Below are 57,671 nucleotides of genomic sequence, written 5' to 3' on the forward strand. Positions count from 1 at the left end.
CTGTTGCTATTGCTTTGTTCTTGTCATTATCTGCATTTGGGGTATCGGTTTACTCATGCAGATTGTTTAACTTCTGCAGTGTTGCTGCAATATGATTTGATTTTTACAATCCATTTTATTGTCATTTTCAGAAGGGGAGAATTACCTTGGCTAACTCAACAAATTTTAATTGTAACCTATCGGTAGATAGTGATCATAGTAGTGATGATGTTGCATCTTCAAAGTCCTCTCTTTCCTCTTTGCAAGGAGATTCTGAGGAAATTAAATTACATGAAAACGATGACTTTTGTTCTAATACAAAAACAAAAGAGGTTGGAACACAAACTAGTGTTAATAATGATGAAAAAGCTTCGACATCTTCTCCTACATTGTTACTAAGAGACGCTTCTACGCAACTTAATGATAACAGAGGTGAAAGGTTCTTTTATGCGGCTATTAAACAAGTTGACGCTGTCACTAAAAAAGAATGCGCACTGGATGAAAGCTACACATTGGTTGTAGATGCTGGAACGCAAATTGGATCAAAGATAGCACCAAATGAATTTTCAGAGGAGATTCGTATGGTCCCTACGAGCTCAATAAGAACCACCCATATCCCAAATAGTAGAAAAAGACATTTTGCTATCCAACATAGTACAATTGAGCCTATAAGACCTTCGACAAGACTTGCAGCAAGGAACCTTATTTGGAATTTATGGGCAGTAATGACGTTTGCTTCATTTACTATGGAGCTGTATAGGTCAGCTAAAGGAGAAGGAACAGGTGACATATCAACCGTGTTTGTTATTGGAGTTATTGGATTCTTATTGAGAGAAATTTTCGGTTAATTAGCAATAGAAATATTAGTACTTTCGTGTATGTTTTTAATATATTTTAATATAATATGCTAGCTTTTAGGAAACATTTGGTTATAATGCGGTTGTTTGTAGTTCTCTGGAAGTGTATTTATCATGGATCGCATGCGAGTTGTCCGACCTTTGTTAATTCAAGATGATGACAACAATAGTACTGTGTGGTCCTTGATGGAAGAAGGTAGTGGCGATTCTGCCTATGACTCTTGTGATTTGTTAAGTGTAATAAGCTTCGACATACTCCAAGAAGGGGATATGGAAGCTCATGACAGAATACTAGAGTGGTGTCACGGAGAAGGAATTGCAGGATCACCACTAACCTCTGTTGGTCAGGAAGATGTACCTCGCAGTGTCTACAATTTCGTTACCGCCGTCAATTTCTTGCTGTCTGCTTTGTTGACTATTTTTTTGTTATTGTTTATATCTGTAATACTGCTGAGGCTTCCACACGATCAATCTCTACTCTTGTGTGCTTTGTCTATATTTTTGCCAATCCCATGCACACTCTTGCTTCATCGGAATTTATCCATGTAAAGGCAAAAAACAATCATAAATAAAAATCAACCACTATTTCCCGTAATATTCCTCTCTCATCTCGAATAATCTACTTATAGTTCTGGTAAATTGATCAGAAAAAATTCCATCATATGACCATTTATCTATACAAGTGGCGGAGGAAATAAATAGCTTTATCTTGCGATCATACAGTACATCAACAAGGAATGTGAATCTACGTAAATGAACCGAGGAAAAATCATCAAATTCAGGAATAGATGAAATTATAAAAGTAGAAAATATATCTGATAGTATCAAATAATCATTGGAACTTCTGATAGTCTGACAAATATCACTGTATGTGAACCATACTTCATTTAAACCCTTACGATAATATCTTATTGGACGGTTAAGGATATGGAGACTTCCTTCACTTTTGTCAACAAAAAAACTCTCAAAAAACTTTTCCGTACTTTCAGAATGTGGAGAAAAAAAACGTTTTTGATTACCGCCTGATTTTTTCAAACGAAAGTCTATGCCATCGACCATACTTATGGTACGGTAATTATCATTCATCCAATCGATTGTAGGTAAAAATCTATCTCTACAGAGTCCATCCGGGTACAAATTAGAAATCTCAAAATTACTGGTAGCAATAACAAAAGTGTCCCTGTCATGAAGACATTTTAGTAGACGTCCAAGTATCATGGCATCGGCAATATCAGATACATAAAATTCATCTAAAAAAAGGTACCTATATTCTAGGGAATTAACCATCATCATAATAGGATCAGGAAGGTGACTATTACTTGCAAAGTAATCATGAATACATCTCATAAATTCATGAAAGTGCATTCTCTTTTTTCCTGGAAGAGAAAAATTGTGGTACACCAAATCCATCAAGAATGTTTTTCCATACCCAGACGGACCAAAAATATAGACAGACGGAGGAGTAGGAACAGTCATCCTACCCCAAAAATTACGTCTATCTATAAGAGACTGGATAATAGGCTCAATTATACAAACAGCACTAAACTGAGAATCATCTTCTTTATAGCCATTGGCAAGGCACAAATCCTTGTATGCTTTCCTCAAGTCCAGCATAGATCATAAACCACAACAAAAAAAATTCCACTGAATAAAATATTTTAAGAGTGAAGGGCCGTACCAGCTACTGCCATAGCTGCCTCAAACGAAACCTCAGAAAGACTTGGGTGGGCATGTATAATGGAGGCTATATCCTGCGATGAAGATTTAAACGACATAGCAACAACGTACTCACTAATTAACTCTGAGGCCATAGGTCCTATTATGTGAGCACCTAATATACGGTCAGTAGCTGCACAACTTATAACCTTAACAAAACCAAAACCACGACCCATGGCACGAGCCCTAGCATTACCTACGTAACTAGCTTGTCCCACATTATAATCAATCCCTTCTCTCTTAAGCTGCTCTTCAGTTTTACCTACCCAGGAAATCTCTGGATCTGTGTATATAACCCAAGGAATCACATCACGATCATAGTAAGAACAAACACCAGATATGTTATCAACAACAAATAATGCATCCTTAGTTGCTCTATGAGCTAACATAGGACCGTGAACAACATCACCAATAGCATAAACACCGGGGATGGCAGTAGAGAAGTTATGATCTACAGGAATAAAGCCTCCGGAATCCACAGACAAACCAATACGATCAAGATGCAATCCATCAGTATTAGGAACCCTCCCCACAGCAACAATCAAACGGTCAAAAGTAAGTGATTTAGTCTCATCAACACTAGTACGCACACTGACAGTAACAACAGAATCATGGGTAACAACAGAATCAATACTAACTCCTAGATTAATTTTTATACCCTGCTTCTTAAAGTGTTTCATAGCCTCACGTGATACATCAGCATCCGCGGCGGGTAAGAAATCAGTAGCTGCTTCTAAAATTACGACATGAGAACCCAAACGAGACCAAACACTCCCCATTTCTAAACCGATAACACCTGCACCAATAATGGCAAGACGACCAGGAACTTGATCAAAAGAAAGAGCACCAACATTGTCTACAATAAGGTGATTGTCAACGGGTGAAACCGGAAGAAATCTAGGAGCAGAACCCGTAGCGATTATAACCTTACTAGCAGCTACAGGCTCTTCATGACCATCAACAGACAACAAATAAAATCCGTCATTATCTATTCCCGAAAAGGACGCTCTACCTAAAATAGAAGTAACCAAGTTCTTTTTGAACAGATGGGAAATACCGCGATTATTATCAGTTATTATTTTCTGCTTTCGCTGCAACATTCTATCTAAATCAAGCTGCACAGAACCTAGAACAATGCCGTGATCACCGAAATCATACTTGGCCTGAGCATAAAACTCCGAAGACTGCAACAATGCCTTGGACGGTATACACCCAACGTTAAGACAGGTACCACCATAACAAGGAGCTCCTGATTGATCAACCCAAGAGTCAATACAGGCAGTTCTAAAACCAGACTGAGAAGCACGAATAGCCGCAACATAACCACCAGGACCAGAACCAATAACTACAACATCAAATTTCTCCATACGGACATAAACCTTATCAGCAACTAAACACCCAACAATAAGCGCGACGGATCCTCCAAAGCATCCTTGATAGCAACAAGTCCAAGAACTGCCTCACGACCATCTATAATCCTATGATCATAAGAAAGGGCCAAATAAACCATTGGACGAACCACAATCTCTCCACTTTCAACAATAGGACGTTCTTTTATTCCATGAATACCCAATATAGCAGACTGCGGTGGATTAATAATAGGTGTAGACATCATAGAACCATAAGCACCACCATTACTAATAGAAAAGGTACCCCCACTTAATTCATCTAAAGTCAAATGTCCAGACTGAGCTCGCTTCGCATAATCCCCTATTGCTATCTCAATCTCAGACATAGATAGGCGATCAACATCACGCAAAACCGGAACAACTAAACCCCTCTCAGTTCCTACAGCAACACCGATGTTAAAGAAATTATGATAAACAATGTCATTACCATCAATAGATGCATTAAGAACAGGAAACTTACGCAAGGAAGCAACAACTGCTTTCACAAAAAAAGACATGAACCCCAAACGCACACCATACTCTTTTTCGAAATCATCAACATATCGTTTACGAAGGTCCATCACAGACCTCATATTAACTTCATTAAAAGTAGTTAATGTAGCTGTTGAAGCTTGAGACTCAAGTAACCTCTCAGCAATACGGGAGCGAAGACGAGACATTGGTTCACGACGACTAGTAGCAACGGAACTAGTGTCAACAAAACGGGTAGAAACAGAAGACGAACCCTCGGAAAAACGTCTCTCGGGCTGAACAGTAGGAAGAGAAACCTCATGGGTAGAAGATGTAGGCATATCTGAAGAAACATAGGCCCTCAATACATCTTCTTTCAGAACACGACCACCCAGACCAGAGCCCAAAATACTATCGTCAACAGTAAGCCCTATTTTGGCAGCAGTAGAAACTGCAGCAGGCATGAGCAACTTCTCTGTGTCACTCTTCTTAGATCCATCACGGGTATGATCTGCAGCAGGTGGCGGTGGTGAAGATAGTTCATCAGTAGAATCCACCTCATCAATACAAGCAACATCCTGACCACTAACAACAACAGCACCCTCTAGCTCAACAACAGACGACAAGACCCCATCCACAGGCGAAGGAATCTCCATAACAATCTTATCTGTCTCTATCTCAACCAATACTTCTCCTCTCCTAACAACATCACCAGGATGCTTTTGCCAAGAAAGAAGTGTCGCCTCAGACACAGACTCTGACAACTGTGGAACCTTCACTTTGACAGACATAAGAAAAAATCTCCTAAACGTAGAGTAACAAGCAACTACTCATCACTTGGCTCTGATGAAACACGAGAATTAAAAGCCTCCTCAATAAGTACCTCTTGCTGTGAATAATGAACAGATGAAAATCCAACAGCTGGAGAAGCCGAGCGCTGACGACCAGCGTAGCGTAAATTCTGCAACGACGTTAAATAACCACCTAGTTTATGACAAATAAAATACCAGGCACCCATGTTACGTGGTTCCTCCTGACACCAAATAACATCTGAAACACGAGTGTACTTAGCAATTTCAGCAGAATAAAGAGAATGCGGGAAAGGAAATAACTGTTCTATACGAACAATAGCTACATCTTCTCTACTATGCTCTTTGCGATACGAAACTAAATCATAGTAAACCTTACCTGAACAAACTACTAAGCGACGAACACGAGAAGGATCCACGTCATTATCACCAATAACAGGAGAGAAAGAAGAATTAGCTATCTCCTCCATAGACGACATAGCCTCAGATTTTCGCAACAATGATTTAGGTGTCATAACAATAAGAGGTCGTCTCTGGCGACGCAGCATTTGACGGCGCAACAAATGGAAAATCTGTGCTGCAGAAGTAGGAACGCAGACTTCCATATTCTTCTGCGCACACAACTGAAGAAAACGCTCCAACCTAGCAGATGAATGCTCCGGTCCCTGACCCTCAAAGCCATGAGGTAATAAACACACAACTCCGCTATACCTACCCCATTTAGCCTCTGAACTCGACAAAAACTGATCAAAAGGAACTTGGGCGTTATTGCAAAAATCCCCATACTGAGCTTCCCAAATAACAAGACATTTTGGATTCATCATGGCATAACCGTACTCAAAAGCGACAACTGCCTCCTCAGAGAGAACAGAATCATAAACCTCAAACGAAACACCATCCTTTTCAAAAGCACGCAAAGGGCAAAAGCACCGACCATTTTTTTGATCGTGGATAACCGCATGTCTATGAGCAAAGGTACCACGACCACAATCCTGACCTGATAAACGTACGGAAAAACCTTCCGCCAACAAAGAGGCATAGGATAAATTTTCAGCAGCCCCCCAATCAAGTTGCGCTTCAGATTGATACATTCGCTGACGATCGGAAATAACTTTGTTAACTACCCTATGCAAACTGAAATCATCAGGAACATCTAACAAAGATTTACCTAAAGACATCAAGATTTCAATTGGCAAAGAAGTACGAGCATTGCCAGAATATCTATCAGTTAAAAAATCAGACCATCCTGTACAAGGACGATCAAAAAACAAACTGTCAGATAAAACGGGAACAGGAAGAACTCCTTCATCCATCGCATCCCAATAAGAAGTACGATAACCATCAATATCAGCTTGAGTACAAATCCCTAAATTCAACAAACAATCTGCATAAATATGACGCGTACCTGGGTGCTGAGAAATTTTATGATACATAATAGGTTGAGTAATATATGGCTCATCCTGCTCATTGTGCCCCAATCGACGGAAACAGACCAGATCTACAACAACATCTTTACGAAAGGTCTGGCGGTAAAGTAACGCCAAGCGAACCACCCATGCGACAGCCTCAGGATCATCCATGTTGACGTGAAAAATAGGACATTCCACTGACTTTGCAACCCCGGTGCAAAAAAAACTGGAGCGAGCATCATGAGCACAAGATGTCGTAAACCCAATTTGGTTATTTATTACCAGATGAACGGTTCCCCCAACGTTATAGCCAGCAGTTAGAGACATATTTAGGGTTTCCATAACTACGCCCTGACCTGCAAAAGCGGCATCTCCATGCACCAAAAATGGCAAAACTAAACCACTACGAGAAGGTCCATAGGCATCCTGACGAGAACGAACCATCCCCATGACTACTGCATCCACTATCTCAAGATGAGAAGGATTGTAGGCCATAGAACAACGAACAGGATCTCCAGAAGTGACAAGATTAGACGAAAACCCCATGTGATACTTAACATCACCAGAAATTAGACTACGGTCAAAATGACCCTCAAATTCTTCAAACAAAGCAGATGGTGATTTTCCCATGATATTAACAAGAAAATTTAGCCGTCCACGGTGAGCCATACCAACAACAATCTCACGAACACCTAAGTGTCCAGCAAACTGCACCAAAGCATCAGATGCAACTATGAAAGACTCACTACCATCCAAACCAAAGCGTTTTGCACCAACAAAACGCTTAGAAAGATAGTCTTCAAATGACTCAGCAACAGTCAAGAGACGCAAAATGCGCTTTTTAGCATCTGGTGAGGCAACATCACTTAGACGTGATTCGAAACGCTCCTGAAGCCACAAATACTCATCACGAGAGGAGATGTGAGCAAACTCAACGGCAACCGAGCCGCAGTAAATCTCCTTCATATTTTCGTATTTTTCTGGAGGCAACCTAGATTCAATATCAGCCACAAGAGGATGTGGAGACCTAGGAAACAAGTCTAAAGGATCCAACTTAGCTGAAAAATACCCCCAAGAACGATAAACGTCACCAATAGAGGAACTACCGGGATCATAATCGGCACCAGCAGAAACTGAAAGTGGCGTCAGTGAATTCTGCCCCAAATCAATAGACTCAGGAGCAAAAGATGGTAATTCTTCAGTTTTACTGTATCTTTCGAAACAAAGCTGCCAATCAGAAGAAACAGAAGAATGATCCCTCTGATAGGACAGGTAAAGATTTTCAAAAAATCCAGCACTAGCCGAGTTCAAATAAGCAGTATCCTCGAGCTGCTTCATAGTACCCACGTAAAAACCTCTCTAAATTAATAGAAAAAAATATCAGCCACGATTTCTATCTTCAACAGGAACAAAATCTCTCTTGTGAAGACCAGTATATAACTGCCGGGGACGTGCAATCCTATGATCAGGATCAGTTATCATTTCAATCCAATGAGAAACCCATCCTACAGTACGTGCCAATGAAAAAATACAAGTAAACATTTCTATAGGAATACCAAGAGCTTGCTGAACAATACCCGAGTAAAAATCAACATTAGGATACAACCTCTTGCTCACAAAATAATCATCCTCAAGAGCAACTTTCTCCAACTCTAAAGCCAATTTAAATAAAGGATCATTCTGCAAACCTAACTCATCCAAAACCTCATGACAAATATCTCGCATCAAAAGTGCTCTTGGATCATAGTTCTTGTAAACACGGTGACCAAATCCCATAAGCCTAAATGAGCTATCATTATCCTTAGCTTTTTTAACATATTGACCTATTCTGCTAACATCACCAATTTCTTGTAACATATGCAAGCAGGCCTCGTTGGCACCACCATGAGCAGGACCCCAAAGACATGCAACACCAGCAGCAATCACAGCAAAAGGATTAGCCCCGGAAGAACCAGCTAACCGCACCGTAGAGGTAGATGCATTTTGCTCATGATCTGCATGCAAAATGAATATCTTGTCCAAAGCACGGGAAACCACCCTATTAACAACATAATCCTCACAAGGAACAGCAAACATCATCCGCATAAAGTTGGAAGTGTAATCTAGGTCATTCTGAGGATAAACAAACGGCTGTCCTACGGAATATTTATAAGCTGCAGCAACAATAGTAGGCATTTTAGCTATTAATCTAATGGCAGAAATATTTCTACTAACAGGATCATCTATGTCAAGAGAATCATGGTAAAAAGCTGACAAAGCACTAACAACACCAGCAACAATGGCCATAGGATGGGCATCACGCCTAAATCCATGAAAAAATCTGCTCAGTTGTTCATGTATCATGGTATGAACTACAACCAAACGACAAAATTCGTCCCTCTCCTTGACGTCAGGAAGGTCTCCGTACAGAAGAAGATAAGCTACCTCCATAAAATCGCAATTTTCAGCCAATTGCTCAATTGGATAACCTCGGTACCACAATTCTCCTTTTTCACCATCAACATAAGTAATAGCAGAATGACAACTGGCTGTAGACAAAAAACCAGGATCATAAGTAAAAACACCTGTTTGCGCATAAAGACCGCGCACATCCACCACCTTAGGACCAGCAGTTCCGCACAAAACATCAGCACTACAAGACGGAACACCACCACCCAAGTCTATCTTTGCCTTATCCATATGTAGACACCTCAACGAGTATTAACATTATATCTTTCTATCTATCTATTTAATCATCGCAATAATAGAATCAACCTCAGGATCACCGGAGGAAAAACACCCTGAAAATAATGCATTAAAAATATACGGATCAGGAAACTCTAAAAAACGAAGCAAAAACCCAACTTGTTGCTCAGTCAAAGAGGAAGCATGATCATCAAGAAACTCGCTCAGAACGATATCGAGCTCCAACATGCCACGACGACAACGCCAACGCAAACGCCTAAGATCATCCTCTATCATAACGAACGCGACAGCAACACAGTCTTAATCTTACCTATAGCCCTTGTAGGATTAAGTTCTTTCGGACAAACATCAACGCAATTCATAATACTATGACAACGAAATAGACGATAGGGATCATTCAAATCATCAAGCCTCTCACTAGTAGCACGATCGCGGGAATCAGCAATGAAACGGTATGCCTGCAACAACCCCGCAGGACCGACAAACTTATCGGGATTCCACCAAAAAGATGGACAAGAGGTAGAACAACAAGCACACAAAATACACTCGTACAAACCATTCAATTCCTCACGATCTTCTGGAGACTGTAATCTCTCCTTATTAATCGCAACAGACTCATTATTGATCAAATAAGGCTTAACTGAGTAATACTGATTGTAAAAATGGGTCATATCAACAATAAGATCACGTACAACCGGCAACCCAGGAAGCGGACGTAGGATTATCTTCTTCGGTAAGGATTTCATGTTGGTAAGGCAAGCCAAGCCATTTTTACCATTAATATTCATAGCATCCGAACCACAAACTCCCTCACGACATGATCTACGAAAGGATAAAGAATCATCTTTAGACTTTATATACGAGAGAACATCCAGTAGCATACGCAAGCTGTGCTCAGACAGATTAACCTCATAACTTTTCATATAAGGCTTATCATCCTTCTCAGGATCATAGCGATACACCACCACAGTACGAATATCTACAACACCCATAAAAGCTCCTCAGCAATCGACTTTACTGATCAAAAAACCCTAGGTTTAGGCATAAACCTATCTACAGTAAGGGGATCAGATCTAACCCGCTTATAAGAAACACGATTTCCCTTGGAAAAATATAGGGAATGTTTCATCCAATTCTCATCATCGCGATCTGGGCAGTCATCACGAGCGTGCGCCCCCCTGCTCTCCTGCCTCAATAAAGCAGAAACCATAGTCGACTTTGCAACCTCAATCATGTTCTGTAATTCAAGAGCCTCAACTAGGGCAGTATTAAAAACTGCAGATTTATCGTGAACAGCAATGTTATCAACCATGGAATTAAGATCCATAATTTTCTGAACTCCGGATGATAAAATATCACCTCGACGAAAAACTGCACAATGATCTTGCATCACATCCTGAATCATAGACAGCACTGAATAAACATTCTCACCAGATGATCTACCCTTAAGACAGTTAATACGGTCCAAAGATTCCTCACTGGCATTTTTCGGTAGATCTGGGAAAAATTCTGGTTCTGAAGAAACAAACTTAATGACGTGCCTAGCAGTAGAACGCCCAAAAACAACCAAATCCAATAAGGAGTTGGTTCCCAGCCGATTGGCACCATGAACAGAAACACAGGAACACTCTCCTACAGCATAAAGACCATGAATAGGAACATCACACCCATGGTCATCACACGACACCACACGACCGTGAATATCAACCGGTATGCCACCCATTTGGTAGTGAATAGTAGGAACAACAGGAATAGGATCCAATATGGGATCAACATTAGCAAAACGAATAGCAATCTCACGGATAGAAGGCAATCGTTTCATTATAACTTCATCACCCAAATGATTGAGCTTAAGATACACATGATCCTTTTTAGGACCGCACCCGCGACCTTCCTTAATCTCTTGATCCATAGAACGAGAAACAAAATCGCGAGGAGCCAAATCCTTCAAAGTCGGAGCATATCGCTCCATAAAACGCTCACCATCTGCATTTAAGAGAATACCTCCTTCTCCGCGTACTCCCTCAGTAATCAAAACACCAGCCCCAGCAACACCTGTAGGGTGAAACTGCCAAAATTCCATATCTTCCAAAGGAATTCCAGAGCGAGCACACATACCCAAACCGTCTCCGGTATTAATATAGGCATTAGTTGTAGAACGGAATATACGACCGGCGCCACCAGTAGCCAAAATAACTGCCTTGGCATTCAAATTTAAAAAATTACCAGTCTCTATTTCCATGGCAAGAACACCGACACAGGATCCATCAGCCGCCATAATCAGATCTATAGCCATCCACTCTATGTAAAAATAGGTATTAAGTGCTAAATTCTGCTGATAAAGAGTATGGAGCATGGCATGACCAGTTCTATCAGCAGCACAACATGAACGCTGCACTGGCTTTTCACCAAAGTTGGCCGTATGGCCACCGAATGCACGCTGATAAATAGTACCATCAGAGTTACGGTCAAAAGGCATGCCCATATGCTCCAGCTCATAAACAACCTCAGGAGCTTCCCTACACATAAACTCAATGGCATCTTGATCACCAAGGTAATCTGAGCCCTTAACTGTGTCGTACATATGCCAAAGCCAGTGGTCCTCCCCCATGTTAGCCAAGGAAGCTCCTATGCCACCTTGGGCCGCAACGGTATGAGAACGAGTGGGAAAAACTTTTGAAATAACAGCAACACTAACACCTGCCCTAGACAACTCCAAAGCCGATCTCAAACCAGAACCACCAGCTCCTACAACGAGAACATCATAGCTCCTTTTGGGCAATGCCATTAACTAACTCCTTGTAAAATCTCAAATGCCCAGAACGTGTAGCAGAGCAAAAAGAATATGACAACGATGTGAAAAATCAAACGCAGAGAAAGTGGCTTTACATAATCCATAACAATGTCACGCATTCCAACCCAAGCGTGAAAGCACATAGAGCTAAAGACGACAAAAGTTAGGGAACGAAACCAGAGCGGATAAAAAACCTCAACCCAGCTAGCATAGTCAAACATCGGCATCCGGAAAATACGTAACCCGGCTACCAAAACATATAAGCACATCAAAAAGGCCGTAACCCTCTGAAATAGCCAAGACTTAATCCCATGATGAGCTCCAACAACAATACGATTTATCATAAGAACATCCAAACCGAAAACATTATGGTCAAAATCACCGCAGTTCCAAAAACAATGGAGCTAGTCAATCGAGAAACATACTTAGTAACTCCCCAATGAAGGTCAAGAGCCAAAAACCTAACCCCTGCCAAAATATGGTGAATAAACGACCAAAACACGATTACTAACAATATCTTAAAAATTGGATCCCTAAGGTAACTAGTCACCGAAGCAAAAGACAAAGGACTGCGGAGAGTTTTTTCCAAAATAAACAATACAGCTGGAATGGCCAAAAACAAAAAAACACCACTGATACGGTGCAAAATAGACACTATACCAGGAATAGGCAGCCTATATTTTGATATATCAAGTATTTGTATATTACGAAACTGCTTTTTACTACTCGGCGAAGAAGACATCTCCCTATCCTCTCAATGGATGAAGAGCTCATCAAAAAATTTGCCACAACAACGGGCCAGTCATTATAAAACAACCAGGATATGTATACAATAATACGGACACAGCTGTTGGTATATTTATTTTTGTGCAGAAAAAAACAAAAAACATAGACATTCAGACACAATTACCACTTAATTTAAGTAACTGCACATTTATCACTAACTTCAGCAAAATAGGTCTAACTATATGTTCTAGCATCTTATTGGTCATTTTGAGGTTAAGTTCTTTTACGATCGATAAGAAAATTAGTTAGAATGTAGCTATCATGACACAATCAACGTATCTATAATTTGCTTTTTAGTGGAGATTTTTATGACTTCAGGAGCCATTCGCATTTCGGTAAGCGGTGCTGCAGGACAGATTGCATACAGCTTGCTTTTCAGCATAGCGCGTGGTAATTTTTTGGGTCCTAACCAGCCAATTGCTTTGCAGTTGCTGGAAATAACACCGGCCATGGATGCATTAAAGGGCGTGGTCATGGAGTTGCTAGATTGTGCTTTCCCGCTACTGGATAAAATTACAGTCAGTGACGATCCTGATGTTGCATTCCGCGATGCCGATTATATATTCCTGGTAGGATCTAAACCTCGGCAGAAAGGGCAAGAGAGAAGGCACCTTCTGGAACAAAATGCTTCCATATTTAAAACTCAGGGAATGGCCATCAACAATTCTGCTTCACGTCAAGTCAAGGTACTTATTGTAGGAAATCCGGCTAACACCAATGCACTAATAGCTGCAAGCAACGCCCCTGAATTAAAGAAAACACAATTCAGTGGCATGGTTAGACTAGACCAAAATCGTGCTCTATCACTTCTGGCTTCGCATATGAATTCCTCACTAACTAGAACTAATATTCAAAAACTATCCATTTGGGGAAATCACTCACCAACAATGTTTCCTGATCTCAGCTTAGCAACAGTAGATGGAGAAGCCGTTATAGAAAAGATAGAACACTCGTGGTATGAAGACTTCTTTATTAAGACAGTAGCTCAAAGAGGAACTGCAGTTATTAACGCTCGCGGTTCTTCATCAGCAGCCTCAGCCGCTTCAGCTGCTATCGATCACATGCGTGATTGGGCCTTAGGATCCCAAAAACAAGAGTGGTCAAGCATGGCCGTTTTTACTGGCAATACTTATGCACCACTCATCCCCGAGGGTCTTTACTGTGGAATGCCATGCATTTGTTTACCAGGAGGAGAGTATGAAATAGTTAAAGACATTTCCCTAAACGAATTTGCAAAAGAAAAAATAGCAATGACTGTTAAGGAGCTTGAAGAGGAAAGAGATGTAGTGCGCAAAATGCTGGGTCAATCATGATCAATCCTGATAAGGTTCTATGGAACACTAAAAAATGCTATAGAAGGCCGGTAATTCCGTCTTGTGATCATTATGCTGGAAACGAGAGCTTCATTAAAAAAGCAACAGAAAAGCAGCAAAAGCTAGGACCTATTTTCGATATAACTTTGGATTGCGATGACGGCTCTGTAGTGGATCAAGAAAGGCAGCAAGTTGAGCTTTTCATAAAAATTATCAATGATAGTTCTGCGAATAAATTTTCTCGGATTGGTGTTCGGGTACACTCACCTGACAGTAATTTCTTTGAGCATGAAGTTGAATCATTAATAAAACACAGTGGGAGTAAGTTATCCTACATAACAATACCTAAAGTTGGAACTCACTCAGAATTTGCAAAAGCTCTTTCGTGGATTGACGAGCTGGTAACAAAGCACTTAGATGATAGAAAAATTCCTATACATCCTATTGTTGAAACTCTAGAATCAGTAGAGGATGTTTTCTCTATAGCAGCAGAGCCCTCAGTGGAGTGTATTTCATTTGGCATTATGGATTTCGTTAGCTCCTTCGACACACTAATTCCTGATAGCACCATGAAAAGCCCGGACCAATTCACCCATCCCTCGGTTGTTTCAGCTAAAAAAAGCATAGTCGCTGCATGCGCTGCTCATCAGCGCGTGGCTTCTCACAACGTTACCATAAAAATAAACGATGAAGACATTGTTTTACAGGATGCTAACCGCGCTCGCTACTTTGGATTCACACGTATGTGGAGTATACACCCGAGCCAAATAGAGCCAATAATAAGAGCCATGACTCCTTGCCGTGAGTTAATTTCGTATGCATCAGACATACTGATAATGGCATATAATAATCATTGGGGCCCAGTTAAAGACGCCAATGATGAACTAAAGGATCGAGCAAGTTATAGATATTATTGGCAAATACTGAAATTAGCTCAATCTATGAACATTGATATGCCTGACGGAGTCAAAGTATTTTTTGACTCCTAGTTAATTAAACCATGTAGCACTTTCGATATGAGGAACAGAAGGTACTTATGTCACATCATTTTTCTCACTTGTTAGAAACTCTTTCTGTTGGCGATAAAACTTTTCAATATTACTCACTCCAAGCTCTGGAAAAATCAGGGTTTGACAAAATTTCTCGTCTACCCATATCAATAAGGATTATTTTAGAATCTGCCATAAGAAACCATGACAGCAAAAAGGTTACAACCGAACATGTATCTAAACTAGCTAGGTGGTTACCGCGAGAAGAGCGAACAGAAGAAGTTCCTTTTTGCGTTGCCAGAGTAGTGCTTCAGGATTTGTCTGGGATTCCGTTATTGGTTGATTTGGCTGGAATGAGAACTGTAGCAGAGTCTCTAGGAAGCGACCCCAAAACGATTGAACCCGTAGTTCCAGTTGATATGGTAGTTGACCACTCAATCATGATTGACTACTCTGCCCGTCCAGATGCTCTACAACTAAACATGGAGAAAGAATTTGAAAGAAATAAAGAACGATATCAGTTCATAAAATGGGGTATGCAGGCTTTCAAAACATTCCGTGTGGTTCCTCCCGGAAATGGCATAATTCACCAAGTCAACCTAGAACACCTATTCAAAGGCACTCGCGAGAAAAATGGCATTATTTTCCCCGATACATTAGTGGGAACAGACTCCCACACAACAATGATTAATGCTCTTGGAGTAGTCGGTTGGGGTGTAGGAGGAATAGAAGCTGAAGCTGGGATGTTGGGTCAACCCATATACATACTAACACCAGACGTTATTGGCGTTAACATCATAGGAAAATTAAGAGAAGGCGTAACTGCAACTGACCTGGTGCTGACAGTAACACAAATGTTACGTAAAGAAAAAGTGGTAGGAAAATTTATAGAGTTCTTCGGCGAAGGAGCAGAAAATCTGTCACTAGCTGATCGCGCCACGATAGCCAATATGGCTCCGGAGTACGGGGCAACAATGGGATTTTTTCCTGTGGACAGTAGATCAATAGAATATATGGCTCAGACCGGACGCAACGAAGAATCACAATCGCTCTTAAGAGAGTACTTTACAGCACAAGGCATCTTCGGTATGCCGCGCCTAGGAGACATCGATTATACCAGGGTTTTGGAGTTAGACCTTAACACAATAGTCCCATCATTGGCAGGCCCCAAACGACCTCAAGACAGAATAGAGTTATACGATATCAAGCGCAAATTCACAGAGATCGTAACAAGTCCCACAGAAAAAGACGGGTTCAATAAGCCGCATGAAGTTGTTGGTAAAAATTATTCAACTGACAAAAATGGAATTTCGTTAAAACATGGTGATGTCTTAATAGCTGCAATAACATCTTGCACGAATACCTCAAACCCTCACGTGCTATTAGCGGCTGGACTACTAGCTAAAAAAGCGGTTGAAAAGGGATTAACAACATCTCCTCACGTTAAAACTTCTCTTGCCCCAGGATCCAGGGTTGTAGCAGAGTATCTGAAGCAATCTGGATTGCAAACTTACCTGGATAAATTAGGATTTAATGTAGTAGCATTCGGCTGCACTACGTGTATTGGAAACTCTGGAGATATTGATCCCGAATATAACAAAGCAATTTCTGAGCATAATTTGATTGCCTGTTCAGTTCTATCAGGAAATCGTAATTTTGAAGCACGCATACATCCCAATATAAGAGCTAATTTCTTAGCCTCACCTCCTTTAGTGGTAGCTTTCGCACTAGCAGGAACAGTACTAATAGACGTAGATAATGACCCAATTGCGGTGTCTCCTAGTGGAGAGAAAGTCTACCTACGAGATATCTGGCCAACTACGGCTGAAATAAATGAAGTCATGCGCTACGCGACAAATCCCAGCATATATAGAGACACATATGGATTTGTCGGAAAAAATAACTCATTGTGGGAAGGAATTACAGCATCCGAGGGCTTGGTTTACGATTGGCCTCAATCAACGTATATTGCGAATCCGCCATTTTTTCAAGATTTTTCGATGACTTTACCTAAACAAAAACAGGTTAAGGGAGCAAAACCTCTTCTAATTTTAGGAGATTCAGTAACAACAGATCATGTATCTCCAGCTGGATCATTTGAGCCATCTTCTCCTGCAGGAGAGTGGCTTCAATCCCACGGAGTTTCTCAAAAAGATTTCAATAGCTATGGATCCCGTAGAGGTCATCATGACGTAATGATACGAGGAACATTCGCAAATGTACGCATAAAAAATTTAATCATTCCACCAAGAGAAGATGGCTCCCGTGTAGAAGGTGGATATACATTACTGAATGGCAACCAAACTACAATCTTTGAAGCAGCTAAGTACTACCAAAATCAAGGTATTGCAACAATAGTTTTAGCTGGTGAGGAGTATGGAACTGGATCTTCCAGAGATTGGGCAGCTAAAGGAACACTGTTGCTTGGTGTACGCGCAGTAATAGCTAAAAGCTATGAGCGCATTCATAGATCTAACCTGATAGGCATGGGTGTACTTCCTCTCCAGTTTATAGCCGGGGAGTCTGTTGATAGTCTAAAATTAACAGCAGATGATACCTTTGAGATACTAGGACTTGAAAATGATATAAATCCTCAGGAAAAAATAAAGGTTAGAGTAACAAGACCGGATAACTCAACCCTAACATTTGAGGCTTTATCAAGAATAGACACATCTGTTGAAGTTGATTACTACAAGCACGGTGGGATACTTCCATACGTACTAAGGGAGTTGCTTTCTTAGGAAAAATGCTTAAATTGTTGTTGAGCTAACGTATCCCATTTGCCATTATGGGATTGCCATAACTAAAAATATTGATCTCATCAAGGACATAGCATATCAAAAATTACTATTTCGCTAGTAGTAAAGGAAAAAGTTAACGTTACTACTTAAATAATTTCCGGTATCATAGCCGGTAATATTTTATTAATAAATTTCGACAAATCTCAGATCTCAGATAATATATTTCTACAAACTAAACTCATACTGGTCAATTACAAAAGTGTACACTTCAACCACGTTTAGCAACTCGTTATCAAGTAGTGAAGATATCGTAAAAATGGGGTCATCTGGTAGCAGTAATCAGAGTGTGCTGTCACTTTATGAAGTGTCAGATATTTCTGGAGCACTGGCTACACATAATTCTTGTCCGGGAAACCAACAAGGCGAATCTCTATCCCTATCGATACCTATACCCACTAAAGATAAAAATATTTCGCAAAAGCTTCCGGAGTGGAAACAACCACCTGAATCATATATAGAAAAATTAATATATTTTCTTGAAGAAAAAGATTACAAGCCTTCACATACCCCACAATCAAAAGCATCTCTTCTAGACGGATTAATGTTACAAACAACACCACTATGTGTTGCCGATGAGTTACTTAAAATTGTTAATGATACTGAAGATGGTTTATCATTTTTATTATCAATTTCACAAGATAAAGATAGCTCAATAGAACTACATGAGAAAAAATCAATAAGTAACGTAGATTGCTCGAACGAAGGTTTCATAAAATTTATCAGATCGTGCAATATTATAAAGTTGACTCTTAGTGAAAACTACACAATTGAGCTAAGAACCATGGTTCTTTCAGAAGCAGAAAACTTTAGATGCACATTAATAAAAACCATCAGTGATGCTGAAAATAACAATTTAATTTCTGGAACAAAACAGTGTTTGCTATCACATGCTGTAGAAAACAAGTCAATTGATATCTTTAGAAAAAATATTAGCACAACATCATTAAAATTTCTCTCATCCATTACCTCAAAATTAGATTTTACGGGATTATCTGAATATGAGTTAAAAATATTAGAGTTTGAACAAGCAAAAATATTGATATTCATGCTAATGTGCTATGCAAAAATTGCTGAAAAAATAATCTCTGAAGAAAAAATTAACCCCCTTAAACGTTTTTTTGTAAAATTTGGACATGTACATATCAATAAAATGATGTCTGATAAATTGCAATCAATAATTGAAGAGTTACCCCAAATAGTATCTGCAGTTTTAATTAGAAAACATTCACTAATAAAAAAAGAACTAGAAAAAAAAGGATTATTAAGTAATTCATTTATAAGAAATGTTATTGTTACTTGTACTGGAAGCGAAGAAGTAAAAGATTTGGAGAGAAGAGCCAAAGAGGAGATATCAAAACCATATCTCAAAATAGTAATAAATGGTGATCAATTGGTAGCACAAAACAGTGAAGCATCTAACTATGTAACGTCTGTATTTATTTACAATCTAGCAAAATCGTTAGAAAATTGCATAAGGAATAGTATCAGTATACTACCGTTTGAAGTTTCACTTCAAATACCTATGGAAGAATCATATTCATCATCATGTATTAACTCATCGTCAGTAAGTTCACCACTAAATAGGAAGAGACTTTGTACATCACCAAGTCATGACTATCATGAAAATAGCAAAAAAAATAGACGTGAATTATTTTCAAATTCAGTTGAAGAATACGTAAATGTAGAAAAAGTTAGAGATCTAGCGTAAAATATGCATAATTAGTTGGCACAAAAATAATCTGACGATAAAAATAAAAAGAGAAGAAGAATGGATAATCTGTCTGGAGCCAATTTACAAGCCACCAATCAAAATATCACCGATAATGGCAATAACGGTCGAATTGGAAATAGAAATCTGGAAGAGTCGAGCACAACAAGTTCCCCTAGAGCCAGCAACAGCAGTAGTAATGAAGGCGTATTCTTAAAAGTAAAAGCCACCAAAGTTTTGATCTTAAGTGATGAAGAAACAGCCCCAAGAGCACTTAGGTCACCAACAGGAACAAAAGTTTCTGCAATGGTTCGTGATATAGAAAATAGATCTAGTAAATCTGCCTATGAGGTTAGTACAAGGGAGCCTGTAACAAGAACAAAAGTTTCTGCAATGGTTCGTGATATAGAAAATAGATCTAATAAATCTGCTGGTGAAGTTAGTACAAGGGAGCCTGTAACAAGAACAAAAGTTTCTGCAATGGTTCGTGATATAGAAAGTAGGGCTGAAAGTAGGGCTAATAATCAAATAAATGATGGAACAGCTGCCAACAGAGGAGGAGGAATAGCTGCCAAAGTAGAAAGAGTACCTGGCAGTAGAGAAGAAATGACTGCACATGCAGAAGGAGTAACTGGAAGTGTAGGGGGAATAACTGCCACCAGAGGAGGAATAGCTGCCAAAGTAGAAAGAGTACCTGGCAGTAGAGAAGAAATGACTGCAAATGTAGAAGAAGTAACTGGAAATAGAGGAGGAATCGCTACCACCAGAGGAGGAATAGCTGCCAAAGTAGAAAGAGTACCTGGCAGTAGAGAAGAAATGACTGCACATGCAGAAGACGTAGCCACCGGTAGGAGAGGAGTAGCTACCCCATATCTTCCAGAATCAGCTCAATCATCTACACTCGATAATCAGATGAATACCCCCACCCCCGACAAAATTCCTACTGCCTCACCAAATGCTGACAGCTCGACAACTACAAGCAGTATCGGTAACGATAACAGTAGTAGCAATTCATCTGTAAACCCAAATGCTTCCAGCGGCATAACAAATACGGCAACAACAGGAGACATTAGAGTAGGAAACCAAAACCAAAACGTTGATCTTGGTGGCGTTAGCGTCACAGTCAATGTACCACCAGGATATGCATCACCGCCATCCTCTCCAGCTACATCAGCAGCAAGTGGTCCAGGTAGTGATGGTGGCACTTGTAGACTTAACTTATGGCTCGACAATGCCATAATTGTAGATTCTGGATTCGGATTCCCAGTAGCAGGGGGAAATGAAAGAGAAATACGTTTGATAATGAATACTCTAGCAAGATTAAACGAAACACCAGATGGCAAAAACATATTGGATGAATATGCTAGTTCTTATGCTAGTGATCCTGAGTTTGTAATCTTCCCAAGTTCAACGCTATCATCGCTAGGAATACGCACCAACCCTGGACGAAACGAAGTTACAGGAACAGACGGAATACGCATAGTCATACATGCACCAGACCTTGCTCCAGGAGAAGCAGCAACAGATGCTATGAGATCATCGTCATCACTACTGTCTACTATCCATGACATTAATACAAGACCAACAACAACTATTTTAGCAACTATGGCCCGCAAGACTGGGAGATCAAACAAATCTGGTCCAGGAAATGGCGGTAATACTAATTCGGTAGGAATGCAACCTCCTGATCCTGAACCAGCAGGTAACAATAACAGAGTTGATATACCACCACCACCTCCTCCTCCGCCACCACCTCCTCCTATGGGACAAGGGCGTCCAGGCCCTAGGGCTATGCCAAATAATGCTAATGCTGCTGCTGATTCATCTCCTGCAGAAAAAGCTGCTGCTGCTGCTAAATTAGCAGCAGCAGCAGCCAACCAAAACAGAGATAAAAGATTGGCAGCAATAGCGGATATAGAAAGCAAGAAAAGCCCAAGCGGCGGCATTAACACATTGCCACCTCTAGAAAATCAGCCTCAAGATCTTCATAGTGAATTAATGGCCAAAATAGCTGCTAGAGGAGCCGAAAGTGATAAATTATCAGCAGCTCGCATGGCGGCAATAAAAGAATTAGAGAATAAAGACAGAAAAAAAGATGAAAATAACTAGAGACAACGAAAATTAGATGCAGTAGAGGTACAGTAAAATTAATCAACAATAATCAGCGAAGAATTAACCAGTACGTCTGTAAGAACAAACCACGCGGAAGATTATGCGCTATGCAGTGTGCTGACATAAAAGTATCATTAAAAATAACAAATTTGTAATATCTGAAAGTAAATAATATCTATATCATGGTGCTGTTATCATTACCACATGGTGTAGAGGTGTCTATGAGCTCATCTATAATGCCAGCTGCAGATTCATCTGTAGAAATTGAACTAGATTCTAGTAGCAGTACGATGTCCGTAGACCTTGAGCAATCAGCAGTTGAATCTGATGGCATGCAGCAAGCATCTAGAGGGGGACCAAACGGAGAAGGATCTGATATCTCTCTCCTAACACAAGATGCCTCCTCCTCAGAAACAAGAAATACAGTTCAAAATCGGGAGTTATATTCACTTTTGCTCAATCCTGATCACCTATACACTCATCCCATATCTGCAAATGTAAGTGTGAAAATTTTTGCTCGTGATCCGGTCGAGTTGGCGTCAATACTAAAAAGTATATCTGCAATGAGCTCTCTTTCACCTGAAGAAATGAGAGGTAATTTTGTCATTTGCTCGCGTTCCATTATGATCGATTCTGGAATAGAAATAGGAGAAGGAGTAAGAACAATACGTTTATTGTCAGGTGTAAGAACTGATCCCCCTATCATATGCCGGTTACTAGAATATACCCCTTCTGGTATTCCATTACCTCAAGCTGGCAATTTGGGCATGGGTAGTAACACCGGCGACAACAACCCAATTCCTGAAGATGAGCATATACCCTTCCCCAGCACAAGCATGGGATTTACTGGAAGCAGAAGCTCAAATAATGACAACAAAACTAGTAGCGCTAGGACTGATCTAGAAAGTCTATTGCGACTAATTGCTCAAGAAAGAGGCAACTACAGGCCCGGTAATTTAGCAGAAGCTTCTGATGATAGCGAAGACGAAGTTGACGATATTGAAGATGATAGAAGTCGAGGGTAACACGTTTACCATTAGTGTCTAAATTGTCCCGAATGCAGCCACAACTTCGATACGTACCTGTGTGAAGTTTATTAGAGCTGGTTATACCGTCTGTGAACATATCATGATTGTCATCTAAGTACTAGTTTTAACAGGTAATAAACCTATATCATGCCATAAGAATTTTTCATATCATCTATCAACTAAAATTGGTCCCAGAGGTAGATGATGGATCTTGGTGACAGCACTGATCATAACAAAAGTGTTGGTGAAATACCGAAAGACGCAGAAGAAAGTAATGAACATGAAAACTTTGCATTAGAAGGGGCAAGCGCACAAGTAGATTCAGATTTTTCTCGCCTACAGTCATTAATAGGATTAGAAGTATCTGACTTTTCTCTTGGAAACGATTGTTACATAGATGATGATTGTCTATTTAATAAGCCTCCCTCCCCACAATTAAGCTCTGCAAACAGCTTACTGAAATTTATAGAAAAACACCTCTCTTCTTCAGAACAATTAACACAAGAAATTAATGATATTCAAAGTAGCACTTCAATTGATGAAAGTTTGGAATCAATAGCCAGTATGGTAGAAAAAAAAGACATATCAACAAAAAAAACTATCAAAAAAGCCGCTAGTAGATTTAGAAAAGCTTTATTTAAAGAAAAAGAACTAAAAGAAATTATCATAAAAAGATTAGAAAAACAAAAATTAAAGTCTAAACGACTAAGCACTGAATCTAAAAAATTAGAAGAAGAATTAAATAAAAAAATACAGGAGATAGAAGAAGAAAAATTACTAGAATTTAATGAATCATCATTAAAAACAATGAAATCCAGAGATAAAAAGATAGTTGAAATGGAAGAAAAATGCTTACTTGCAATAAATGCAAGAAAAGCGGAATTAGAAGAAGAAAGAGTTATTGCGATAAAACAGATTGAGGACTCAATTTATAATGATGTGAAACTAGTGGAAGAAAAATTAAAAGAACAAGAAATTAAAAATACAAAGCTGATACAAGAAGAGCATGATAAAACCCTTAAGGAACGAGAAAGTAAATTAAAATTAGATTTAGTAGAAAAAATATCAGCACTTGAATCAAAAATGGAAAAAGAGAAAATACATAAATTAGAAAAAATTAGAGAAAACTTTAAGGATAAAGAGAAGAAAGATATTACTGAACTACGCAGTGCTCTAAGAAATGAAATTTCATCAAAATTAGAAGAACTTAAATTAGCCAATGAAAAAGAAATATCAAAAATTACAATCGCCCTTAAAAACAAAAAAGAAGAAGAATTACAAAAAGAAATTGACTCCCTAAACAAAAGCATGGGACTAGAAAAAGATAGCAAAATTTTTCAACTAGAAAGACACTACGAAGAAGAACTTGCTAAAGTAAAATCTAATCTTGAAGATAAGACGAGTAAAGATATTACTAAGTTTGAAGAAGAATTAAAAATTAAATTTGAATCCGATCAAGATCGAATAAAACAAGAATTTGAATTAAAACTAAAAAAAGAACTATCTTTAGCAGAATTATCTACACAAGAAGATCTAGAAAATAGGATTGCTCAGGTAACACATAATACCAATAAAAAAATATCAGATTTTGAGAAAAATGAGAGAGAACGACTAGTTAATTCTATAAATGAAATAAAATTAGAAACTAAAAAAGAAATTGATGAATATAAATCATCAAAATTGATTGAATTAAAAGCAGAATTGTCAAATTATGATTCAAAAATGGAAAAAGAAAAAGAAAAATTATTTGCGGAAGAAAAAGATAGGTTAAACCTAGAGGTAGAAAAATTCAAAGATGATGAAAAAATAAAATTTGAATCAACCATAGCAACTATAGCAGCTGAGCACAAAGAAAATTTGGCTAAAGAAATTTCTCTTATTAAAGAAATCCATCAAAAAGATATAGACAATTTAGTTAATATCCAAGAAGAAAAATTAAAACAAAAAATAGAAGAAGCCAAATTAAAAGAAGAGGCAATAATATCGATAGCTATTGAGTCTATCAAAGAGGAAAATAAATCTGAATTAGAAAAAATTAAGAATAAATTGCAGCTTGAATATCAAAAAGAAATAGATCTTTTTAGGTTACGTAAGAGTACAGATTTAGAGGATAAAAAATTGCTATGCGAAAAAGAATACACTGATATGTGTGTTTGTCTTGATAATGAGTACAAAATTAACTCAGAAAAGGCGTTAAAATCTAAAAAAGAGATGGAAGAAAAATTAAACACTGCTATTTCCGAGGTACTGCTAGAAGAGGAAATCAAACTATCAAAAACAAAAGAAGAATCTAAAAAAAGAATAACTACTGCCATTAATAAATCGAAACAAGAAGAGGAAGAATGGATATCAAAAGTTAAAGTAGAATCAGAAGCAAGATTAAATACCGCTATCGATAAGGCCCAAAGGGAAGAAACGGAAACTTTATTAAGAGTAAGAGAAGAATCTGCAGTAAAATTGACCGATGCTATTAGTAAATCACAACAGGAAGAAAAAGAAATTCTACTAAAAATAGAAAAAGAATATGAATTAAAGATAGTTGATGCCATTAATAAGGCAAAACAAGAAGGGGAAGTAGCTATATCAAAAATAAAAGAAGAATCTGAGACAAAATTAGCTACTGCAATTAATAAAGCAAAACAAGAAGAAGAAGAAACTATATCAAAAATAGAAGAAAAATCAAGGGAAAGAATAAATAGCACTATTACCAAATTACAAAGCAAAGAGGAAGAAGAATTATCAAAATTACAACAGGAATATGAAACAAGAGTAAATGCTGCCATTATTAAATCACAACAACTAGAAGAAGAAATGATATCAAAAGCAAGAGAAGAATCTGAAACAAAATTAGCTGCTACTATTTCTAAAATAAATCAAGAATCAGGAGAAGAAATACTAAGAGCTAAAAAAGAATCTGAAGAAAAATTAGTTGCTGCCATTAATAAGACAAGACAAGAAGAAGCAGAATCGCTATCGAAACTAGAGAAAGAATATAAAGAAAGAACATCAGCATATATTACTGAATTACAAATAAAAGAGGAAGAAGAATTATCAAAATCACAACAAGAATATGAAGCAAGAGTAAATGCTGCCATTGTTAAAGCACAACGACTAGAAGAAGAAATGATATCAAAAGCAAGAGAAGAATCTGAAACAAAATTAGCTGCTGCTATTTCTAAAATAAATCAAGAATCAGGAGAAGAAATACTAAGAGCTGAAAAAGAATCTGAATCAAGCGTAGCAGATGCCATTAATAAAGCAAAACAAGAAGAAGCGGAATTACTATCAAAACTAGAGAAAGAATATAAAGAAAAAGTAGCCAATTATCTTACTGAATTAAAAAATAAAGAGGAAGAAGAATTATCAAAATTACAACAGGAATCAAAAGCAAGAATAAATACTGCCATTATTAAATTACAACAAGCAGAAAAAGAAAAACTATCAAAAGTAAGAGAAGAATCCGAGAATAAATTATCGGCTATAATTGATAATATAAATCAAGAATATGAAGAAAAAGTATTAAAAAATGAAAAAGAATCTAAATTAAGATTAAATGATAAGATTGATAAAATAAAACAGAAAGAAAAATATGAATTATTAATGGCAGAAGAAGAGTCTGCATCAAAATTAACAATTGCCCTCAATAAAGCACAACGGGAAGAAGAGGAAACTTTATTGAAAATAGAAGAAGACTATGAAACAAGAGTAACTAATGCTATTACTGAATCGCAGCAAAAAGAGAAAGAAATACTGTCAAAAGTAAGTGAGGAATATTCAAAAAAATTAGATACTGCCATTGATAAAATAAAACAAGAGTTAGCAGAAAAAGTATCAAAAGCGGAGGAAGAATCCAGAATAAAACTAGCCAATAACATTGCCGAAGCAAAACAAAAAGAGAAAGATGAATTATCAGTAGTAGAACAAGAATTTAAAGCCAGATTGGCTGCTGCCATTACTAAGGCACAAGAGGAAGAGGAAAAAGTACTATCAAAAGCAAAAATAGAATCGGAAGCAAGGTTGGCAGCTGCCCTTGAAAAACTACAACAAGAGGAGAGAGAAAAATTATCAAAAACAAAAGAAGAGCCGGCAGCTAAAGTTACCGCTCTGCACCAAGAAGTAGAAGAAAAATTATCAGATACAGAATCCATCAGTGCTGATCAACCATTTAATGATATGTCTTGTGTTGACGGAGTCCCAAAAGAAGATAAATCCTCAAAATTAGATCCTGTAGTAAAAAGAAAAATCAAAGCTACTAAAATAGCTAAAAAAGAAGGCACTGGATCAGGAGAAATACCTGCGGAAGAATCTCATCAATTAAATTTAGAAGAAATTATAATAAAAAATAAAGAATTGCATAACACTCTCTTGCTAGATTTTGCTAATAGTAGAAATTTGTATTCCCATGAATGCAACGGAATACCGATGTTATTATATGCTCGCACAGAAAAAGAATTGTCTAGCATCATAAGATCAGTTGAAATGATGTCTCGTATCTTGTCACGTGATCAACAGCACTTATCATTTTCCAAACCAGGAATAATTTGCTCTTCAAAAATTTTAGTTGATAATGGTATCGAGATTGATGAAAATAAAATACTGCGCATTACCAAAGAAGAAATAGGTACCGGAATTACATTTATAACAATTGGTATAGGAAACATTGAATTATTAAGTAAACAATATAGTATATCAAGAATGCAACTTCCACAATTTGCAATTGATGAAATCAGTACACAAAGAAGGAAAAAAGAATCCAAAAAATCCAGAATACACCGAGACAAAGTACGATCTAGGGAAAAGAAAACCTATGCCGGAAAAATAACTTCATCATCTAGCGAGCATGAATATGATAGCTAGAATTATTTATAGTAATAATTAATTAGGAGGGATATCTTTCATAATATCCTCTATCAACCAAGGCACACAGGAGATATGCATCCATTCAGGGTGATCCTTAGATTTAACCAAAGATACAACAACTTTAGAAAATAATACATTCTTACGACAATCCCCTTCATAAACTGATAAAAACCCTTTATTTTTCAATTCATGTAACAAATCTACAGTGTTTTGATAAGAAACTATAGGATCAGATTTCTCATGGTATAAATGAAATTCAACTGATGATTTAGGTGCAATTTCCCGCAAAGACAAAAGCTTATTAGTAATAGTGTCAACAGACATCCCGGTGTAAATATTTCTGTACTTTCCTTCAAAAATTTCTTTTACAAATGACCTTTTCGGTAACCCTATAATATCGTAGAATCCATAATCAAAAGCATCAGCAGACATGTCATTATATGCAGCTATTGACCTAAGATACTTACGCATAAAAACGGGAAGAAAGAATTTATTAGAACGGATATAATGGAGGTATCTATCTTTCTTTGAGTCATTACCGATAACCATACTTGCGTAGGAAAAAAACATCTTTTCTAAGTTATAGGGACCATCAGCGACATATACATATTTAACCGATCCAGGATCTATGGCTAACATATATCTAGCCATGGCCATGCTGGTATGGGCACCCTGTGAAATACCCATCAAAGAATCACCTGCTCTTAGTTCTACATGATAGCGATTCCTGAAGTAACCACGAATAGCCGTAATTAAATCATAATACTCTTGAGATTCTATTATCTGCATTAAGTACGGTTCTGTTTCATTTTTAGTCAATCCAAATCCGAATCCATCTGAAGAAACTACAACATATCCACGAGAAGATATTAGTGCACCCACAATAGTTTCGAAGGTATTAGTATCTGTCTGTGCGGACCCATTTAAAACTGTGGCATGCTGATAAGAAAAAATTGGGATATTGGAGTAATCAATATTTTTACCTTCTGGTATTATAACAATTGCACTTAGGTGTGTAGGAGAACCGTATGGATCAATTGTGCTATAGATGACATAGTAAAAAGAGACACCATATAGCGATGCTGGGTAAAGAACATGAGGAAAATAAAGAGACATCACTAAATTAAGTGCGGAACCACTAAAATTTCCACGAGATAGATTATGAATTTTACTTATTATGCCCTCTCCTATAGTGTTTCCTATATTAACAAATGCTTTCCAAGCTTTTGCATCAGTAGGCAACTCTGACTCATGAAGACCAAAAGAAATTTTAGTGGGAGCAGTACTAACTTGCTCTCTGCTTAAATGATTAGTACGGCTCAGGTGAGGAATAAATATATTTAATGGTAGAATGGATATGATGCGGCCTCGATTATATATATCACTTTCTGAGGTAGTAAAAGATGATATTTTGCGACCACCAAAAAATATGGTGTGTTTGGTGTTGGGAGTAAAATTCCTTAGTGTACGAACTGTAATATCTCCGTAAAAACCATCACCGCTTATAGACCTATACTCATCATGTAATAAAAGGCGAAGAGGAACTATTCTGTCTTCGCCATAATGCACGGTAACATCCATGCATGCATGTAGTCTGTTAGATGTATAAACTATAGATATATCCGAGTTCATTGGAACTTTGATAGTACCTTCTCGCGGAATAACACTTCTGACAACACAGGAACCATCGTCGAAGTAAGGCGCACCACGACCAGAGGCATAAATAACACCTGACTGAACGGAAAAACAAAGTATCATAATGATGAATTTTCCAGCCGTAGACGTCATCACTTCCCCATAGCATCTATATGGAAATACCAACCACCAACCATATTACAGCATCAACAAGTGTGTAAATTACAGACAAGAGGAGAATAGACAGTTGGAACCCTCACACATCATGGAAAGTTACCACAAAAGCAGAATTATTTTCACAAAACCAGAACGATCTTAGCAATACAGAAAAGCACCAAAAACCTTATCAAGGTTCGCTTATCAGCAAAATAATGGTACGTCAATGAACAACTGCAGGCAAGCTCATGAAGACGTCAAACGAAAGCAACAGATTTTCCAAAAGTTCTTCGGAATTTTCTAATGCATGCTGGGAGTCAAAAGCCTCCTCCAGCTCCTTCCTGAAGCGTACGGCAACACTGCCCGTTATGAACCCAATCAATCCTACGTCCTTATTCAGGATTTCGTAAGCTTCGTGCTTGGGATACTCCACGATAGAAAACCGAGGGCTATTGTATACAAGATTTATTGACAAACTTCCTCCCGAAATCAGAGTGACACCATGGACCGAAAAAATACGCAACTCTTCGCAAAAACATCAACTCTGCCATGACAATTATGAAACTCTACTAGTGAATAAAGACGCCATCTTTTTGAAAGCAATCTCTGAGAGCTCCACGCCATTATGGGCACATTAATCTATTTTGTAAACATCACCCATCAAAATGAAAGCAATACAATTTAATCTAACAAAAAATAAATATGGTCATCAATAATCTACAAGAAAAAATCAAATAACTGATTTTGAGAACAGCACAGTAAAATGTGTTTTTTTGCACGTGTCACAGCAGTGTATAACCACACTCTAGAAAAGAACATTTTCTTACCTGGAGGAACTAAAATAGCAACAGAAGAAAACTGAGAGCCTTGAGATTTATGCACTGTAATGGCCCAAGCTTCCTGACAAAGTGGCATATCATGCCAAGGAACAAATCTTGCTCCACAGTGAGTAACAAAAAACACACCTGGCTGACCATCTTGCCAATGAAAGATGCCAACATCACCGTTGTACAAATCCTTATCCGGAGTATTTTTCAAAACCATTAGCGGAGTACCAGAAAAAAAAAGATGATAGTGCTTAGATCTATTCAAACGCTTAGAAATTATCTGTCCAATAACTCTGTTAGTATTCTTAGTACCTAAACTACCTTCGGAAACAGCACATAACACACGGTACTTAAAAAGAGCGTCAAACCAAGCATAAATATCGTCCTCAGAATCTACAGTTTTCTCATACAAACTGTATCCATCCACTATGGTGCTCCACAATCTTTCGTGGGAAGTACATACGGGATCAACGAAATCAATATCTGATTTAAAAATTTTTCCTTGAAATATAAATTCTTCTATAATGTGGATGTTGCTAGATAAAATTGACTCTGCCAAGAGGGGAATTTCCTTAGACAAGAAGCGATAGTTTCTTTTCAATGTAATCACAGGTGATAAATTTATCCCTGAAGGAAGTAGTACATTAATATCAGTATTAACAATTTCTCTAAATACAGAGCCACCCTGTACCGGTCCTAATTGGCAACTATCGCCCAACAATATGAGACGTGATCCTTTCTTCATGCGGTTCATCAATGTCTTCATTAGACAAACATCCAACATAGATGACTCGTCAACAATAACAACATCAAAGGTAAGCGGAAAACACTTGCATCTATGTGGATAACCTAGAAGTCTATGAATAGTTTGAACCAAATATCCAGACAAACTTAATCCCAAATCACTATTAGCAAATAATTCCTTAACTTGATCAAAAATATTGATCAAGTTCATTGCTGCTTTTCCCGTTGGAGCACAAAGAGCAATCGAAAAACTTGGGCACAGCCTGTAAAAAGCATTCAGTATACCAATTAAAGTCGTGGTTTTCCCTGTTCCTGGACCTCCGGTAATAACAACCCAAGGAAGAAGAAGAGTCGTATACACAGCCCTCATCTGATCCGTGTACTCGCACTCACCCGGAAAAATTAATCTGACTACAGAATCTGCTTCACCTACAGGACAAACAGGATCTAGAAAAGATTTTCCTAAGAAAGATTCACAAATAAACCTTCTGTCCCTAGAAAAACTATAAGTAGAAAAATAAAGTCCATCTATTAAAAATGGCGTTTTAATTTCATCTTCGTACCTAGAAACTACTCCTGTACCCAGCAAAAGATCAACATCTAAAGGCAAAACATACGTCTTCCCTTCACCATGCAACCAATTATGGCAAAAAGAACGAACATACTTAACCAACACAGACTTAGATTCAATTGAACAACAAAAATTTACTTGCTTACAAGACCAATCAACAAACATATCCACCCAACTGTCTGATAAATCGGCCCGTGCATCATCACCTGGTCTTGCCACTACTAACAAACTCCTTCCAAGCCATAATTAGATCATTTGATGGGCGTTTAAACCAAATACCAGATCCCAACTTTTCTCCAAATCCACGAAGAAAAATGTAGAATACTCCTCCAAAATTAACGTCGTACGAGTAATTAGGTAGCTTTTTATGCAGCCATAAATTAATTGACCATACATATAGCATGGCCTGCAAGCCGTAACCCTCATTCAACATAACTTTTTCCAAGGAATCATAGCTATAATCATCGACACCAACACCCAGGTCATTAGTTTTCCAGTCAATGATATAGAATTTACCGTCGTGTTCAAAAACAACATCAATTACCCCGCGTAAAAACCCTGATGGCCAATCATCTGAAATAGATGGAACCGGCCAATCGTGATCACGCAATAATGACACAGCATCATAAACACAACCTGGATTCCATGAATATAAAAAATCTAACTCGTGAAAGCGATTATTGGCATTTATTGATGATAGAGATATATCTAACGGAAAAAGTGCTGTAGATAGCCAATTTGGAAGATGCCGTAAAATAATATCAACTATATAAGGATGAAAATTTGAATATTCCTTATATTCATCTTGTATGTGCAGTAATTGATCGTTCCAAAGTAAGGAATCGGTATAGTTAATAACTTCAAGTACACGATGAACCATAGATCCTAAAAAACGCGATCCTGGTACAATCTTGAAGGAGTCCCAAGGAGAAAACAGCGATTTCTCTGCAGGCAATTGTGCGGCACCATATAAAAAATGGTGGCTAGAACCCTTCCACAATTTACTAAAACTTGAACAATGCCAAACTTCATCGATTAATTTCCTGTTTGATAAATCAACGTTACAGGGTAAAACACCAGAATTAGGCACATAAAAATAAGATTCTGTAGCTAAGTCACACTCTGAACTAATGGATACTCCTATGCAATCATCACACCACTTCTGCCAACAATCGTCCGAATAAACAAGCTTAGATTGAGATAACCAATCACTGTAATCCTTATCACAGCTCATCAACAACCAATTCATCGCATTAAAAAGTTGCTCTCTGGGATAACGAGATTTATAGTTACCAAGCACCAAGTACACTCCTTCACAAGCTCTGGTTAGTGACACATAAAGCAACCTAACTTGTTCAGCCAAAATTTCCCTCTCATACGTATGAACTCGCTCGTTATACTTAGATGATCCCCAATCACAGTAATACCCCCCTCGCTCTCTAGTAATTATAGGGTAAGGCGATGCTATAGAGGGAACTGACCATGAAAACGGACAAAAAACAAATGGATATTCCAAACCTTTAGAAGCGTGTTGGGTAACTATTAATACTGCATTATCAACATAATCCAGTCGAAGTCGATAATCATCAAGAACATATCCGCGATGAGCATCATCACGGCGTTTATCAATTTCATGAATTAGTGTAAGAAGATCACGGCATCGTAACCAATCCGATTGCAATATGTCTATCAAATGAAATAAATTAACTATATGTCTCCTACCATTATCAATTTTCATCAAACGAAGCATTACGCCATAGGTATCACAAAATTGATAAAAAACACTCGCCAATCCATAATAGTGTAATTTTTCAACTTCTAGCGGAAATTTTTGAGAAAAATTCTTATAAAGATCTGATTTATAATTCAATTCATCAACAGAAAGACCAATAAGGGGAGTCATCATCAAGGCCCTATATTTAGTAGCATCCTGAGGATCATATAGTGCCCACAAAAAAAGTATGATCCACTGCGCCTCCTCCGAAACAAAAACACTAGCTTGATGAGCCTTGGTTGTTGGTATTCTCCTCTCCCGTAAAGCATTTTGAACTAAATCTGCCTGATAATGCGAATGAACCAAAACAACTACATCACCCGGAGAAATTTCTCTATTAACCCATTTCAATTCCCCTCTTTGAGCTCGCAGCAACAAAGAAAGTATTTTTTGAGCAACATTATTTGCAGACCAAATAAGTGCCTGGGTTTTAGTTAATAAGGAAGGTAAAAATGAAATTTGAATAGGTGGATCAGGATTATCTTGTAATAACGAAGATTTTTTTTTTGAAAAAACTGGATAATATTCTATCCCCTTAAAAATAAATGGATCCTTCTTATTAAAAAACAGATAAGAAATTCCACTTAATAAATCAGGAACGGAACGATAGTTGTCAGTGAGAGTATACCGCTTAACATCAATATCACTAATAATATCGAGATAGGCATCTATATCAGCGCCGCGGAAACCGTAAATAGCCTGCTTGGGATCTCCAACATAGGCAATAAACTGATTAGGTAAACAAAAAACTTTACGGAATATATTTTGCTGTAAAAAATCTGTATCTTGGCATTCATCAATTAAAATGTATGGAAACTGCTGCGCAACGTACAGTGCCACATTATCTTTACTACTAAGCAAATTGTGGAAGGATCGCAACAAATCATCATAAAAAACAACTCGTCTATGTTTTTTTTCTTCATCCAAGAATTGTTGAACTTTTTGGGTCAATAAATGCCAAAATCGAGCACTGTCGTATCTAAACCAATCATGCAGAAAACTATAAGAACACTTCAGCTTTGAAATAACATCCAATAATGGGTGAGAAACCATTCTAAACGATTTTTTCAAATGCTTTTCAAGTGTAGGATAAGTTAATAAATCAAAATCATCTTTCCATTCAAAAATATCATTAGATAGCATAGAATTACGCAAAACATCTAAAAGATTAGATATCTTAGTATCCGTATAATATCGTGCACTAAAAGATCCTCTACAAATCTTTGATTGAAGGTCAGTAATTGTATCTATATTTAAAATAGACAATACATTTTTCCTATTTATTTTTATATCTACTAAAAGATCTGATAGAGAAATTTTAGGAATAATAGGTAACTCCCAAACAACATCTTCACGAAAAACCCAAGGTTTCATAAAATTAATTATTTTTTTAGGATTTGGATATTCATTCAAAAATTTTCTGAAAGCACATAAAGAATAATCATCATGTTTTGTAGGCCAGTACGTAGGATTAAAAAACATTCTCATAGTTTGTATAACAGCAAATTCATAAACATCACTAGAATCAGAAATAACATTTTGATCTAGCAACCATCCAGAATCGAAATTCATCTCCCTTAAAATACGTTGACAAAATCCATGAATAGTATATATGGGAGATTGATCAAAATCATAAAGAGCACATTTTATGGACAATATTAAATCGCTACGTGAACGCTTAAGCAGTAACTTCGATAACCACTCATACTCAGGTAATAATTCCTCTTTATGATGGGATAAGGAATATAATAGGAAGGTTAAACGTTGTCTAATCCTTTGCCTCAATTCTGCCACAGCAGAACGAGTATATGTTACTACTAAAATAGATTTCACATCACATGGTTCTTCAATAGCTAGTCGCAAATATAAAGAAACGATACTCCATGTCTTACCAGTACCAGCACTAGCCTCAATCAAACAACGACCATTAAGAGGAATTGACCATATAAAATGTGTCATATTAATCTTTTAAGATAAGAGTCCCAAATCAATTTGGCATAAAAATCAAACTGTGAATTAGATAAAGCATCAGCTCTACCAAAATCATAAACAAGCTGGTAATAAGGATCATTTAGTTCACCACCTTGCCACTCATTTCCTTTCCAAATACTATAAGCATAAGATAAATTACTATTTTTTATGGCATATTCATATGAGGTTCTAGGAAAAAATGGCACTACCCCCTTCAAAGAATTATGACAAACTGAAATTAAATCATCCCAACAGCTATTGGCTTCATTTTTAGTCAGAACATCTAAGGAAATAACTTCATCTGGTGTCACTAACAAACTATGGTTCTTAGGAGAAGAAGCAGCACAGTAAAAAATATGCTCAATCCAAAAGCGAAGATAATCATCAATAAATGCTTTGGGCAATATTTTAATCATACGAAAATCAGCAACAGATATAGTACCAAAAGACCCCTTATCTAACTCATATGACTCCTCAGATAATTCAATATAAGGAACAGCATTAAGATCTAGGCGCTCTTTAATTAATGCCACAGATTTACATAAAATATCCCACTCCCTTTCTCCATAGATACCATAAGGAAAATCTATACTATTTTTGGTATCAGAAAAATTGAGATCAGAAATAAGACAAGACATTATCCATTTTTTTTTACTAGAAATATTCAGGGAAAATGGTTCATCATCACGTTTTACTCCATATGAAAAGCTAGCATTAACATTGGCTATTTTGGTCAAAAAGTACCTAATTGGATGCGACAATATTCTTATTACATTATCAAGATTAAAATTAGATAATGAAGAAACGTAACCACTGGTAGAAGTTATTTTATTTTCCTCACTAAAAGTACCATCCTTAGTTAAATATTGCACTTGTAATGAACAATGATCATGAAAAAATGATTTCTCAACCTCTTCTCGAGGATGAGAGCATTTACAAAAAGGAAGCTTATCGGAGAGATAACGCACTATGTCCTCTATCAATACGGAAGGAACACACAGAGAATAATTATTTTGTCCCCACGCAACGTAACTTAAGTGGACATAATCTGCTTGCATAAAAGAATCAAGAAAAGTGGCTCTATCATCACGAGAACAATTATCATCACCTGGGCGAGGAAAAACAGACATCAAATCATAGTGGCACTTCATCAAAGGTCGTGGAAATATCCCCTCTCCTAAACCTAAACAAGCTAAAACCTTATATGGCAAACCTGACAATCCACCATAGTAAGTAACGGTAACCGAACCGGAAGGAACTGAGCCACGTAGAGGTTCATTGAAAGAGCTAATTAACATTTCCATAACTAAAGAAAAATCAACAAGTTCCTTGCCTTTATAAAAAGCAAAAAAATTATTTTCCCAATTATCATAAATCTCATCCAAACCTCCACACAGCTCTGAAGGACACCACTTACTAATAGAATCTTTGATCCAAATTACCCAATCTAGAATATAATGTTTTTTTCTTAGCCGCTCAGGCCAATCGCGCAATAAATTAACTAAAAATGATATTACACCCATCTGCTCAACACTCAATGCATGCAAATCATTATCAAAACAAAAATTATTAAATAAATTATCAAGTGCAAATATCCATGTATGTCTATACTCTTCAACTGCCCAATCTGCACGGTGCATGGAATCCAAGCCCCAACGCACACCAAGATCGTAAATAATCTTCTCCAGATCTTGCCAATCTTTTTGTGTTAAACTGAATGATGATCTAACAATAGGCAACCTAATCCATGATAAAACTAGTGAATATTCGTAACGTGAATTAATAATGTTAAGCCACTGAGAAATAGCAACACTAATATCTGTCATATCTCTGCGCGGTAATCCGGTAATAGTGTAGGGAATAAAGTAATCTGAATTTGAAAACACTGCATCTACCCAACCTACATTCTTAGCTAGATTCGGAACCCAAACTAAGACTTCACTTGGATTAATGGATTCATCTTCATGAAACAGTTTTTGGAGACGTCGATGAATAACATGTAATTCATCGATAAAATGACAACACCTATGTATCTGTAGCGACTCATCTGGAAGCAAAATTTCTTCATCAGACCAATTTAAAATATCGTTTTGTATTCTATGAATAACACTATCTTTAGCAGCAACACAAAATTTTTCTTCTGTTGGAACATCATGTTGTAAAAACCACTCTATCAAATCACGACGTGACCTCCCCCATGCAGCAAGCAAAACATTTCCCGTCTCTAGATAATCGATCGACTTACTATTTTTTATTTCCCGATAAGTAAGATCTGCTTGATCACGGATATCACCCCAATAATTTTCACATGGGTTTATAATCCAAATAGTTATGTCCATCCATCTTGATAGAGCACAATAAGCTGACCAGTACAGAGGAGGAATAGAGGCTAAGCAAAATAAAGTAATCGATTTAGGGGCAAAATTTGGCAAAGGAATAGTATCAGAGGTGCTAATATGATTGATCCAATCAACCAAAATTTCTGAAGAAAAATCGTCATCCGCAAGTTTAAACCACAAAGAGGCTTGCCAGTCCTCGCTTGCTCCTATTGATAAATATTCACCATTTCTCCATGCGAGTATCCAATCTGGACGGTAGCGATCGTACCTATCAAATGTACTGAGTATCTGCGATGCAAGGTAATATCTAGAAACATCGTTAAGATCTAAGCTGGAAAAAAAACCATGTTCCTGGTTATTACATAGTTCTCTCCAAATACGGTAAAAACGCTCACCTTGGATTCTTTTAGTAATACTTTCATCAACACGTTTGTCTAAATGGCCTACCATTGACCATAAAAAAGAAGCCGGAAAATCAAATGACAAACCAACACAAATGCCATCTTGATCAGCAATCTGATAAGCAATCCAATCCGCGTGTCCACGGCTAGGAACAATAAATCGGTGAGTCCTACTCCAAATACACTCACGAGAAAAAGAACTAAATATATCCTTTGCAACATCAACAAGACGGTTGAAATATCGCACCTGTAATGACACTCACCCCCCAAATATATCAACACCTACAATTATCAGCCTTGACCGAGGTGGACGAATTATACATAATGTCATCCTGTTCCTCGATAGCTCAGTTGGTAGAGCAACGGACTGTTAATCCGTGGGTCGTTGGTTCGAGTCCAACTCGAGGAGCCACTGTCTGATCTTCTTCAGCTGTTTCTCTATGGACATTAACTTTTCCTCGTTTTCTTTTAACATTTGTTTTTGCCTGTTAACTACGTTGGCTGGTGCCTTGTCGCAAAAGCTTGGTTGTGCAAGTTTTTCCCTAATTAATTGGCAATTAGCCATTATTTTGTTGTGCTCTTTCTCGAGACGTTTTTCTTCATTAGCATGGTCTATGGAGACATCTAAAGCTATAGTTAATCCATCAACTTGCCCTTTAGGGGCAAAGACAGAGTCCATATTATCTGTAAAAGATATATCGCTTACTTTTGCCAACTGCCTCAAGTATCTGCTGTCGTACGGCCAAAACCCCTTCCTCTCCACTATCAAGGATACCTTATGTGATGGAGAAACTTTCATCTCTGAACGCAGGTGGCGAATGGCCGCAACCATTTTTTTAAATGAAGCCATAACACCCTCTGCTGTTTCATCATTACAAGAATGATCGTACTTAGGGTACCCTAGCTCTAGTATCGAAGGAAAAGAACGCATATGAATAAGGGGAGAAACGTTCTTCCACAGTTCTTCTGTTAAGAAAGGAATAATAGGATGAGCCAACCTCAGTCCTATATCAAGCACCAAACAAAGAACATAGGATGTGTGAGAAACAACCTCTGATCTAGAATCAGCAAGCTGTACTTTTGACATCTCAATATACCAATCACAGTACTCATCCCAAAAAAAAGAGTGAATAGCTTGCGCTGCCCAATCAAAACGGTACTGCTGAAATGATTTATGCACAGTATCAACGGTACGATTTAGCACAGACAAGATCCATTTATCCACCCAGGATGAATAGGAGAAATCACAACGAACCAATTTACCATCAACGTTCATAAGAACAAAACGAGCAGCATTCCAAAGCTTATTACAAAAATTACGATAACCAGCACAACGATCTAAATCAAATTTTATATCCCTACCAGGACTAGCCAAGGATGAAAAGGTAAATCGCAAAGCATCCACTCCATAGGCCTGGATGCCGTTCGGAAATTCCCTCAATGTACGCTCAACAATATCACTCTCCTTAGATGGATTCATAAGGGCAAAGGTTCTCTTTTTGAGTAATTCTTCCAGGGAAATACCGTCAATCAAGTCTATAGGATCCAAAACATTACCTTTGGATTTAGACATTTTCTGGCCTTCTCCATCGCGGATTAACCCATGAACATAGACTGTACGAAAAGGAACCTTGCCTGTTATGTAATTGGTAATCATAATCATCCGCGCCACCCAGAAAAAAATGATATCGAAACCAGTAACCAAAACAGAAGACGGCAAATATAGGTCCATAGCTGGGTTGGAAACATCAGGATACTCGGGAGTCCAACCCAAAGATGAAAAAGGCCACAAAGCGGATGAAAACCAAGTATCTAATACATCAGAGTCCTGAATAAGGGTGCCAACATAACCGTCCTTACGTGCTAACTGGTAGGCCTCATCTTCATCATGAGCAACCCAAACACTTCCATCATCAGAAAACCAAGCAGGAATACGATGACCCCACCAAAGTTGTCTCGATATACACCAATCCTGTATTTCAGAGAGCCACCTGTAGTAGGTGTTGTACCAAACATCAGGAACAAAAGTAATCTCTTTTCGCTTACAAAGATCCAAAGCTGGCTCTACTAAAGACTTCCAGCCACCAGGAAGTCCATTACATTGAGTGATAGAAGTCAAATCTACAAACCACTGATCAGTAATACGTGGCTCTAAAACAACCGATGTTCTATCCCCGCGAGGCAGTACAAGTCGATGAGGTTTCTGATCGACCAAAAAACCAGTATCTTTAAGCTCTTGCAACAAAATTTTTCTAGCATCATAACGATCCAGCCCTCGATAGGATTCAGGAATTTCTCCGACAAGACGACATTCATCGTCAAAAATGGTTAGAAATGAAAGCGAATACCTAATGGCCCTTTTATAATCGTCAAAATCACTAGCCGGGGTAACCTTTACGCAGCCAGTACCAAATAAAGGATCAACTGAATCATCAGCAATTACTGGAATCGATCTGTTGCAAATGGGCACAAAAACATGCTTTCCTATCCAAGATTTATATCTATCGTCATCAGGATGAACCGCAACAGCAACATCACCAAACAATGTTTCCGGGCGAGTAGTAGCTACGATAAGACAGCCATTACCATCAACAGCACGGTAAGAAATATACCAAAGGAATCCATCCTCTTCAGTATTAACAACTTCCAAATCAGAAACAGCAGTTTTTAGAAGTGGATCCCAATTAATAATTTTCTTGCCACGATAAATAAGACCATCACGGTACAAACGTACAAAAACAGCAGTCACATTCCTAGAAAGAGCAGAATCAAGTGTAAAAGACTCCCGTGACCAATCACAACTAACACCAAGGCGACGCATCTGAGTAGTGATCTTACCTCCGGATTTAGACTTCCAATCCCAAACCCTATCTAAAAAACACTCACGACCCAGATCGTGTCTAGTCTTACCTTCGATAGCCAATTGCCTCTCAACAACAATCTGCGTGGCAATGCCTGCATGATCAGTTCCTGGTTGCCAAAGAGTGTTGTAACCGCAAAGATAGTGATATCGAATTAGGATATCCATAAGAGTCTGATTAAATCCATGACCCATATGCAAAGTACCAGTAACATTTGGAGGAGGAAGCAATATGCAAAAAGACTTAGATCTTCTACAATCGCAACCCATTCTGAAATAGCCGCGAGCCGACCATTCATCGCGCCAAAACGCTTCAATCGTAGCCGGATCATAACTTTTGGAGAGCGACACCACAAAATACCTCAATTCTTCATAATCGTGACTGGGACTCAATAAATCTACCAGCGTCTTCCAGGGCTTGCTCCGCAGTCACCGACAATTCATACAGATGGTGAAAATTGTGCGTCATGTTAGGGTAAAGATGCAACCTAAGATTTTCATTAAAACAAGAGGCATCAGAAAACATTTGTTGCAAAGAAGGAACGAAAAAATCGTCTTGTCCTGCCTGAATAATTATCGGTGGCAACTTAGACCAGGATGAATCCACAACAAAATCTGATGGAGAACCCATCAAACGCCGGTGAGAAAAAACATGATCAGACAATAACCAATCCCCCCGATAATTTACTCGATCGCGAAGAGTACGATCCCAAGAAGTAGATAAAAAAGGACTCATCAGTACAGCAGATGCCGGCTGAGGCAAAGACCTTTTTTGCAATTGCAATAATAACGATAGTGCTAAAGAAGAACCCCAGGATTGACCAACAACAGTAATGTTTGCAGGAGAAACACCTTGCCTCAACAAATACTGATAAGAAATTAGGGCATCATCGTACTGGGATAAAAAATCGTGCTCCGGAGCCAATCTGTAATGTGGCAAAAAAACTCTAGACCTAAAAAAATGAGAGAGAGCCAGCATGAAGCGTTTCTCCAGGGCAGAAAAGAACAGTCCCCCACCATGAAAATAAAGCACTACAGCATCCCCTGATGATACTACCCACTCCGCAGATAGGTGCTGGCAAGAAACTTCCTCCCTAGACATAACAACAGGAGACGAAAATGGACAAAAAGAACATGAGTCCATGAATTTTCTAGCTTCATGAATGCGAGAGCCATCAGATTCAGCAAGGTAGACAAAAGCCCCCATTTGCCTACGGCGGAAACTATTTAAGAAAGAGAGATGACGACTGGTAAGAACTCGACCGGGTGAAATAAAACGTCTAAGGTATGGTAAAACATACGAATCGTAAATAGCACGGAGGCTATTCCTCGTGTTCTGAAAAATCGAAAGCGCCAAGTGTAACATAAAGTATTCGTCTCCTTAAGGTGAAATACCGACTCCTATTTCTGTTGGAACCAAATGGAGACACCCAACCGACATCATCAAAATCATCATAAAATCCACACTCAGTAGAAAAAATCATACAACCCCCCAGTAATAGAAGAAAAATTATCAAACTAAAATCAACATAGTTTTGCACCAACGATCGTGCAAAAACTGCCTATCTTTGTCAAAAAAAACCCAAAAAAAGTTTATCGGAAACAAGGCAAAAACAAGAAAGTACCTAGCCCAAAGACGACTTTTAGTCAATTTATGTCCATCACGACAAACCAATTTAATACGCCAAGATTTCATAGCCAAAGTCTGGCCAGACATATACCAACAATACGTATAATAAAAACCAGTAGTAATCAGGAAAAACAACTGAGCCAAAAAAGAATGCCAACCAGTAAGAGACACAATAACCGAATGCTGGCGCGAGGGAATAAACCCTACAAAGTACTCAAAAATAGTAACAAAAACAGCCAGAAACAACAAAATTGAGAATAAAAACACCATTTCGTATAAAATAGATAAAAACCTGCGCCCCGTCGATGCTAGGAATTGATCTCCAGCCACTGGATGCATCATAACTTCCTCTATCTCCTGTCAAAAAGGAACAAATAATGTTATAGAATACCAACAATGAAACTATTATCACCTCCAACAGGGCACATATAATTTGACAAATGGCTTTTTCTAATGAACACAACCACCGCAACCTATAACCTCCCCGAACCTTCGGCAACCCGGCGTTGGGGTGAAAAATTAGCTACAGCCCTTGGGAAATGCCACCATTTTATCACAGAAGGAACAATAATTTACCTAAGTGGAACTCTTGGTAGTGGTAAAACAACCATTGTGCAAGGATTATTTCACTCATTGGGTGTATCAGATACTATTAGCAGTCCAACATTCAGTCTTGTGCACACTTATGATACTGGATCAATAAAGGCTTTTCACGTTGACCTATACCGATTGAGCAATCCATTAGCTACAAGTATCTTGGATTTGGATACGTATCACAGAAAACCACAGCACATTGTGGCAATAGAATGGCCAGAAAATGGAGTGCCTTTGATACCACCGGCAGACATAGAGATAAACATGGAGGATCATGAAGAAGGCAGAATTTTAACCATGTCCGTAAAAAATAGATCATTGGAAGAAATTTTTTTGGAGTTGAGTAATAATTACAACTGGAATCAGTGATTATTTGTTAACTTTTGGGTACGGTGGACCCTGTCCGCTTTTACATTATAGTTTAGTTAGGGGTAGTAAAATGGATTTTGAATACATGTCTCTGCAAGATATTTCCACTTTGAGCACCGAATGTCTCGTTATCTTTTTAAACGCGTCACAGAAAAACTTATCACTAAAAATAGATGCAAAGTGGGTGGATATCGTTAGCGCGATAGCAAATAGCAACAGGATGTCATACACCGCGGGGGACTATCTCCTTGTACCATTGTACAACGAAAATTCGGTGGAAAACGTGCTAATGGTCTCTGTTGGAGAAAATGAGGGTGACCAAACCCCTCACAACTACCGCAAGGCACTCTCGGCTGCATGGCAAAAGCTGAGAAAAATAGGAATGAACGAAGTAACGTTCGCACTACCGGAAAAAGTGGGAGACAAAAACACCTGCTGGATGATGAGACAGGCCATTATGATAGGAGAAAATATCAACTATGACTACAACGAAATGCGATCTGAAGTCAAAAAGGAAAATATTTCTTCCCTGAAGAAAACCAGGTTTATTATAAATCGTTTAGTTGATGAAAAAAGCATTGTTGATACAATAAGTGAATCACAGGCCATAGCTTCCGGAGTAAAACTGGCCAAAGACCTAGCAAATGCTCCTGCTAACATTTGCACCCCATCCTACTTGGCATCTCACGCAAATAAAATCTCCGCTGATATGGGTATGGAGATTAACGTTATCAATCTACAGCAATCGAAAGAGATGGGAATGGGTGCTTTTGTATCTGTGGCTCAAGGCTCTGAGGAACCAGCATTATTCATTGAGATTCATTATAAAAATTCTCCACAAAAGGATTCACCTCCTTACGTGCTAATAGGAAAGGGAATAACGTTCGACAGTGGTGGTATTTCAATAAAGCCATCTGCCAGCATGGATGAAATGAAGTTTGATATGTGCGGCGCGGCAACAGTTTTAGGTACTTTGAAAACTATTGCTACTTTAAAATTACCAATAAATGTTGTCGGACTTATTCCCGCAACAGAGAACATGCCGAGTGGTGCTGCAACTAAACCTGGGGACATTGTTAAAACTCTTAGCGGTCAAACAGTTGAAATACTTAATACAGATGCTGAGGGACGCCTAGTACTTTGCGATGCACTCACCTATGCGGAACGCTTTAATCCAAAAGTAGTTATCGATATAGCAACGCTTACTGGAGCCTGCGTAGTTGCTCTAGGAGAAGAAGCCGCCGCTATCTACACACGAGATGAAGACTGCTCGCTGCGAGATAAACTTATTTGCGCTGGTGATGAAACATATGACAGAGCCTGGCCTATGCCGTTATGGGAAGAATATCAACCTCAACTATCTAGCAAATTTGCTGATTTTTCTAATATGGGAACGAGATGGGGTGGATCTATAACTGCAGCATGCTTCTTGTCTCGATTTACTAAAAAATACAAGTGGGCTCATCTTGATATAGCAGGTGTATCTTGGACGTCGGGGCAAGGAAAAGCAGCTGCTACTGGCAGGCCCGTGCCCTTGCTTAGTCAGTGGATAATTGATGAAAGCAAGTCTAACCCTGCCGTATAGGTGTTTATGCAAAAAAATGTAGAAATTTTTTTTTATTTCAACTCCAACAGAAAATTGCATAGTGCATGCAGTATAGTGAACGACCACTACCTCAGGTCACCGCGCAAAAGAATGCTAATATTCTGTGAGGATGAATCGTCGTCGGTAGAAATGGATCATATTCTTTGGCATTTTCAAAAAATAACCTTCGTACCGCATGCGATTTACGGCACCGGCGTATCTCAGTACACACCCATAGTCATAGTGCATCAAATAACTGATGTCTTTGAAGAGGAAGCTGTTGTTGTAAATCTTCTCGTTAACAAGCAACTGTGTAACTGGAACAAGGCTTCTAAAATAATAGAAATAGTATCATCTACCGATGAACACGAAAAAAACATGGCCCGCCAACGATTTCGCACATACCGAAGTCAATGCCCAATCATCAACTCTGTGGATTTATCTAAAAAATAACACTATCATAGCCACAACTAAAAAAGCGCGATTATCAAAATAGGGTACCGTTAGGTAAGTTTCACTCAAATTGCATGAAAATAGAATGCAAATAGTGTATATTTAGCAACGTTGGTGTTTCAATCAGAATTTTATGGGAAAAGGACAGCATTGTGAAGAAAACGCTACCTATTATCGCTGCTCTTGTCAGCACATTGCTTGTAACTGGATGCTTCGAAGAAGATCCAAAACCAAAACCAAAGAATCTAGAACGACTTGAGTTAAAGCAACTTCTAGAAATACCTGGAGGTGTTAACGGAGCTTTGGGATTGACGTTAAGTGATGACGGAAGCCTAATCGCAGTCGGACTAGGAGACATATCAAGCGCTACCAAATCAGGACAAATATATACTGCAGATCCTGGAAGCAGCGATATTAAGGTAAGAACAATATCATCAACAGCTGCACAAAACTACTACGGTTTTTCTTCTGTGGCGTACAGTAAAAAATTAGATTCTATATTTGCTTGTTCCACACCTATTCTGTCATACGGCACCATTGCACCGTCCGTTGTGCAGTTTAAACTCGATGCTACAGGTAATTATGTCTTTACAAAAGTGATGAACTTTGTTTCTACGCGAACTGGTCAGATATGCAAGGGCATGGCAATACAGAAAAACAATCTGTTCGTCGTAAATACTGCTGCCATCGATGCTAGCTATCCGGTTTTATATCAAGTTGATCTCGATATCCTACCAAATACCATGACCATGGCTCTTAGGTATTCAGATCTTGGGTATACAAGAGCGGAGTTACTTGCTGAGTCTGTAGTAGATATTACTCCAGCAAAAGATCCAGATCCTAGATCTGACTTCCACCTATTCCTCCTCGATAGATCCAGAAGGTCAATAGACGAGGTAAAAATTGCTACTGCTCCTGCGGTTAAGTCAGTAACGCAACTTAGTTTCGATGAGAAAATAATTTCAGAGCCCTTATCTATTATGAATATGGGTGGATACAACTTTGTTTTATCTGCTGGTATTGATGGCCATGGTATTCCATCTACGATCTATGAGCTGGATTACTCTGATCCCAGCAAAGATCCATCCTACACATTCCTGACATCTGCTCCATCACCGATATTTTCTATTGCTTACGGACCGGCGAGATCTGGATCAGGTGAATCTTTGTATACATCTTTAGTATTACCAGATGATAAAGGCAAGTTTCATATTGCGGAATATTTGTACAGAAATAAATAAGTATTAGGCATTCCTGAACAGGGAAAACTAAAAACACCATTCGATTGATTGCATTCTAGAGTGGCTAGAATAGCGAGAGCATTTGATGGTGTTTTTTTTATTCGGTTGTTTTTGTACTGTTATTCAAATTTTGTACACATGTTCAATAAAAATGTTACAATCATCAGTGTGGATTTTTCGCAATTTGCACCATCCACTGATCATCCATAGTAACGTTTCAAGTAAAAAGGACCCGTTTATGAAAAGAACCTTTTTCAAAAATTTTTTTGCCCTGATGGGAATTGCTGTGGCATCTAGCTCAATTGCAGCGATGACAATAAGCCATGCACATGTCAAGCAAGAAGGAGACTCCAATTTGATTGGCTATATTCCCGTATCTGGTTCTGATGTTAGGCCATTTGGGATATCTGCGATAGACGATGGATCTATTGTAATTACTTCTTTGGGATTACTGCCTCCACGGGAAGGTACTGGTTCTATACTGAGGCTAAAACCTGACGAGAGCTTGTTCACCAAGGTAAATATTGTGGCATCCAAAGAGCAAAAATTTCATGCTCTAACTTCTAGCGCCTACAGCAAAGACAGAAAATCATTATTTGTATGTTCTGTTCCTGATATAACCACATTTGATGGCATTGCTCCTTCCGTAGTGGAATTCAAGGTAAATGAAAGTGGAGATTATGTGTGGAATTCCGTCATGAATTTCTCTGATGAGACGGGTCAAGTATGTAAAGGTATTACGGTAGTTAAAGATAGACTGTTTGCACTTAATCCTATGTATTCAAATACTAGTGAACCTGCTGTGTATTCGGCCGACTTGTCTTCTGAAACTCTGCCTGCCACAATGGAAGTTGTGCAGCGGTACTCTGATCTGGGTTTTGTAGATCAAAATCTGCAAAACGTTCTCGGTGTTACCGACGTTATACCAGCAAAAAATCAAGAAGATAACAAGTATTCGGTTTATGTTTTGGATAAGGCTAATTCCTCCATATCTGGCTTGACATTTATGTTAGGAGAAGGTGGCAGTTTGTCTCGTTTAGGTGATGTCAGCAAAAGAGATATTGATGTAGATTCTTCATATTTTCCATCAGCATTCGCATCTGTTGATGACAATACTTTCTTCGTTTCGCTATCACCTCTACCTACTGAGGACGATAATGATGGTAGAAGTAACACGATGATCTATAAGTTTAAATACTCTGATGCTGGAGTCTCTAAAGAACTTGTATCTGAGTCGTACTCTGCAATCACTGCGATGACAGTGGCTAAAGGTCATCTGCAACAAGAAGGTGATTCTCTTTTTGCAGCTCTGATCAAGAGTGATGAACAGGGAGTGTACAACGTAGGAGAATATAAGATTTGCGATAATAGTTGATGCATATATGCATAGATGTTATTTTGGGCCCAGCAAAAAGGTTGGGCCTTGTTTTTTGAGATCTTTGCTCACCTAGCAGGGATACACAAAAAAATCCTCAGGGATGCATTTCGGTTATTATTCCCAAGGTTCGTCGAATGTTTTTACTTTGCGTGTTAATTGGCTTATCTTTTTGATATATGAGAATATCTTTCATCTACTCTATGGTTTTTGTCCCGATGCTTGCTTTAGCAAGTACCACGGGTCCTCTTGCCCCAAAATCCCCTGCTTATCCGATTGGTTACATCGCCATAGATGATGCCACCGCATCTCCATGGGATATATCACTCACAGAATCCAACGGTCATCTACTAGTAACTTCTGTTGGAACCAATCCAGTAAAAAAAAATGGAAGAATCTGGGAGGCAAGCCCAAGCGACAGTAAATTTAGAGAGGTATCAATAAGATCTGAAGAAACCCAGGATTACTACGCACTAAGCTCTCACGTATATGATCCTTCATCTAAAAGAATGTACGTATGCTCCAATGAGGAAGTAAGAAGTGGTAATTTGAAAAGAGCCTCGGAAATTATTTACCCTTCAGTAGTAGTATTTGAGCTATCATCCGACGGCGACTTTGTATGGGTTGGTAGCACAAACTTCATAGATAAACCTGGGCAGCATTGCGGTGGAGTAACTATTGTTAATGGGATAATATTCGCCACCAACCAATATGCTACTGATACATCTTACCCTGCTTTGTATGCTGCTGATATCAGCTCTGGTACAATTCCTGCAACTATGTCAGTGGTACAGAGTTATTCCGACCTTGGGTACGGGGATAAGGAAACAGTCGCAAACCACGATCTTGTTACAAGTGCACGCGCCAAATACACCCAGGGTGAGGGTACGTGGTCAATTTATCTTCTAGACTCAGGTCGCACTAGAATACTGGGAATGTCTTTCTCCAAACAAAAAGAGCCTGATTCTATAAAACGCTCGGGAGACATTGATCAACTTATCTTACCGAGTGAAATTAAAGTTCCGATAGCACTATATAACTATAACGACGATAGATTTTTTTTATCAGCAGACATAGTCAATATATACTTCATTGGACGTAACGAAAAAGGAGATCCTGAGATATTTTGGAAGGCACAAGCGCCATCTCTAGTGACCGGATTAGCTGTAGTCTCAGAAGAAGAATCACAAGACAATAAAGCCTCCAGGATGATTTTTACCGCTTCTCCTGTACTTGTAGAAGGAGAATATAGAATAAGCAAATTCCCGTTTCCTGTTCATACTCAAACCCAGTATAAGACCAAATTTTCGCGGTCACGGTAGAGTCGTTGCTATATCATCCTTATCGACAAGGTAATGCCGCTAGGTAAAAAATCTTAATATATGATCACCATCTGTGATTATACCCTCGGCGCTATATTTGTGTTGATTGTATTTGATGAATAATATCGCAATTATATTTTTCGTGTGGGTATAAAAAGACTTCTCCGCGGTATAAAAAAGGATACATGTATGAAGAAAACTCTTTCGATAGTTAGTGCTATCTTAAGTGCTGTTATCATATCAGGATGTCTCGACTCATCAAAAACAAACTCTGCTACCAATTCTAATAGTAGAAACAAGCCAATAGTTGTAGGGAATAATATGAAAACCGGGTATATAGGTTCTCTTAAAATTCCCGACAGGTCTGTTTTACCACAAGACATCGCGTTTGATCCTGCTAAAGAATCCCTAATTGTATCAGGAGCTGGAAAAGAGTCCATAGAAAGAGGACAAATTTGGGAAGCAGGAAGGGATGAAACTGTTTTTTCCGTTGATCCTGTTGTAACTACTGGAACTGAGACATTCCTAAAAGGTGATGGCATAAGTTACGACCCTTTCAAAGGCATTCTCTACGCCTGCTCCAACCCAGGAAACAGATTATCAACTGTGCATCCTACAGTTGTAGTATTTGAACGCAACAATGAAAATGAATTCATTTGGAAAGCAGTCATAAACTTCGAAACCAAAGATCATGAGTATTGTGCCAAACTTCACCTCTTAGACGGATTTCTTTTCGTAGTAAACAAATTCGCTGACGATAAAACATACGCAGCACTATACTCAGTAAACACCGAAGTAGATCCGTTACCTGCTAATCTAGGAGTATCGGTAACGTACGAAAAAATAGGCTATGATAACCCTGCTGACGTACTAAACAAACCGCTCATAAATAGCATACAAAGGGTAGAACAACATGAAATTGGCACCTGGAAGCTTCTATTGCTAGACCAAAACAAGAAACAGATTTTCGAGGTAGCTTTGGAAAAACCCACAACTGCCACTGACCCGCTAGCATTAGTAGGAAGTATTAAAAAACGCAGCATCCCAGGAGACATAGACACGCCGCTCTCTTTCCTTAACAGAGATGATGAGCTTATGTTCATAGCAGACAAAGACGCAGTATATTCCGCTATGTATAGCAAGGAAGGAGAACTGATAAAATCTAGCAAATTCTCCGACCTATCTCTCAACATGAACGTAACCGGCATGTCATTTGGACAAGACAAGTTTGGAGCCACCATTTATCCGGTATTCTTCTTAACAAGTCAAACTTTGCATAAACAAAGTTACTACACAGTTGACGAATTTGCCTTCGATCCAATAACGGGAATGTAGTTGTACGAAACAAACAGCATAATTAATGCCCAGTATTGCACACTGGGCATTTTTTTACCACAAATACTAAATCACAAATTAAAACTCTTTTGGTATCAGTACAACTATTCATTTGTAATAGAACAGGAAAAATAAAAACACATATGAAAACTATGCATAATACGTATGACAATTTGAATAAATTTATAATATTCAATATTTTCCCTAGACCATCTTTGTCATAAGGGAGGAAAAGTATTTTACAACAGTGACTGTGGTGTTATAATGCCGCACGTGCTTAGAAGGCTTACGATGTGTGTAGATGTCTTCTCAGAGGTGATTGGTAAGACGATTGCATTATCTTTACGGTTTAACAATTCTGGGTAAAAAATATTTTACGTTTTCAATTTAAAGCAAAAGGGATAATACGCTTATGAGGAAAAGTCTCTTACTAATAGGTGCCTTACTGGGTGCTTTTGCGTTTCTTTCTGGGTGTGGTGATGAGGAAAAAGGCGGTGGCAGAGTTGACTCCGCTCTGATAGTGCCTGGCAAGAAACTTCCACATAAAGGCATTATCGGGGTAGTGCCTCTTAGTACCGGGGACCCGCAAATACCTCGCGGATTATCCTTCATATACGGTGAAGACTCTCTCATTGCTACTGCAGAAGGACCTGTAGGAGCAGACAAGGGAACAGTGTATATGGCCCCGCCGAGAGATGCACAGTTTTCCTCTCGCACTGTCAGAAATGCCACTGCTATTAGGTTTTCCAGGTTTGCTGGTCATTTCTACGACACTAAGTCTAATGCATTGTATGTCTGCGGCAACCCCAAGGACGTAACCAAAAAACCTATGGTTTTGGTTCTCTCTAGACAAAATGACGGGAAATTTGTGTTCGTTAAGGCCATGGAATTTGATTCGGCTCAGACTGGAATGAATTGCGGTGGAGTTGCTGTTGTTGGTGATTACGTTTTTGCTACTAACCGAACACCGAAAGTAGCTGCCGATACTGCTCTTTTCTATGCCAATGTATCTGCGGCTGTTCCTGCAAAACTATCTCCTCTCCAAAGTTATGCTGACTTGTCATTTACGGATCAACAAATTGCACCCGGGGTTCCTCTGATAAGAGACATAAAACCCAAGGTGACTCAAGCTGCCAATCAGTTTTCTGTATGGCTTCTACTGCCGACTGTTGAAAAAATAGCTGGTCTTGACTTTTCTCTTAACGCAGCAGCCCTGGAACGTGTCGGCAATCCAAAATTTCTAGAACCTGCTGGTGGTATTCAGTTGAATCTTTTACAGACTATGGTTCCATATTCTGATGAGTTTTTCCTTATCGTCGATCACGACAAGATGTATTCATCTCGATTTGACTCCAGTGGAAGATTAAAGAAAACCGAGTTGCTTATGGCACTTACGTCTCGGTCGGTACTGTCTATGAGCTTAGGAAAAGATCGATTTGGAGCTACTTCACTCCCAGTTCTTTTCTATCTGCCATCTCCTCCAGGTGAGTCCGTAAGTTTAGTCACTGAGTTTGCTTTTGACCCTGATGCTTAGTCTACTGGACGATCTAAAAACCCCAGCCTGTGCAAACACGCTGGGGTTTTTTACACATGTAAATTGAAATTGCAAAATTTTATTTTGTTATGTACTCTGATAGGGATGGGGGGTCGTCAATGGCCGAGGTGTAAACTGTAAGCAGGTGGGTATTAATGTGAAGTACTGTAAAAAAGCTAAACAAGTGTTGTTCATGTTGGCATTGTTTTTTTCATTATCTGCCTGCAGCATTTTTGATGATGATGACCCTAGCAATGATAATTACATTGGGTCCCTACCTATAAATGACGAAAAAAGCTTTCCGTTCGGTTTAACCGCAGATGGAAATGGCGGATTGATAGTTACTGCAAGAGGTCCAGGAACAATATATGACTCGCTGGGACGTATATTTAGCATAACAACTAATGAAAAGGAGTTTTCTAGGAGTAATGTTTTGGCAACTGCGGGGGCAAATTACTCCAGATTTTCGGGATCATTCTTTGATAGGTCATTGAATAGACTCTATGTTTGCTCAAACCCTCTGATAACAAGTCTTCCCCCTTCTGTCGTAGTTTTTGAGCTCACAACTAAGGGATCATTTTCGTGGGTAACATCTTCTAATTTCTCTTCTGCTGGTCAGTATTGTCACTCGGTTGCGAAGACGAACAGATACCTGTTCGCCACAAACTCTCGCTCCCCCAACTCAATGTTAGAAGATGTGGCTATTTATTCACTAAAACTACATGACGAAGTCAATGACATTCCCTCTTCTCTGACAAAATCGGTCACATATGCAGAACTAGGGTACAAAAAAGAAGAGATGGATCCAGACTCTGATCTAGTGACTGGAATCACACAGAACCTGGATAATGTTGGATCAGAAAGTGTATATATAGCTGACACACAGAGGAGTAAGTTGTTTCTAGTTACATTTGTGATCATGCCCTCAACCTCCATAGTAACGAAGATGGATCTGGATGAAGATATATATAGTCCAGTAGCTATAGCCCAAAACAATATCAATTCATTTGTTATTTCCGAAAACAATTACGGCAATCCCCGAATTAAGGAAATCTACTATGACAACGGTGGCAAACCACATAGTAGAGTAATAGCTTACACTTCCTCTCTTGTGTCTGCGATTGAATTCGGTCCTGATTATTTTGATAAAACTTCTGACAAAGTTGTTTTTGCCCTTCTCACAGAGCCCAAAAGAGGAGTATTTTACGCTGATGAATTCTCACTATCCAGAGACTAGCGGTGGGCATTTTTCACTTCACAGATACCAAAAGATGGGTATTCTAAGCTGATTAGTTCTCGCCACCACCTTTCTGACTAGCGTTGTAGGGATTTCTCGCTTCTCGCGCATCTTAAAAGGGGTAGCATTATGCGCTGGCTGGTCTTCACTCTCTAGAGGTTGGTGTTTGCTAGGAGGTGGGTTTTTTGCTACGTCAAGATCAGTAAAATAGGAGTGTAAGTTTATGTTTACAGCAAAAAATTCGGCTGTTATTGCCATGATTCTGGGAGTAGTTTTATTATCTGGTTGCTTGGATGACCGTGTCGATGATGATGTGGATGATAACTATATTGGCTCTATTACCATTGACAGCGCTGATACCTACCCCATAGGTTTAACTAGGGACATGACGAATAATCTAATTTCCACCGCAGTTGGAAAAGAAAGAAAAGGAGATATATGGTCTGCTCCCTACGGATCTGGAGAAATGGACAGGAAGACCATAGTAGATTATCCGACCTCTGATCGATATCCACTCTCTGGGAGTTATTTTGACGATTCGGGAAATTACCTCTATGCATGTTCCAACCCTAGATTAAGTACTGTAGCACCGAGCATAGTTATTTTTCACAGAGAGGATAGTGGCTCGTATAAATGGATCAACTCTACCAACTTTGATGATAAAGCTAAACATTGCCACTCAGTTACTCGTATCCAAAACTATGTTTTTGCGACCAACTCTGTATCTGGAGATAGTGATCCTAACCTATCCACTGCAGTATATTATGCAGACACCGCTGATTTGACCTCAATTGCCCCCATGAAGGGACTGATAACATACAGAGAATTTGGTTACACTCCGGAACAACTTACTGGGGAAAATTTGATAACTGATATAAAAGCGGAGAAACATCAAATAGCAGGCAAGCCATCTTTCTACACAGTTGATTCCAGGAATTCATTAATTTTTAAAGTGCTCGTAACGGGATCATCGACTAAAGTTGTAAACCCTATTTCCATGAACCTACCTAATGGCATACCTACAGCTATAGCACAGTACTCGGACCGTATATTTATCATTTCTCAATCTGATCACAACAAAAACTCTAAAGGAACGATTTACAAGGTTAAATTTGATGACAATAGCCCCCCGAAAACAACAGTCATTGCAACAACACCATCTAAAGTACAATCTTTGGTAATAGGTAGTGATTACTTTGGGAAAACAAGAAATCCGGTGGTATTTGCCCTGAATAAAGAAGTTAATGAGTCTGGGGTTTTTCACATAGATGAGTTTACCTTCGAAGAAAAAAACCCGGCATAGATCACGTGGATAATGGGTTACGACTACCTAATACCATATGCGTAAACAACAGTTCTGGGTGCTTTTGCACATATAAAGTATGATCTTAGATCATACTTTATGGGCACTGCATAAATTAGCCAAACCACGTCACAGTGATTTATTGATTTTCTATTAGAGTATTTTATTTGTATATAGTAAATAATGTCACTGTTTGAGTACACAAAACTCCTAGCAACACACAACCGAACCATCACACTGCTGTGAAAAAACACCGCATATCACTTAACAAACTGAACTTACAGCAAATAATAATCACTGGGTAAAATTTCATTCTCTACCAATACAAACGCAGATAATGAGATTTTAGTATAAAATTCATAAAAAATCACAGCCCCATTATTAATATATTAAAACATGGTGTGGCAAAACACATTTAAATTTCAACAAAATTGAAACAAAAAGCACAAAACGCCAATTATCTCTTTAATAAACTAGAAAATTAATTAATCTACTACAATCTATAGTTGAATATGCAATGGAAATATAATCTATATGAATAATGTATTTCCTGACTAACTATTTTAAATAATTTTTACTACCTATCCATACATAAAAAGGCACTGATTGTTAAGCAATAGCATAAATATTTCTTAAAACTATAGTTAATATGCGGTTTGCACTTAAAATTACATAAAATACCGATAATAGTGGTCGGCAACTTTAAATCAATTTTAGTATTTACAAAGTAAAATTAAAATTTATACCGAATAAAACATCACACGTAGTTAATCAGTAAAAATATATAATATTAATTATAGTATATTGCATAGGTTGTGGTTAATGAACGCGGTAAAAATATCAGGATGTTGTACTTGTTGCGATGACAACGAAAAAATAGAAATAGGCGCCCCCAGATTGTTCCTTGTTAATGGTGAAGTATACGACCGTGAGGAAACACTATCTAGGGAATGTCAGGGAATTATTCTTCCACGTTATCTTACGCGAGATCACTATCTGGAAATAATCAAAAATAGCCCCGTTCAAACTTCTTGTACTGCAGATGAAGAGAACAGTGATAACTTCGACAGTGATAGCTTCGACAGTGATAGCTTCGACAGTGATAGCTTCGACAGTGATAGCTTCGACAGTGATAGCTTCGACAGTGATAGCTTCTCTGGCTCTGACAAGGAAAGTACATATGCAACCATCGAAGACCATCGTCTTAATGGGAGAGGTAAAAATGTGTCTAATGTTAACTACATACAAGACACTGACCAAGAAGAGTTAGAGAAAGCAGAACCATTAGGTAATAATTTTTTCTCTTGTAAAGAAGTTTCTGCTGCAGGTAATTATTATTTAATAGGCTCACATTGTGACAATACGCAGCTGGAATCAGACCAATGGGATGATCCATTACCAGAATTAAATTTATCCTCTATATGTAGCCACAAACAACAACACCAGACATTGACACAAACACCAAAATTTGTATCTAAATCCAAAACACCACCCCCTCTTCCTAAAAGATCAAGTTCAACGGTGATATCATCAGGATCTGAGTCTAGGGCACCTGTGCCACCTAGAAGGGTAACGTTGGCCTCACATTGTAACGATGAGCAACTACAACAGATGTCTACGCTAACACCAGAATGCATATCTAGACCTAAAAATCCACCTCCGATTCCTAAAAGATCAAGTTCAACGGTGATATCATCAGAATCTGAGTCTAAAGCTCCTGTGCCACCTAGAAAGGTAACACTGGCCTCACATTGTAACGATGAGCAACAACACCAGATGTCTACGCTAACACCAGAATGCATATATAGACCTAAAAATCCACCCCCTCTTCCTAAAAGATCAAGTTCAACGGTGATATCATCAGAACCTGAGACCAAGGCACTTGTGCCACCTAGAAAGGTAACATTGGCCTCACATTGTAACGATGAGCAACAACACCAGATGTCTACGCTAACACCAGAATGCATATATAGACCTAAAACACCACCCCCTCTTCCTAAAAGATCAAGTTCAACGGTGGTATCATCAGAATCTGAGTCTAAAGCTCCTGTGCCACCTAGAAAGGTAACACTGGCCTCACATTGTAAAGATGAGCAACAACACCAGACATTGACACAAACACCAAAATTTGTATCTAAATCTAAAACACCACCCCCTCTTCCTAAAAGATCAAGTTCAACGGTGATATCATCAGGATCTGAGTCTAAAGCTCCTGTGCCACCTAGAAAGGTAACATTGGCCTCACATTGTAACGATGAGCAACAACACCAGACATTGACACAAACACCAAAATTTGTATCTAAATCTAAAACACCACCCCCTCTTCCTAAAAGATCAAGTTCAACGGTGATATCATCAGGATCTCAGACTAAAGCATCTGAGACTAAGGCACTTATGCCACCTAGAAAGGTAACCTTGAACTCATATTGTGGTAGTGAACAACAACATGAAATGTATGCACAAACATCAGGGTGCATATCTAAATCTAAAACTCCACCCCCTCCTCCTAAAAGATCAAGTTCGACAACATTGTCAGGACCTGGAGCTAAAGCACCAGTACCTCCTAGAAAGATACCCTTAACCGCACATCGTAGTGATGAACAACAATACCAAATGTCGCCACAATCACTAGGAGATAAATCAAATAATGATTTTAAACCAACGATGATGCCAAAAATATTGAGTTCACTACCTGGATCTGGATGTAACC

40 protein-coding genes and 1 tRNA gene (1 of these 41 cut by a window edge) are annotated in these 57,671 nt (G+C 38.4%); 21 read left to right on the plus strand and 20 right to left on the minus strand.

Annotated elements, in window-relative coordinates:
* Window positions 1-146 precede the first annotated feature (146 nt).
* The gene (locus Arg41_RS06145; protein WP_092490595.1) at window positions 147-827 is read left to right on the plus strand and encodes a hypothetical protein; all 681 of its coding nucleotides are present in this window, start codon (window positions 147-149) and stop codon (window positions 825-827) included.
* A 123-nt stretch (window positions 828-950) separates the two neighbouring features.
* Window positions 951-1,385 (plus strand): hypothetical protein, encoded by a 435-nt coding sequence (locus Arg41_RS06150; RefSeq protein ID WP_092343203.1) that lies wholly within the window; start codon window positions 951-953, stop codon window positions 1,383-1,385.
* Window positions 1,386-1,418: 33 nt separating this feature from the next.
* Here the strand turns inward: Arg41_RS06150 and zapE are convergent, their stop codons facing one another.
* From zapE to sdhC, 10 genes are read right to left on the minus strand one after another with little or no spacing between them, the layout of a single operon-like run.
* Window positions 1,419-2,450 carry a cell division protein ZapE gene (zapE, locus tag Arg41_RS06155; protein WP_092343202.1) on the minus strand — a complete coding sequence of 344 codons (1,032 nt, stop codon included), beginning with the start codon at window positions 2,448-2,450 and terminating at the stop codon, window positions 1,419-1,421.
* 44 nt (window positions 2,451-2,494) lie between these two features.
* Entirely contained in the window at window positions 2,495-3,919 is a 1,425-nt protein-coding gene (gene lpdA / locus Arg41_RS06160; RefSeq protein WP_092343201.1) for a dihydrolipoyl dehydrogenase, read from the minus strand.
* A gap of 23 nt (window positions 3,920-3,942) precedes the next feature.
* On the minus strand, window positions 3,943-5,202 hold the full coding sequence (odhB, locus tag Arg41_RS06165; RefSeq protein ID WP_092490596.1) for a 2-oxoglutarate dehydrogenase complex dihydrolipoyllysine-residue succinyltransferase: 1,260 nt from the start codon (window positions 5,200-5,202) through the stop codon (window positions 3,943-3,945).
* 35 nt (window positions 5,203-5,237) lie between these two features.
* Entirely contained in the window at window positions 5,238-7,967 is a 2,730-nt protein-coding gene (locus tag Arg41_RS06170; RefSeq protein ID WP_092490775.1) for a 2-oxoglutarate dehydrogenase E1 component, read from the minus strand.
* Between the two features lie 42 nt (window positions 7,968-8,009).
* A complete protein-coding gene (gltA, locus tag Arg41_RS06175) occupies window positions 8,010-9,308 on the minus strand; it encodes a citrate synthase (protein ID WP_092343199.1) in 1,299 nt (432 codons plus the stop codon).
* Between the two features lie 45 nt (window positions 9,309-9,353).
* On the minus strand, window positions 9,354-9,590 hold the full coding sequence (locus Arg41_RS06180) for an FAD assembly factor SdhE (RefSeq protein WP_092343198.1): 237 nt from the start codon (window positions 9,588-9,590) through the stop codon (window positions 9,354-9,356).
* Complete coding sequence (locus Arg41_RS06185; protein WP_092343197.1) at window positions 9,587-10,306, minus strand: succinate dehydrogenase iron-sulfur subunit; 720 nt, start codon at window positions 10,304-10,306, stop codon at window positions 9,587-9,589. Before Arg41_RS06185 ends, Arg41_RS06180 begins: the two co-directional genes overlap by 4 nt.
* Window positions 10,307-10,335: 29 nt before the next feature.
* Window positions 10,336-12,102, minus strand: a complete 1,767-nt coding sequence (sdhA, locus tag Arg41_RS06190) for a succinate dehydrogenase flavoprotein subunit (protein WP_092486930.1) — start codon at window positions 12,100-12,102, stop codon at window positions 10,336-10,338.
* Window positions 12,102-12,452 carry a succinate dehydrogenase, hydrophobic membrane anchor protein gene (gene sdhD / locus Arg41_RS06195; RefSeq protein ID WP_092486927.1) on the minus strand — a complete coding sequence of 117 codons (351 nt, stop codon included), beginning with the start codon at window positions 12,450-12,452 and terminating at the stop codon, window positions 12,102-12,104. Before sdhD ends, sdhA begins: the two co-directional genes overlap by 1 nt.
* Window positions 12,449-12,850 carry a succinate dehydrogenase, cytochrome b556 subunit gene (sdhC, locus tag Arg41_RS06200; RefSeq protein WP_092343194.1) on the minus strand — a complete coding sequence of 134 codons (402 nt, stop codon included), beginning with the start codon at window positions 12,848-12,850 and terminating at the stop codon, window positions 12,449-12,451. The genes sdhD and sdhC overlap by 4 nt, the downstream gene beginning before the upstream one ends.
* A 352-nt stretch (window positions 12,851-13,202) precedes the next feature.
* Between sdhC and Arg41_RS06205 the strand changes: the two genes are divergently transcribed.
* The 7 genes from Arg41_RS06205 (at window position 13,203) to Arg41_RS06235 (ending at window position 27,702) form a co-directional block, all read left to right on the plus strand.
* The gene (locus tag Arg41_RS06205) at window positions 13,203-14,207 is read left to right on the plus strand and encodes a malate dehydrogenase (RefSeq protein WP_092343193.1); all 1,005 of its coding nucleotides are present in this window, start codon (window positions 13,203-13,205) and stop codon (window positions 14,205-14,207) included.
* Entirely contained in the window at window positions 14,204-15,196 is a 993-nt protein-coding gene (locus tag Arg41_RS06210; RefSeq protein ID WP_092343192.1) for an HpcH/HpaI aldolase/citrate lyase family protein, read from the plus strand. The genes Arg41_RS06205 and Arg41_RS06210 overlap by 4 nt, the downstream gene beginning before the upstream one ends.
* Before the next feature lie 47 nt (window positions 15,197-15,243).
* Window positions 15,244-17,937: an aconitate hydratase AcnA gene (gene acnA / locus Arg41_RS06215; RefSeq protein WP_092343191.1), complete on the plus strand. Its 2,694-nt coding sequence runs from the start codon at window positions 15,244-15,246 to the stop codon at window positions 17,935-17,937.
* A gap of 259 nt (window positions 17,938-18,196) precedes the next feature.
* Complete coding sequence (locus Arg41_RS06220) at window positions 18,197-19,705, plus strand: hypothetical protein (protein WP_157722304.1); 1,509 nt, start codon at window positions 18,197-18,199, stop codon at window positions 19,703-19,705.
* A gap of 60 nt (window positions 19,706-19,765) precedes the next feature.
* On the plus strand, window positions 19,766-21,814 hold the full coding sequence (locus Arg41_RS06225; RefSeq protein WP_092490598.1) for a hypothetical protein: 2,049 nt from the start codon (window positions 19,766-19,768) through the stop codon (window positions 21,812-21,814).
* 224 nt (window positions 21,815-22,038) lie between these two features.
* The gene (locus Arg41_RS06230) at window positions 22,039-22,842 is read left to right on the plus strand and encodes a hypothetical protein (protein WP_092490599.1); all 804 of its coding nucleotides are present in this window, start codon (window positions 22,039-22,041) and stop codon (window positions 22,840-22,842) included.
* Window positions 22,843-23,046: 204 nt separating this feature from the next.
* Window positions 23,047-27,702: a hypothetical protein gene (locus tag Arg41_RS06235; RefSeq protein WP_172792676.1), complete on the plus strand. Its 4,656-nt coding sequence runs from the start codon at window positions 23,047-23,049 to the stop codon at window positions 27,700-27,702.
* A gap of 18 nt (window positions 27,703-27,720) precedes the next feature.
* On the opposite strand, the gene Arg41_RS06240 is transcribed toward Arg41_RS06235, so the two are convergent.
* The 6 genes from Arg41_RS06240 to Arg41_RS06260 all read right to left on the minus strand — a co-directional run bounded on the left by Arg41_RS06240 (window position 27,721) and on the right by Arg41_RS06260 (window position 38,382).
* Window positions 27,721-29,493: an alpha/beta hydrolase family protein gene (locus Arg41_RS06240; protein WP_092343301.1), complete on the minus strand. Its 1,773-nt coding sequence runs from the start codon at window positions 29,491-29,493 to the stop codon at window positions 27,721-27,723.
* A 226-nt stretch (window positions 29,494-29,719) separates the two neighbouring features.
* Window positions 29,720-29,929: a DUF3567 family protein gene (locus tag Arg41_RS08540; protein WP_420885865.1), complete on the minus strand. Its 210-nt coding sequence runs from the start codon at window positions 29,927-29,929 to the stop codon at window positions 29,720-29,722.
* Window positions 29,930-29,985: 56 nt separating this feature from the next.
* A complete protein-coding gene (locus tag Arg41_RS08460; RefSeq protein WP_278183675.1) occupies window positions 29,986-30,120 on the minus strand; it encodes a hypothetical protein in 135 nt (44 codons plus the stop codon).
* A 93-nt stretch (window positions 30,121-30,213) separates the two neighbouring features.
* A complete protein-coding gene (locus Arg41_RS06250) occupies window positions 30,214-31,857 on the minus strand; it encodes an ATP-dependent DNA helicase (RefSeq protein ID WP_092343299.1) in 1,644 nt (547 codons plus the stop codon).
* Complete coding sequence (locus Arg41_RS06255; protein WP_092490601.1) at window positions 31,841-35,371, minus strand: UvrD-helicase domain-containing protein; 3,531 nt, start codon at window positions 35,369-35,371, stop codon at window positions 31,841-31,843. The genes Arg41_RS06250 and Arg41_RS06255 overlap by 17 nt, the downstream gene beginning before the upstream one ends.
* Window positions 35,368-38,382: an exodeoxyribonuclease V subunit gamma gene (locus Arg41_RS06260; protein ID WP_092343297.1), complete on the minus strand. Its 3,015-nt coding sequence runs from the start codon at window positions 38,380-38,382 to the stop codon at window positions 35,368-35,370. Before Arg41_RS06260 ends, Arg41_RS06255 begins: the two co-directional genes overlap by 4 nt.
* A 77-nt stretch (window positions 38,383-38,459) precedes the next feature.
* Here Arg41_RS06260 and Arg41_RS06265 point away from each other — a divergent pair.
* Window positions 38,460-38,535, plus strand: a tRNA-Asn gene (locus Arg41_RS06265).
* On the opposite strand, the gene Arg41_RS06270 is transcribed toward Arg41_RS06265, so the two are convergent.
* From Arg41_RS06270 to Arg41_RS06280, 4 genes are read right to left on the minus strand one after another with little or no spacing between them, the layout of a single operon-like run.
* Window positions 38,494-41,337, minus strand: coding sequence for a valine--tRNA ligase (locus tag Arg41_RS06270; protein ID WP_420885866.1), 2,844 nt, complete (start codon window positions 41,335-41,337; stop codon window positions 38,494-38,496). The genes Arg41_RS06265 and Arg41_RS06270 overlap by 42 nt on opposite strands.
* Window positions 41,338-41,353: 16 nt before the next feature.
* The gene (locus Arg41_RS06275) at window positions 41,354-42,349 is read right to left on the minus strand and encodes an alpha/beta hydrolase fold domain-containing protein (RefSeq protein WP_092343296.1); all 996 of its coding nucleotides are present in this window, start codon (window positions 42,347-42,349) and stop codon (window positions 41,354-41,356) included.
* Window positions 42,306-42,467 carry a hypothetical protein gene (locus Arg41_RS07965; RefSeq protein ID WP_157722305.1) on the minus strand — a complete coding sequence of 54 codons (162 nt, stop codon included), beginning with the start codon at window positions 42,465-42,467 and terminating at the stop codon, window positions 42,306-42,308. The genes Arg41_RS06275 and Arg41_RS07965 overlap by 44 nt, the downstream gene beginning before the upstream one ends.
* Before the next feature lie 29 nt (window positions 42,468-42,496).
* A complete protein-coding gene (locus tag Arg41_RS06280; protein ID WP_092343295.1) occupies window positions 42,497-42,955 on the minus strand; it encodes an RDD family protein in 459 nt (152 codons plus the stop codon).
* Window positions 42,956-43,066: 111 nt separating this feature from the next.
* Between Arg41_RS06280 and tsaE the strand changes: the two genes are divergently transcribed.
* The 11 genes from tsaE to Arg41_RS06340 form a co-directional block, all read left to right on the plus strand.
* Window positions 43,067-43,576 carry a tRNA (adenosine(37)-N6)-threonylcarbamoyltransferase complex ATPase subunit type 1 TsaE gene (gene tsaE, locus Arg41_RS06285; protein ID WP_092343294.1) on the plus strand — a complete coding sequence of 170 codons (510 nt, stop codon included), beginning with the start codon at window positions 43,067-43,069 and terminating at the stop codon, window positions 43,574-43,576.
* Between the two features lie 70 nt (window positions 43,577-43,646).
* Window positions 43,647-45,161, plus strand: coding sequence for a leucyl aminopeptidase (locus Arg41_RS06290; RefSeq protein ID WP_092343293.1), 1,515 nt, complete (start codon window positions 43,647-43,649; stop codon window positions 45,159-45,161).
* Window positions 45,162-45,167: 6 nt separating this feature from the next.
* A complete protein-coding gene (locus Arg41_RS06295; RefSeq protein ID WP_092486808.1) occupies window positions 45,168-45,614 on the plus strand; it encodes a DNA polymerase III subunit chi in 447 nt (148 codons plus the stop codon).
* Between the two features lie 152 nt (window positions 45,615-45,766).
* Window positions 45,767-46,855, plus strand: a complete 1,089-nt coding sequence (locus Arg41_RS06300; RefSeq protein WP_092343291.1) for a hypothetical protein — start codon at window positions 45,767-45,769, stop codon at window positions 46,853-46,855.
* A gap of 238 nt (window positions 46,856-47,093) precedes the next feature.
* Window positions 47,094-48,230, plus strand: coding sequence for a hypothetical protein (locus Arg41_RS06305; protein WP_139057375.1), 1,137 nt, complete (start codon window positions 47,094-47,096; stop codon window positions 48,228-48,230).
* Window positions 48,231-48,409: 179 nt separating this feature from the next.
* Complete coding sequence (locus Arg41_RS06310; protein WP_157722306.1) at window positions 48,410-49,552, plus strand: hypothetical protein; 1,143 nt, start codon at window positions 48,410-48,412, stop codon at window positions 49,550-49,552.
* Window positions 49,553-49,741: 189 nt separating this feature from the next.
* The gene (locus Arg41_RS06315; protein WP_092343288.1) at window positions 49,742-50,887 is read left to right on the plus strand and encodes a hypothetical protein; all 1,146 of its coding nucleotides are present in this window, start codon (window positions 49,742-49,744) and stop codon (window positions 50,885-50,887) included.
* Between the two features lie 412 nt (window positions 50,888-51,299).
* Window positions 51,300-52,421, plus strand: a complete 1,122-nt coding sequence (locus Arg41_RS06320) for a hypothetical protein (RefSeq protein ID WP_092343287.1) — start codon at window positions 51,300-51,302, stop codon at window positions 52,419-52,421.
* A 157-nt stretch (window positions 52,422-52,578) separates the two neighbouring features.
* Window positions 52,579-53,658 (plus strand): hypothetical protein, encoded by a 1,080-nt coding sequence (locus Arg41_RS06325; protein ID WP_092490602.1) that lies wholly within the window; start codon window positions 52,579-52,581, stop codon window positions 53,656-53,658.
* A 223-nt stretch (window positions 53,659-53,881) separates the two neighbouring features.
* Window positions 53,882-54,961, plus strand: a complete 1,080-nt coding sequence (locus tag Arg41_RS06335; protein ID WP_092343284.1) for a hypothetical protein — start codon at window positions 53,882-53,884, stop codon at window positions 54,959-54,961.
* Window positions 54,962-55,783: 822 nt separating this feature from the next.
* A protein-coding gene (locus Arg41_RS06340) for a hypothetical protein (protein ID WP_092490603.1) crosses the window boundary here: on the plus strand, window positions 55,784-57,671 show its 5' portion. The gene runs 41 nt beyond the window's last position; the window shows 1,888 of its 1,929 coding nt (coding positions 1-1,888); the start codon lies at window positions 55,784-55,786; its stop codon lies off the right edge, out of view.

It is taken from the genome of Candidatus Ichthyocystis hellenicum (assembly GCF_001460935.1).
Lineage (GTDB): Bacteria > Pseudomonadota > Gammaproteobacteria > Burkholderiales > 2013Ark19i > Ichthyocystis > Ichthyocystis hellenicum.

Excerpts from the sequence above, each read along its gene's own strand:
- Arg41_RS06150 (WP_092343203.1), top strand. The coding sequence starts at position 951 with ATGGATCGCATGCGAGTTGTCCGACCTTTGTTAATTCAAGATGATGAC.
- zapE (WP_092343202.1), bottom strand. The coding sequence starts at position 2,450 with ATGCTGGACTTGAGGAAAGCATACAAGGATTTGTGCCTTGCCAATGGC.
- lpdA (WP_092343201.1), bottom strand. The coding sequence starts at position 3,919 with ATGGAGAAATTTGATGTTGTAGTTATTGGTTCTGGTCCTGGTGGTTAT.
- odhB (WP_092490596.1), bottom strand. The coding sequence starts at position 5,202 with ATGTCTGTCAAAGTGAAGGTTCCACAGTTGTCAGAGTCTGTGTCTGAG.
- Arg41_RS06170 (WP_092490775.1), bottom strand. The coding sequence starts at position 7,967 with ATGAAGCAGCTCGAGGATACTGCTTATTTGAACTCGGCTAGTGCTGGA.
- gltA (WP_092343199.1), bottom strand. The coding sequence starts at position 9,308 with ATGGATAAGGCAAAGATAGACTTGGGTGGTGGTGTTCCGTCTTGTAGT.
- Arg41_RS06180 (WP_092343198.1), bottom strand. The coding sequence starts at position 9,590 with ATGATAGAGGATGATCTTAGGCGTTTGCGTTGGCGTTGTCGTCGTGGC.
- Arg41_RS06185 (WP_092343197.1), bottom strand. The coding sequence starts at position 10,306 with ATGGGTGTTGTAGATATTCGTACTGTGGTGGTGTATCGCTATGATCCT.
- sdhA (WP_092486930.1), bottom strand. The coding sequence starts at position 12,102 with ATGGCATTGCCCAAAAGGAGCTATGATGTTCTCGTTGTAGGAGCTGGT.
- sdhD (WP_092486927.1), bottom strand. The coding sequence starts at position 12,452 with ATGATAAATCGTATTGTTGTTGGAGCTCATCATGGGATTAAGTCTTGG.
- sdhC (WP_092343194.1), bottom strand. The coding sequence starts at position 12,850 with ATGTCTTCTTCGCCGAGTAGTAAAAAGCAGTTTCGTAATATACAAATA.
- Arg41_RS06205 (WP_092343193.1), top strand. The coding sequence starts at position 13,203 with ATGACTTCAGGAGCCATTCGCATTTCGGTAAGCGGTGCTGCAGGACAG.
- Arg41_RS06210 (WP_092343192.1), top strand. The coding sequence starts at position 14,204 with ATGATCAATCCTGATAAGGTTCTATGGAACACTAAAAAATGCTATAGA.
- acnA (WP_092343191.1), top strand. The coding sequence starts at position 15,244 with ATGTCACATCATTTTTCTCACTTGTTAGAAACTCTTTCTGTTGGCGAT.
- Arg41_RS06225 (WP_092490598.1), top strand. The coding sequence starts at position 19,766 with ATGGATAATCTGTCTGGAGCCAATTTACAAGCCACCAATCAAAATATC.
- Arg41_RS06230 (WP_092490599.1), top strand. The coding sequence starts at position 22,039 with ATGAGCTCATCTATAATGCCAGCTGCAGATTCATCTGTAGAAATTGAA.
- Arg41_RS06235 (WP_172792676.1), top strand. The coding sequence starts at position 23,047 with ATGATGGATCTTGGTGACAGCACTGATCATAACAAAAGTGTTGGTGAA.
- Arg41_RS06240 (WP_092343301.1), bottom strand. The coding sequence starts at position 29,493 with ATGACGTCTACGGCTGGAAAATTCATCATTATGATACTTTGTTTTTCC.
- Arg41_RS08460 (WP_278183675.1), bottom strand. The coding sequence starts at position 30,120 with ATGGCGTGGAGCTCTCAGAGATTGCTTTCAAAAAGATGGCGTCTTTAT.
- Arg41_RS06255 (WP_092490601.1), bottom strand. The coding sequence starts at position 35,371 with ATGACACATTTTATATGGTCAATTCCTCTTAATGGTCGTTGTTTGATT.
- Arg41_RS06275 (WP_092343296.1), bottom strand. The coding sequence starts at position 42,349 with ATGTTACACTTGGCGCTTTCGATTTTTCAGAACACGAGGAATAGCCTC.
- Arg41_RS07965 (WP_157722305.1), bottom strand. The coding sequence starts at position 42,467 with ATGATTTTTTCTACTGAGTGTGGATTTTATGATGATTTTGATGATGTC.
- Arg41_RS06280 (WP_092343295.1), bottom strand. The coding sequence starts at position 42,955 with ATGATGCATCCAGTGGCTGGAGATCAATTCCTAGCATCGACGGGGCGC.
- tsaE (WP_092343294.1), top strand. The coding sequence starts at position 43,067 with ATGAACACAACCACCGCAACCTATAACCTCCCCGAACCTTCGGCAACC.
- Arg41_RS06290 (WP_092343293.1), top strand. The coding sequence starts at position 43,647 with ATGGATTTTGAATACATGTCTCTGCAAGATATTTCCACTTTGAGCACC.
- Arg41_RS06295 (WP_092486808.1), top strand. The coding sequence starts at position 45,168 with ATGCAAAAAAATGTAGAAATTTTTTTTTATTTCAACTCCAACAGAAAA.
- Arg41_RS06305 (WP_139057375.1), top strand. The coding sequence starts at position 47,094 with ATGAAAAGAACCTTTTTCAAAAATTTTTTTGCCCTGATGGGAATTGCT.
- Arg41_RS06310 (WP_157722306.1), top strand. The coding sequence starts at position 48,410 with ATGAGAATATCTTTCATCTACTCTATGGTTTTTGTCCCGATGCTTGCT.
- Arg41_RS06315 (WP_092343288.1), top strand. The coding sequence starts at position 49,742 with ATGAAGAAAACTCTTTCGATAGTTAGTGCTATCTTAAGTGCTGTTATC.
- Arg41_RS06320 (WP_092343287.1), top strand. The coding sequence starts at position 51,300 with ATGAGGAAAAGTCTCTTACTAATAGGTGCCTTACTGGGTGCTTTTGCG.
- Arg41_RS06335 (WP_092343284.1), top strand. The coding sequence starts at position 53,882 with ATGTTTACAGCAAAAAATTCGGCTGTTATTGCCATGATTCTGGGAGTA.